This is a genomic window from Flavobacterium sp., assembly GCF_043722275.1.
Lineage (GTDB): Bacteria > Bacteroidota > Bacteroidia > Flavobacteriales > Flavobacteriaceae > Flavobacterium.
Genome location: NZ_JAYSPC010000065.1, coordinates 1 through 55,609, shown reverse-complemented (window position 1 = coordinate 55,609; position 55,609 = coordinate 1). Strand labels below are relative to the sequence as shown.

At 33.9% G+C, this 55,609-nt stretch carries 41 protein-coding genes and 1 pseudogene; 26 read left to right on the top strand and 16 right to left on the bottom strand.

Annotated elements, in window-relative coordinates; all coding sequences use genetic code 11:
• The 5 genes and pseudogenes from ACHZDT_RS09435 to ACHZDT_RS09415 form a co-directional block, all read right to left on the bottom strand.
• Positions 1-321 (bottom strand): annotated as a pseudogene (locus ACHZDT_RS09435) (hypothetical protein); the annotation flags it as partial.
• Positions 322-433: 112 nt separating this feature from the next.
• Complete coding sequence (locus ACHZDT_RS09430; RefSeq protein ID WP_309759033.1) at positions 434-604, bottom strand: hypothetical protein; 171 nt, start codon at positions 602-604, stop codon at positions 434-436.
• Between the two features lie 644 nt (positions 605-1,248).
• Positions 1,249-2,895, bottom strand: coding sequence for a S41 family peptidase (locus ACHZDT_RS09425; protein WP_394774374.1), 1,647 nt, complete (start codon positions 2,893-2,895; stop codon positions 1,249-1,251).
• A gap of 302 nt (positions 2,896-3,197) precedes the next feature.
• Positions 3,198-3,926, bottom strand: a complete 729-nt coding sequence (locus ACHZDT_RS09420; RefSeq protein WP_394774373.1) for a tol-pal system YbgF family protein — start codon at positions 3,924-3,926, stop codon at positions 3,198-3,200.
• 2 nt (positions 3,927-3,928) lie between these two features.
• Positions 3,929-4,513 carry an RNA polymerase sigma factor gene (locus ACHZDT_RS09415; RefSeq protein ID WP_394774372.1) on the bottom strand — a complete coding sequence of 195 codons (585 nt, stop codon included), beginning with the start codon at positions 4,511-4,513 and terminating at the stop codon, positions 3,929-3,931.
• Between the two features lie 262 nt (positions 4,514-4,775).
• Here ACHZDT_RS09415 and ACHZDT_RS09410 point away from each other — a divergent pair, with 262 nt between their 5' ends.
• The 6 genes from ACHZDT_RS09410 to ACHZDT_RS09385 all read left to right on the top strand — a co-directional run bounded on the left by ACHZDT_RS09410 (position 4,776) and on the right by ACHZDT_RS09385 (position 16,661).
• Positions 4,776-5,075: a hypothetical protein gene (locus tag ACHZDT_RS09410; protein WP_394774371.1), complete on the top strand. Its 300-nt coding sequence runs from the start codon at positions 4,776-4,778 to the stop codon at positions 5,073-5,075.
• Between the two features lie 189 nt (positions 5,076-5,264).
• Positions 5,265-6,251: a hypothetical protein gene (locus ACHZDT_RS09405; protein WP_394774370.1), complete on the top strand. Its 987-nt coding sequence runs from the start codon at positions 5,265-5,267 to the stop codon at positions 6,249-6,251.
• A gap of 181 nt (positions 6,252-6,432) precedes the next feature.
• Positions 6,433-8,385, top strand: coding sequence for a PKD domain-containing protein (locus ACHZDT_RS09400; RefSeq protein WP_394774369.1), 1,953 nt, complete (start codon positions 6,433-6,435; stop codon positions 8,383-8,385).
• Positions 8,386-8,593: 208 nt separating this feature from the next.
• Entirely contained in the window at positions 8,594-11,257 is a 2,664-nt protein-coding gene (locus ACHZDT_RS09395) for a CHAT domain-containing protein (RefSeq protein ID WP_394774368.1), read from the top strand.
• Positions 11,209-11,646: a retropepsin-like aspartic protease gene (locus ACHZDT_RS09390; protein ID WP_394774367.1), complete on the top strand. Its 438-nt coding sequence runs from the start codon at positions 11,209-11,211 to the stop codon at positions 11,644-11,646. The genes ACHZDT_RS09395 and ACHZDT_RS09390 overlap by 49 nt, the downstream gene beginning before the upstream one ends.
• A gap of 50 nt (positions 11,647-11,696) precedes the next feature.
• Positions 11,697-16,661 carry a T9SS type A sorting domain-containing protein gene (locus ACHZDT_RS09385; RefSeq protein WP_394774366.1) on the top strand — a complete coding sequence of 1,655 codons (4,965 nt, stop codon included), beginning with the start codon at positions 11,697-11,699 and terminating at the stop codon, positions 16,659-16,661.
• Positions 16,662-17,002: 341 nt separating this feature from the next.
• Here ACHZDT_RS09385 and ACHZDT_RS09380 read toward each other — a convergent pair whose 3' ends face one another.
• The 5 genes from ACHZDT_RS09380 to ACHZDT_RS09360 form a co-directional block, all read right to left on the bottom strand.
• Positions 17,003-20,179: an efflux RND transporter permease subunit gene (locus tag ACHZDT_RS09380; protein WP_394774364.1), complete on the bottom strand. Its 3,177-nt coding sequence runs from the start codon at positions 20,177-20,179 to the stop codon at positions 17,003-17,005.
• Between the two features lie 71 nt (positions 20,180-20,250).
• The gene (locus tag ACHZDT_RS09375; RefSeq protein WP_394774363.1) at positions 20,251-21,318 is read right to left on the bottom strand and encodes an efflux RND transporter periplasmic adaptor subunit; all 1,068 of its coding nucleotides are present in this window, start codon (positions 21,316-21,318) and stop codon (positions 20,251-20,253) included.
• Between the two features lie 9 nt (positions 21,319-21,327).
• Positions 21,328-22,662 (bottom strand): TolC family protein, encoded by a 1,335-nt coding sequence (locus tag ACHZDT_RS09370; RefSeq protein WP_394774362.1) that lies wholly within the window; start codon positions 22,660-22,662, stop codon positions 21,328-21,330.
• A gap of 10 nt (positions 22,663-22,672) precedes the next feature.
• Positions 22,673-23,272 (bottom strand): TetR/AcrR family transcriptional regulator, encoded by a 600-nt coding sequence (locus tag ACHZDT_RS09365; protein WP_394774361.1) that lies wholly within the window; start codon positions 23,270-23,272, stop codon positions 22,673-22,675.
• Positions 23,273-23,379: 107 nt separating this feature from the next.
• The gene (locus ACHZDT_RS09360; RefSeq protein WP_394774359.1) at positions 23,380-23,901 is read right to left on the bottom strand and encodes a YceI family protein; all 522 of its coding nucleotides are present in this window, start codon (positions 23,899-23,901) and stop codon (positions 23,380-23,382) included.
• Between the two features lie 267 nt (positions 23,902-24,168).
• Between ACHZDT_RS09360 and ACHZDT_RS09355 the strand changes: the two genes are divergently transcribed.
• Positions 24,169-25,143, top strand: a complete 975-nt coding sequence (locus tag ACHZDT_RS09355; protein WP_394774358.1) for a polyprenyl synthetase family protein — start codon at positions 24,169-24,171, stop codon at positions 25,141-25,143.
• A 264-nt stretch (positions 25,144-25,407) separates the two neighbouring features.
• Here the strand turns inward: ACHZDT_RS09355 and ACHZDT_RS09350 are convergent, their stop codons facing one another.
• The 3 genes from ACHZDT_RS09350 to ACHZDT_RS09340 form a co-directional block, all read right to left on the bottom strand.
• Positions 25,408-27,273: a trehalase family glycosidase gene (locus ACHZDT_RS09350; protein ID WP_394774357.1), complete on the bottom strand. Its 1,866-nt coding sequence runs from the start codon at positions 27,271-27,273 to the stop codon at positions 25,408-25,410.
• Entirely contained in the window at positions 27,263-28,483 is a 1,221-nt protein-coding gene (locus ACHZDT_RS09345) for an MFS transporter (RefSeq protein ID WP_394774356.1), read from the bottom strand. The genes ACHZDT_RS09350 and ACHZDT_RS09345 overlap by 11 nt, the downstream gene beginning before the upstream one ends.
• A gap of 121 nt (positions 28,484-28,604) precedes the next feature.
• Positions 28,605-31,244 (bottom strand): TonB-dependent receptor, encoded by a 2,640-nt coding sequence (locus ACHZDT_RS09340; RefSeq protein WP_394774355.1) that lies wholly within the window; start codon positions 31,242-31,244, stop codon positions 28,605-28,607.
• Positions 31,245-31,407: 163 nt separating this feature from the next.
• On the opposite strand from ACHZDT_RS09340, the gene ACHZDT_RS09335 reads away from it, so the two are divergent.
• Together ACHZDT_RS09335 and ACHZDT_RS09330 are read left to right on the top strand one after the other, a co-directional pair.
• Positions 31,408-32,433: a LacI family DNA-binding transcriptional regulator gene (locus ACHZDT_RS09335; protein ID WP_394774354.1), complete on the top strand. Its 1,026-nt coding sequence runs from the start codon at positions 31,408-31,410 to the stop codon at positions 32,431-32,433.
• Positions 32,434-32,473: 40 nt separating this feature from the next.
• Entirely contained in the window at positions 32,474-32,830 is a 357-nt protein-coding gene (locus ACHZDT_RS09330; protein ID WP_394774353.1) for a hypothetical protein, read from the top strand.
• A 495-nt stretch (positions 32,831-33,325) separates the two neighbouring features.
• Here the strand turns inward: ACHZDT_RS09330 and ACHZDT_RS09325 are convergent, their stop codons facing one another.
• Complete coding sequence (locus ACHZDT_RS09325; protein WP_394774352.1) at positions 33,326-33,877, bottom strand: hypothetical protein; 552 nt, start codon at positions 33,875-33,877, stop codon at positions 33,326-33,328.
• Between the two features lie 116 nt (positions 33,878-33,993).
• Between ACHZDT_RS09325 and ACHZDT_RS09320 the strand changes: the two genes are divergently transcribed.
• The 7 genes from ACHZDT_RS09320 (at position 33,994) to ACHZDT_RS09290 (ending at position 44,237) form a co-directional block, all read left to right on the top strand.
• On the top strand, positions 33,994-36,771 hold the full coding sequence (locus ACHZDT_RS09320; RefSeq protein ID WP_394774351.1) for a 2-oxoglutarate dehydrogenase E1 component: 2,778 nt from the start codon (positions 33,994-33,996) through the stop codon (positions 36,769-36,771).
• 77 nt (positions 36,772-36,848) lie between these two features.
• Positions 36,849-38,093: a 2-oxoglutarate dehydrogenase complex dihydrolipoyllysine-residue succinyltransferase gene (gene odhB, locus ACHZDT_RS09315; protein ID WP_394774350.1), complete on the top strand. Its 1,245-nt coding sequence runs from the start codon at positions 36,849-36,851 to the stop codon at positions 38,091-38,093.
• A 215-nt stretch (positions 38,094-38,308) separates the two neighbouring features.
• Positions 38,309-40,789: a TonB-dependent siderophore receptor gene (locus ACHZDT_RS09310; protein WP_394774349.1), complete on the top strand. Its 2,481-nt coding sequence runs from the start codon at positions 38,309-38,311 to the stop codon at positions 40,787-40,789.
• Between the two features lie 61 nt (positions 40,790-40,850).
• On the top strand, positions 40,851-41,183 hold the full coding sequence (locus ACHZDT_RS09305) for a hypothetical protein (protein ID WP_394774348.1): 333 nt from the start codon (positions 40,851-40,853) through the stop codon (positions 41,181-41,183).
• Positions 41,184-41,201: 18 nt separating this feature from the next.
• A complete protein-coding gene (locus ACHZDT_RS09300; protein ID WP_394774347.1) occupies positions 41,202-41,504 on the top strand; it encodes a hypothetical protein in 303 nt (100 codons plus the stop codon).
• A gap of 3 nt (positions 41,505-41,507) precedes the next feature.
• The gene (locus ACHZDT_RS09295; RefSeq protein ID WP_394774346.1) at positions 41,508-43,058 is read left to right on the top strand and encodes a PepSY-associated TM helix domain-containing protein; all 1,551 of its coding nucleotides are present in this window, start codon (positions 41,508-41,510) and stop codon (positions 43,056-43,058) included.
• Positions 43,059-43,121: 63 nt separating this feature from the next.
• On the top strand, positions 43,122-44,237 hold the full coding sequence (locus tag ACHZDT_RS09290; protein ID WP_394774345.1) for a PepSY-associated TM helix domain-containing protein: 1,116 nt from the start codon (positions 43,122-43,124) through the stop codon (positions 44,235-44,237).
• A gap of 182 nt (positions 44,238-44,419) precedes the next feature.
• Here the strand turns inward: ACHZDT_RS09290 and ACHZDT_RS09285 are convergent, their stop codons facing one another.
• Both ACHZDT_RS09285 and ACHZDT_RS09280 read right to left on the bottom strand, forming a co-directional pair.
• On the bottom strand, positions 44,420-44,767 hold the full coding sequence (locus tag ACHZDT_RS09285; RefSeq protein ID WP_213295807.1) for a toxin-antitoxin system YwqK family antitoxin: 348 nt from the start codon (positions 44,765-44,767) through the stop codon (positions 44,420-44,422).
• Between the two features lie 209 nt (positions 44,768-44,976).
• Positions 44,977-45,972: a TlpA family protein disulfide reductase gene (locus ACHZDT_RS09280; protein WP_394774344.1), complete on the bottom strand. Its 996-nt coding sequence runs from the start codon at positions 45,970-45,972 to the stop codon at positions 44,977-44,979.
• 158 nt (positions 45,973-46,130) lie between these two features.
• Between ACHZDT_RS09280 and aspS the strand changes: the two genes are divergently transcribed.
• The 10 genes from aspS to nuoH form a co-directional block, all read left to right on the top strand.
• A complete protein-coding gene (aspS, locus tag ACHZDT_RS09275; RefSeq protein WP_394774343.1) occupies positions 46,131-47,882 on the top strand; it encodes an aspartate--tRNA ligase in 1,752 nt (583 codons plus the stop codon).
• Between the two features lie 380 nt (positions 47,883-48,262).
• Positions 48,263-48,457, top strand: a complete 195-nt coding sequence (locus tag ACHZDT_RS09270) for a cold-shock protein (RefSeq protein ID WP_007137066.1) — start codon at positions 48,263-48,265, stop codon at positions 48,455-48,457.
• Positions 48,458-48,701: 244 nt separating this feature from the next.
• The gene (locus ACHZDT_RS09265) at positions 48,702-49,067 is read left to right on the top strand and encodes an NADH-quinone oxidoreductase subunit A (RefSeq protein WP_055097501.1); all 366 of its coding nucleotides are present in this window, start codon (positions 48,702-48,704) and stop codon (positions 49,065-49,067) included.
• A gap of 143 nt (positions 49,068-49,210) precedes the next feature.
• Entirely contained in the window at positions 49,211-49,759 is a 549-nt protein-coding gene (locus ACHZDT_RS09260; protein ID WP_127338250.1) for an NADH-quinone oxidoreductase subunit B, read from the top strand.
• 1 nt (position 49,760) lies between these two features.
• Positions 49,761-50,282 (top strand): NADH-quinone oxidoreductase subunit C, encoded by a 522-nt coding sequence (locus tag ACHZDT_RS09255; RefSeq protein ID WP_394774342.1) that lies wholly within the window; start codon positions 49,761-49,763, stop codon positions 50,280-50,282.
• 24 nt (positions 50,283-50,306) lie between these two features.
• Complete coding sequence (locus ACHZDT_RS09250; protein ID WP_394774341.1) at positions 50,307-51,545, top strand: NADH-quinone oxidoreductase subunit D; 1,239 nt, start codon at positions 50,307-50,309, stop codon at positions 51,543-51,545.
• A gap of 76 nt (positions 51,546-51,621) precedes the next feature.
• Entirely contained in the window at positions 51,622-52,152 is a 531-nt protein-coding gene (locus ACHZDT_RS09245) for an NAD(P)H-dependent oxidoreductase subunit E (RefSeq protein WP_074662557.1), read from the top strand.
• A 1-nt stretch (position 52,153) separates the two neighbouring features.
• The gene (gene nuoF / locus ACHZDT_RS09240) at positions 52,154-53,524 is read left to right on the top strand and encodes an NADH-quinone oxidoreductase subunit NuoF (protein WP_394774340.1); all 1,371 of its coding nucleotides are present in this window, start codon (positions 52,154-52,156) and stop codon (positions 53,522-53,524) included.
• A gap of 91 nt (positions 53,525-53,615) precedes the next feature.
• Positions 53,616-54,647 (top strand): 2Fe-2S iron-sulfur cluster-binding protein, encoded by a 1,032-nt coding sequence (locus ACHZDT_RS09235; protein WP_394774339.1) that lies wholly within the window; start codon positions 53,616-53,618, stop codon positions 54,645-54,647.
• Positions 54,647-55,609 (top strand): NADH-quinone oxidoreductase subunit NuoH (gene nuoH, locus ACHZDT_RS09230; RefSeq protein WP_394774338.1); only part of this gene is annotated, 963 nt, incomplete at its 3' end. The genes ACHZDT_RS09235 and nuoH, both read left to right, overlap by 1 nt.

Genomic DNA, 55,609 nt, shown 5'->3' with positions numbered 1-55,609 from the left:
CATTAAACTTACTTTTTTAGATTGTTGTTGAAACAAATCCACATGCTTTTCAGCACCAATCAAAGTCAAACCTTCTTCTATCAACTCGTTTAATTCTTTATTCCAACCCGAATTGTAGACAAATTGCGCAAAATTGCCTTCAGTGTATTGGGAAGTGTAATAATCTAAATAATAACTCATCAGCGCGTCTTCATGAATTAGATTATCATCTATTTTTTCCTCGCGCATCAGGTTAATTACTGAAATATTAGAGTGGATGACATCTTGCGGGTTTTCGCTGTTTGAGGCGGTTTCTGAGATAATTATTCTACCGAATTCCATAGATTTTGTGTTAGAATGTTTGGTACAAATTTCGGGTAAAATACTGAGGAATCGAAATGTTTTTTTTAGCCACAGATTACAATGATTAGCAGAGATTTAAATACGCTACCGATTAAATCTCATCAGATTTGTCACTACTCTTTTTCTGATTCATTTTTGTAACCAATGCCTTCAAGCGTAATGCTTTTGCTGCTTTTCCTTCTTGAAGTTTAGTCTTTTTCCGATTAAGCAATTTGGCGTGTAACGCCTTGTTTTTGGTGTTTTTTTCGGGTCCTTTTGCCATGATTTCCGTTCTTTACTTTGTTTTGCAAATTTCGGGGAAATAATAATATAAATGAGAATAATTTTTTTGGGCGTTATCCGCCGCGGCGGACCGGGCTATTGGCTCCAAGTCCTCGCACTTCCTTCGTCAGGCTGTGGGCTATCAGCTACTATGCCAATGTCATTAAGTTAAGCTTTTAAAAAATAAAATCCGTTTTTATCCGCGTTTTTACGAAGTAAATCTGTTTTATCCGCGTCAAAATTAGACGCTGATTTTACTGATTCGCTAAAGCGAAAACGCTGATAAAAACAGATTTTTCTAGTTGCTTTCTTGATTAAACTGTCAAGTAATTTTATAGATTTCCCCTTAACATAATGACATTGTCCTTAGGCGACGGAGGAAGGATCTTCGCAAGAAACTAACACAAAGTATTTCATAAATGGCGAGCTGCTTGCGGAGATCCCTCGTTCCTCGGGATGACAAAACTATACGAAAATAGTGTTATGAAAATGATTGTCCTAGCCCCGATAGAAGTGGGAATCCTTTTGTGTCCGCCGCGGCGGACACAAAAGATTGAAACGGATAGCGGGATTAACTCCTGAAAAAAAGATTTGGTTTTATCATAGAAATCGGGATGACAAAAATGCGCATAATAAAAAAGTAAGCTAAATCCTAGTTTCAATAAACACTAAAGCACGATCTAAAACCTCATCTTTTCCTTCCTGAATTCCTTTTATGGTTGGTTTTACTTCGATATCCGGAACGATTCCTATTCGTTGTGTTTCGCGTTTATCAGGATAATAAACTCCAATTCCTGAATATCTGGTGTGAAATAATTTGAAATCAAGCTCGGTTACATTTCCATCTGCTCCGGCAGTTTGGCTTCCTATAATTGTGGTGTTACCGGCAGTTTGAAAACACATCGCAGTCCATTCTGACTGACTTATAGATTCTTCATTCAATAACACAATAACTTTTCCTTTATAATTATCCTTGTTTTCAGAACCGCAGTTTGTTCCTTCTGTCCAATAAAATTTTCCAGGATAATTAAAATCAGGATAGGTATAAATTACAAATTTTTCTTCGTGAGCATTTAAAAATTTGGCGATATCATCATAAGTTCCTTGTGGATAATTCCTCATATCAAAAACAATAGCTTTGGTAGATTTTAATGCTTCGATCATATCTGGAACATTTGCACTTTTAAGAATCCCCATATCTACGTATCCAATATTATTATCAAGAACCTTAAATTTTTCTTTCTTTTTCCTGGCACCTTTTTTAAATTCATTTCTATGCGAATCATGATAATTAAACCATGTCATTGCTTTTGTTTCGTAGTGACCGTCTTTTAAAAACTCTACATTAACATTGTCTTCATTGCCTGTTAAAATCTTTCTAACCACTTTACCTAAAAGTGCAGGTTCATTTGAAGCTGCGTATAAATCTCTATATTCTGAAATAAATTCTGGAATTGTTTTGTCATCAATTTTTGTAATTACATCTCCTACTTTTAAATTATAAGCCTGAGCAAGACTGTCTGCAAGAATTTCAGTAACAACCATTTTGTTATCTATTATTTTACAGTTGGCAGGAAAATATCTTCTGCTTGCTTCAAATTTATTGTTTTTATATACAGCAAGTTCAACATGACTATCATCCAGCTTCGCCGATATTTTTCTCGTTGCTTTATAAAAATCATCATCGTTTTTAGCATCAAGAATTAATGGAAGTGCTTTTTCTAAAGTAATATCCCATTTTTGATCCATTATATATTTATACGGGAAAAAATATTCTACTAAATTCCAGTACGCAAACAACCATAGTATTTTTGAATTTTTATTATCGTATTTCAGATCAAAATAATTTCCGTTTTTGAAAGGATTATATCCTGGTCCTATTTCTTCATTAGTTTGGAATCTGTTTTTTTCTATAAATTTTAATTTTTTAGAAAGCTTTTTAGAGAACAATTTATTGCTGTTAATCCATGATAAATCGAAGTTTTTATCAAAATATTCAACATCTTTTGAAGGTATTATTGGAGCAATTTCCTTTATCGCTCCTAAATCATCAATCCAGTTTTCAAGAACTAATGAAAATTCTGCTTTAGTTTGGGCTTTTTCTATTTTAGGCAGATTTTCTAAAAGCTGATTGTCCCAATTAAAATCGCCATTGGCAACCTTTGGATGGTAATATTTTAAGAATCCCCAAACTTTGCAGGTCGCAATAAGTTTTTCGTTCTCTGTTATTTTGGCTTGACCGAAGCTAATTTGTGAAAAGATAAGTAGAAAAAAGAGGGTAATTTTTTTCATGTAATAATAAATGGTTTTGGTTAGTTTGTTTATAAAAAGAAAAATCGAATTTAGAATTAAAAATCTAAATCCGATTGAGGTTTTACGTAAAAGGGTTATTTTTTGTAAACTAAAAATCATTGTCAAAATTTAAAACTTTGACAATGATTTAAACTTATTATTAGAAACACAATCTTGTCATCCCTGAGGAACGAGGGATCTCCGTAAGACACAAACATAAAGTATTTCCTAATTGTCGAGCTACTTGCGAAGATTCCTCGTTCCTCGGAATGACAAATCAGGAGATAAATAATTAAATATTCCTAATTCAATTCATCCAGAAGCTTCTCAACATCATCATAATTTTCATAATCCTGCGAAATCGTCTGCAGGATTTCCTCGCATTCTTTGTATTTCTTTTGTTTTAGTTTTGATAAGGCAAGATTCCATTTTGCTTTTTCTTTATATACAGATGTTCCTGATTTCAATTCGTTAAAAATAGCTTCGGCTTTATTGTATTTACTTTCTTCTAATAACGAAACTCCGTAGAAATATTTAATTTCTGGTATATTGTTTTCTTTTAGAATTTCCTCAAAAAGCGGAATCGCAACTGCATATTTCCCATCGTTAAATGCTGTTTGCGCTTTGTTTAAGGTTGTATTTAAATCTCCTCTTTCTACAAAAGTTGCTGGTTCCGGATTATCATAATCGGCAAAAGTTGGATTATTATAATCAAAAAAGAACAACCCGAATAAAACAATAATCGATGCGGCGGCGGCATAATACCAAGGTCGCATTAGCACGACTTTTGGTTTATTGATATGAGTATTAAAATGTTTCTCTGAAATTGTGGTTAAATTTGCTGCAAACGCTTCTCTTTCTTCTTCAAATTCAAATTTGGTTGTAAGGCGTAATTGTACTTCCTTGAAAGTTTCAAACTCCGAAGACAATTCATGATTTTCAGACAATTGTTTTTCAAAATTATCTTTTTCCTCCACAGTCATTTCTCCCTGAAGATATTGATCGAATAATATATAGCGTTCTTCGTTCATGACTAATTATTTTTTAGCGATTTAAAATTTTTGGCTTCCTGAATCCACTGTGTTAATTGCCCCACGCATAACGATTTCTTTTTGCGGACATAACCGTAAGTAACGTTAAGTTTCTCAGCTACTTCTTCCATCGTTTTTGTGGTGAAACTCAGCTTTAACAACTCCTGGCATTTGTCTCCTAATTTTAGAAACATGGTATCAAAAAGCTGTTGTTTTTCATCAAATTCCTCTGTGTGAGTAATTAATTCCAGTGCAGATTCATTCATAGATACTGCATCTTCATTAATTGTTACCCCTTTATTTGATGTTTTTTTGAGTTCGTTGAGCCATTTTCTTTTACACAATAAAAAAAAGTAAGCATCAAACGGGCAAGTCAATTGTAGTGCATTGGCTTTAGCCTGATTAAAAAGTAAAATCATTATTTCCTGAACGATATCCTGCGCATGCTCTTTATCTCCTGAATTGTTCATAACGAACAGCACGACTTTTGGGACGCAATTTTTGTAAATGGTCTGAATAATTGCCGAATCATTTGCAGCAAGTCCTTCAATATACATTTGATCAGCATGAATCTTCGTTTTGCCCATAAAAAACTTTTTGAAGCTAATTTAGAAAACAATTATAAATAAATTTCACATTATAGGGTAACAATTAACAATTTAAGTTGATATAACGTAACAGGAAAGCTTTTTGGTCAATAAACCTCAATTTAGAATATTTAGAAAAGTAAGCCCACAGATTAAACGGATGAAACAGATTATCACGGGTTTTTTTAATTCCTGAATTCGTGCTTATTCGTGGGATTCTGGCAAAAAAGCTTCTGGAAAAACAATCAAAAAACTAAGCAAAATGGAAACTTATCAATTTATAGAAGACAAAAATCTGGATCGATTTCATAAAATGCTTTCTGCCAAAACACGAAATGGTTTTGTGATTATAGAGCATAACACAAAATTACCTTATGCTGTTTTATCTAAAGCTAAAAAAGAAATCAATCATCCTTTACATCTATTTATTACCTGTATCACATTTGGGCTTTGGTCAATTGTCTGGATTTATTTAGGGATTTCGCTTTCGCGGAAAAAAGACATTCTGGTCGCATTAGACGAAGATGGAAATTTATTCGAAGACAAATGCCTTTCAAAATAAATCAAAAACAAGGGTAACAATTTATAAAGCAACTTGATATAATAGTAAAAGAAGTTGAAAAAATAAATTTTGAAAATAAGGGTAACAATATCAAACCCAAATTGATATAAGAATATAAAATTAAAATTAACAACCAGAATCTGAAAACCACTTGAAACAATCAAGGCAGATTTATAAAAACTAGAAATCATGAACACAAATTTTAAAAAAATCGGACTTTTATTTTTATTAGTTATCAATTTTGTAAGCTGCGACAATAGCGACGGCGAAGACAATAATCTTGTTTTGCCTCCATCAGCAACAGCTTTTAAAGGAATTACCGAAAAAGGAATCAAGAAAAACACACAAAACTTTACCATAACTGCCGGAACCGGTGTAATAACTTTAACATCTGCCAAAGGAGTAAAATTAAACATCAACGGAGATTGTCTGACTAAAAACGGAGTTGCCGTAACCGGAGTTGTTGATATTGAATACATCGAACTTTTTGATAAAGGAAACATGTTGATTACCAACAAACCAACAATGGGTGTTATGGCTGACGGAAAGAAAAACTTGCTAATTTCAGGCGGAGAATTCTTTATCAAAGCCACGCAAGGCGGAGTTGAGCTTAAAACTTCCTGCTATATGAATTTAATTATTCCGGCTGCTTTAACAGATGGTGTCGACAATACAATGACCTTATGGAATGGTGCAATCGATGATAAAGGCGAATTAGCCTGGGAACAACCTAAACCAAATGCTGACGGAACTGGCGGTAAAGGCGGTGTTCAGGGTGAAGGAACTAATTATTATGTGACTTTTGGCAACTTTGGCTGGACAAACGTAGACCGTTTTTACAGTGATCCAAGACCTAAAACAACGCTTCTTGCTGATGCGCCAGATGGTTACGACAACAATAATAGCGCGATTTATTTGTCATATGATGGCGAAGGAACAAACGCACTTGCAAAACTAGATACGTATACAGCCGCAGGATTATTCAGCGAACATTACGGTCAAATCCCGATAGGTTTACAATGTCATGTGATTTTTGTGACTGAAGATAATGGTCAATGGCGTTATGCGATCAAAGCCGTAACCGTTGCTGCAAACGATGTTTACACCTTTACTTTAGCCGAAACAACCATTGGTACCGAAGCACAACTTGTAGCGGCAATCAATGCTATTCAGTAACTTACAAAATACTTTTAAGAAAAAGTGATGATTTGCTCATCACTTTTTTTTACATTTAATCCAGTTTTCAAAAACAATTCTGATGATTTTCAGAAGCTAATCCTGCTATCGTTGCAATCTTTTATGCCGAACACCGGCACAAAAGGATTTCCACTACTATCAGGGCTAAAAACCACTAGTTATGAAACCACTATCGTCTATTCTCTTTATTCTTTTTTCTTTATTTTCTTTCTCACAAACCAAAGTAAAAGATACCATAACCCGAAGAGCCAATATTGTTTTTATCCAGAACGGAAACGCTGTCACTTATAAACCGGAAACTCCGCCATTAATACCAATTGCCGGCGCACCAAAACCTAGTTATTCCTATTTATGGGAACTCGGTGACGGAAATTACAGTAAAGAAGCTGAACCTAAACACGTATATAAAAACAAAGGAACATACACCACAAGACTTGCCGTAACCAACAATTATGACAACGGAAAACCTCCGGCAACACGCCCGAAAAAAGTCGCCGTAAACGACATTACCGATCCTAATTATAAAGACATTGCTTCAATAGCAGATCAAAACGGATTTGCCATTATAAAAAATTGCGATCCAATCCCGGATCAGGAAATGGTAGTCGTTGTAGGTTATCAAAATCTGGAGAATTATGTATCAAGCGGAAAGTTATATTTGTTCTATAATGAGAAACAATTTAAAAGCAATAATTTCGAATTAGTCGATTTTAGAACCTACGCAAACGAGCGTGAAGTAAAAGAAAAAACCATTGCATCAATTAATGACCTCGATGATTCGAATACTTATCTGGCTTCGGCCGAAAACAATTTCAAAACCAAAAAATACAAAAACACAACTACCGAAGAAGATCTTGATGCATCATTATTAGATGCGAATAAAACCTATAATAATGTTTCTATTTTAGAATTTGATGACGTAAACCCAAGCGAAACCCACAATGTTTTTTATACGTTTAAAACAACTCCGGAAATGATCAAAGATACGAGCGCAACGGTTACCATGCGTGGTATTTTTGTCCCAAACAGAAGTTATAAAAACCACAAAATAAAAAATCTCGAAATGGAAATCGTGACTTCTCACGATCCTAACAAAATGGGATCTAACGGAAGTTTTATGAATTACAGATTGGTGCGTTTTAAACGCGTAAATTTCAAAACCCGTTTCCAGAACAATGGCGAAGGTCCGGCAAGAATGATCAGGTTAGAAACGGATATTCCGGATATGTTCGACAAGAAAACATTTCAGGTTGAGGATATGTATCCTAAATGCCCCATTTGTCCAAAAGGCGAAGTTCCAACCACAAGTTGTCTTGATACGATAATCAAAAAGAATCAAATCTATTTCACATTCAAAAACATTTATTTACCCGGAAGCGAACAAAAAAATGTACACGAAAAAGACAGTACAAAAGGTTTTGTAAAATACTCGATGAAGTTTGCCGAGGATTTTCATAAAGTAAAAACCAAAAGCAGAACGGCAATTATCTTTGACAAAAACGAACCTATTATTACCAATTACGCCACTACCAGATTTTTGCCCGGAATTTCGATTGGCGCAAAAGCGGGTTATAATGTATATCCTGATCTTGAAAAATCGACAAGTTATTTTGTGGGCGCGACAATTTCGCCTTTTAAATCGTATCGTTTTTATTGGCAGGCCGAATGGTTGAACGCGATTAATAAATACGAAAGTGGCGCAACCATAATTGAAGAAACTGTTGTAGGCGCAAATGGCACAAAACAATTTCAGCGCACGACAACAACAACCGAAAACAAAAATGTAAATTGGGAAATTCCTGTTTTAATCCGGTATAACATTAATAATTATATTGGCGTTGGCGCAGGAATTCAGGCGAATTTTGATGTTTCATCTGAACAAAATAAAATTAGTAAAATCGAAGCTTTTGAAGGTGGAACTGATCAGTTTTTAATAGATACGAGAATAGAATCAAGTTCAGTTTCAAATTCATTTGCCAATTTAAAAACAGGCGTTTTATTTGATTTGACTTTAGGTTTTGCCAGGATTGGTCCGAGTTTGGGGGCGCGTTATGTTATGAACTTCGAACAAAATTTTAACTATTTTCAGTTTTATGGAATCTGGAAATTTTAATTTTTTTTTCACCATATAAGCGATGTAAGTTCATATTATTAAAGCCGTTTCTGAAAACGAATGTCACCCTGAGCGAAGTCGAAGGCTCCACAACACAAAAGGTCCTCGACTTTGCTCAGACTGACAATGTTGACACAATATACTTTAACATGAACTTATATCACTTATATGGTTTAAATTTATCCGCTATACAAACGCAAACGTTAATATGAACTTATATCGCTTATATGTTTTAATCCTTCTTTTTGTAAATCTGAATGTTTTCGGACAGCATCAGGAAGATAAAATATATAATGCAGTTGATGCTTTTGTTGCGAATCCTTCGGCAAAAGCGTTGCAGAATCTTAGGAATACGGAAGCTGCTTTTTGGAGAAATCCAGAACCTAAAACTAAAGATGAACTATTGGCAATTGTAGTTTTAAATTGCAATAAAGCTTATTATGAAAACCAATTCGGGCAAACCGAAAAAGCTATTTCAAGTTACGAAAAAGCCTGGCAATTGTATCAGAAAAACAAACTCAGCAATTATGATATTATTGAGTTTTGCTTGAAACCTTTAGGAAATTTATATACGGTTTTGGGCGATTATGACAGTGCCGAAAACACGATTAAACAGTACTTTTTTATCGTCAATACTTCTAAAAATTATCCTGATGCTCAAAAGCAAAAGTTTGCTGCGATTCTTAATTTATCAAACGTTTATCAGAGTTCCGGTAAAATTAATTTGGCGATAGAATTATTAGAAAATACGCTGAAAACAGAAAAACTATCAAATGCTCAAAAAGGTGTTTTATACAATAATTTGGGAAATAGTTATTTGCTGAGTACAAATGGTTTTATTGTTAAAATGAATTCCTATTCTAATACTGAAAAATCATTTGAATTGGCAGTAAACTATCTGAAAACTGAAAAAGATCAATCTGAAACTTTATCAAATTCATATAGAAATTTAGCTTCATTAAACAGACAATGGCAACATTATGACATTGCGAATTCTTATCTTGAAAAAGGAGAAAAATTGTTTTTTGAAACCCCAAATCCACAACCTCAAAAAATTGCAAAACTTTATTATGAAAAAGCTTTGTTACTTTTTGATCAACGAAAATTTACTGAAAGTTCAGAAGAAATAAAAGCGATTTTCAAAATTTTGATTCCGAATTATAATTCGAAAAATATTCTTCCGAAACAGAACCAATTATATGCTGAAACGGTTTTAATTGATGTTCTGGATTTACAAGCAGAAATTTTCCTGAGACAAAACCAACTTAAAAAAGCGCTAGAATCTTATCAGCTTTCTCTTCATATTGAAGATTTGTTGATGAATGTTTTGGTTTATGAAAACTCTAAAATTATATCGCAAATCAGGGCAAGAAATCGTACTGAAAAATGTCTTTCGATTTATGACCGATTGTATCATGACGAAAATAAAATTGAATATCTGGAACAGGCTTTTCAATTAGCTGAAAGAACAAAATCGTGTATTTTAAAAAGTTATCGTTCGAATATCAAAAGTGCAACTGTTGAAGAAAAATCACTTTTGCAGGAACTTCAAAACTTAAATAATTCGATAATTAAGGAACAGCAAAAAGGAAATTCGGCTAATATTTCATTCATTAATCAGAATATAAAAAAGCAAAATGAACTGATGCTTGCCCTGAAGAAAATCCAATTTGGAAACCTGGGTAATATTCCTGAAAATTGCGATTTAAAAGGGTTGTTTTCAAAACTGGAAAAAGATAAAGCTGTAATGGTTTATTATTTTATGGGCGCTGAAAACCTTTATTATTTCACTTTACAAAATCAAAAAATTACTTTAAATCACATTTACATTACCGATACTGCAATACCTTTAATTGTCGATTTTTTAAATTATTTCAATAATGCAGATAATATTACAAGTAATATATCCGGATACAAGCATGTTGGAAATGCTGTTTATAATATGTTGAAATTGCCTCACAACAAAATTTACAAAAACCTGATTATTGTTCCTGACGGTATTTTGAATTTCCTGCCATTTGAAGCTTTGATTACGCAAGAATCTCCAACAACAAATTTTGCCAAAATGCATTATTTATTAAATGATTTTAAGATTGCTTATAATACGTCGGCAAACCTATATTTAAATGCAAAGCCCGTTTCAAACTCCCAAAAAACAGTTTTAGGTATTTTTCCGGTTTTCGAAAAAACAGCTTTTGAATTGAGTTATTCTAAGAAGGAAATGGAATCTATTCGAAGTAATTTTAAAGGAAAATATTTAGAAAATTCTGAAGCTACATTTTCTAATTTCAAAAAAAATGCAAACCAATATTCGGTTTTACATTTAAGTACGCACGCTTCTTCGGGTGATATTGAAACTCCGGCGAGTATTAAATTTTATGATCAGGAAATCTTATATTCTGAATTGTATAACCTCAACATCAATCCGGATTTGGTTGTTTTAAGTGCGTGCGAAACCGGACTTGGAAAACTGTATAAAGGCGAAGGCGCGATGAGTGTGGCAAGAGGGTTTCAGTTTGCCGGAGCGCAGAATTTACTTTTTTCATTATGGAAAGTAAACGATTATACGACATCGGTTTTTATGGCTGATTTTTATAAAAACGTCAAAAAAGATATTCCGTATTTTGAAGCTAATACGAATGCTAAAATTGCTTTTCTAAACGACAAATCAATTCCAAACGCTAAAAAATCTCCTTATTATTGGAGTTCATTTGTGTATTATGGCTCGATTTCGGCCGAAGAAAAATCGCCGAATTATATCTTTTACATGATTAGTTTATTGGCGGTAATTGGTTTATTTTTGATTTTCAATCATTATCAAAAATGGAAAATCTTCACGCGGTTCTCAAAAAAGAGAAATACAAAAAAATAAAATTCAAAGTTACTAAAACGCAGCATCTTCTTATAAAAGCAAAAATCAATGGTGTTTTGGGAAATTTTATTTTAGACACGGGAGCTTCTAATTCCTGCGTAGGATTTGAAAGTATCGAACGTTTTGAATTAAACGCAAAAAAATCGAAGACCAAAGCTTCAGGAGCTGGAGGAACTGGGATGAAAACGCAAATTTCAGCAAATAATAATTTACAACTCGGCAACTGGAAAAACATAGATTTTAGTCTAGTGATTTTTGATCTTTCGCATGTAAATGAAGCCCTAAAAGCCTATAAGGCAAAGCCTGTTCATGGCATTATTGGAGCCGATGTTTTACTTGAAGGTAAGGCGATTATAGATTATTATAATCATTGTTTGTATTTGAAATAAATTGAGTTTTTTGTATATATTTGTTAAAACAAATTAACAAACCTATACGTATGAAAAAAACTTTACTTTTTTTTCTTTTACTGTTTACTTCTATTTTTCATGCTCAAGTCAGTAATATGGAACACTGCGCAGGAAATAATACATTTGATTTAACTTTACAAAAACCACTTTTAATTGGTAATTTAAATCCTGCTGAAACTACTGTTAGTTATCACATAAGTCTTGCCGATGCAAACAATAATCTAAATGCAATTGCAAATCCTGCAAATTTTGTAGATACAGGAAATGTTCCAACTATTTATGCCAGAATTGACAATAACGGAATCATTACTACAAATTATTTTAATTTGATCGTGAATCCGGTTTTAGTTGCTAATGCTTCAGTTGTTTACGTAAACTGTGTTCCCAGAATAGTGATTTCCGGAAGCGGTGGTAATTCTAATTACGAATATTCACATGCAGGAGTTACTTTTACGCAAAACAATATTGTTAATAATCCAAGTCCGGGTTCTCAAACAGTATATGTTAGGGATGGAAATGGTTGTGTGGCTTCGAAATCATTGATTGTAGATTCTTTGAGTCCACTTTCCTGGCGTGTGGGAATAAAAGGTGTAACTTGCCCGGAATCAAATGATGGTACTGTTGAAGTTACCGCGTTAGGAGGAAAAGCTCCTTATTTATTTTCTATAGGAAATGAATTTACAAGTTCAAATATTTTCAGGAATTTAAAAGCTGGAGAATATACTGCAACAATACAGGATGCAACCGGATGTACTATTTCTTTTAATTTTACCATCCGTCCTATAAATCCTGTTATAGCAATAAGTACAATTATAACAAATGATAGTAATGCTGCTAATGAAGGGAAAATAGATTTAAATGTTTCTGGTGGAGCTCCTCCTTATATGTATTCTCTTAAAGATGACAGGGGAATAATTATTCCTTCTAAAACAACTAATCCTTTTACAGGTCTGGCTGCCGGATCATACGAAGTAATTGTAACAGATACTCAGGGATGTACTTTATCACAAAAAGGACTCAATATCCTTAATGCACCTACCCCTCTCACTACTACGGCAACGGTAACTCCTATTACGTGTGTTATTACTACCGGATCTATAACTATTACTCCGCATGGTGGTGTTTTACCTTATCAGTATTCTATAGATAACGGAAATACTTATGGTAATTCTAATGTGTTCTCTGGTTTAGTTGCCGGAACTTACAGCGTAAAAGTTCTTGATGCTGAAAATTCTGTAGTTTCAGCAATTTCAATAATAGATCCAATAAAAATGCCGGAAATAACCATAACTTATAAAGCTGTTCTTTGTCATGGGGATTCAAATGGTTCAATATTAGTTGGAGCAAGTAACGGAAAATCTCCTAATCTTTTTTCAATAAATGGAGGGGAATATATTTCTTATAATCTTTTTGAAAATTTATCAGCAGGAAATTATGTTTTATCAGTAAAGGATTCTAATGGTTGTATTGTTTCCGGATCAGTAACATTAAAAGACCCTGCTCTTATAACTGCCGAAATTGTGATTTCGGATAAAACTGTAGTAGTTAATGCTAGTGGCGGTTACGGAAAATATGATTATGCCATTGATGGAGGTATTTATAAGCAGGACGCTAATATATTTTCAAATGTAAGTTATGGCAATCACATAATTTATGTAAGAGATCCAAATAACTGTATTTTGATTCAACCAATATCAGTTGTAAAACCTGTTCCTGTTTTATCATCTGTTGTAGTTGATAAAGGAACATTAACAATTACTGCAACCGGAGGAACACTGCCTTATACGTATAGTCTTCAGGATATTTCGGGTTATCCAACATATAAAACTCAAGCAAGTAACATATTTACAGATGTGGTAAATGGCACTTACAAAACCATAGTAACAGATTCTAAAGGCGTCACATACGTACAAGCTGATATAATTGTTTCTGGATCATCTGTGCTTACTGCAATAGCTACTGCAACTTCTATAACATGCCGTGATCCTAAAGGTATTATAACTGTAATTGCAACCGGAGGGAAAAGTCCATATCAATATTCATTAGATTATGGAAATACGTATACAAACTCAAATGTTTTACCTAATCTAAATGTTGGTGGTTATACGATAACTGTTAAAGATTCAAATAATTTTAAAACTACTACTTGGGTTAATATCACTCCAGCAAGATCAGCAGTAATAACATCCGAAATTGTTTCTGAAATAAGCTGTAATGGTGCCAAAGATGGTGTAATAAAAATAAATGTAGTTGAGGGTCAGTCTCCATATACATATTCTATTGATAATGGTAATTTTCAACTTACTGAGACTTTTAGAGATCTAAGTGCCGGAAATCACATGATACGTGTTTTAGATGGAAACAGTTGTGAGGTAACGATCTCAGTAAAATTATCTGAACCTGTAGCAATAGTATCCACTGTTGTCGTTAATGATAAAACAATTTCTGCTTCGTCAACAGGCGGAACTCCACCATATAGCTATATTTTACAAAATAATAATGCAATAGTTACAGGACCTCAGACATCTAATACATTTGAAAATTTGCCATCAGGAGTTTATAGTTTACAAACTATAGATAAAAAAGGATGTACAACTATACAAACTGGGTTAACTGTTAGAGATTCGACTCTTCTTTCGGCTACAATTATGATCACGCCTTTAAATTGCGATAATCCTAAAGGATCAATTACTGTGAATGCCATAGGAGGTTCAGGTTCTTACGAATATTCATTAAACAATAATCCAAATTATAGCTTTTCAAATGTATTTTCCGGTTTATCTCCGGGAACGTATACGATAAGCGTTAAGGACAGTCAAAATGCTACAATAAGTTTTATCGCTATTATAAGTGCTCTTAATTCTTTAAACGCGACGGCACTTCTTACTAAAGAGGTAGATTGTGTCAGCAATGCTACAATAAATGTTAATGCCTCAGGAGGTAAAAGACCATATCAATACTCTTTAGATAATGGAGTAAGTTATAGTTCAATCAATACTTTTACCAACATAAATGCAGGAACCTACTTTGTTCGTGTAAAAGACTCTCTTGATTGTACAGCAATTACAAATACTATAACTATAAGACAACCTGTTCCTTTAACAGCAACGGTTTCAAGTTCTAAAATTGTAGATTGTTCTATAAACTATAATTCAACGATAACTATTACAGCAACTGGAGGTCAGGCTCCATATCAATACGCCGTAAATAGTTCAACAAATTATCAAACAGACAACATGTATTTTGGTGCAGCGCCCGGAACACATATTGTAAACGTTAAAGATGCTAGTGGATGTGTTTTTACAACTACTTTGGTTATAGAATCACCTTCATTACTGACATTAACTGCAACCATTGCGGAAGCCACAATTTGTGGAGGCAAAAATTCCGTAACTATCAATACAACTGGCGGACAAGCTCCGTATACTTATTCTTTTACAGGAGGAACTAGTTATTCTCCAGTAAACATAAGTGATTTATCAGGAGGAGATTACACCTTATTCGCAAAAGACAGCTATGGTTGTATTGCAACCGTATATATTACAGTACCATATACTACGGGACCTATAAATACAATACAGGCTATAACTAACACTACGGGACCTAATAGTAATGATGGAAGTATAACTACTTTAGCAAGTGGAGGAACAGCGCCATTTACCTATTCGCTTTTGAATAGTAATAATGTTATTATAATTCCTGCTCAGTTATCAAATACTTTTAGTAATCTTACAGCCGGAACTTATGGCATAATTGTAAAAGATGCAAAAGGCTGTTCTTCAGCTATAAACCAGGCTACTATTTTATCGCTATCATCAACGCTTTCAGCAGTCGCTACTGTAAGTCAGCCAAGTTGTGACGATCCAACAGGAGTTATAACTATTGTAGCAGACGGAGGTTCCGGCATTTACCAGTATTCTATAGATAATGGCGAAACTTATATTAATTCTAATGTCTTTATTGTCATGCAACCTGGCAATTATATAATAACAGTTCGTGATTCGCAAAATGCAATATATACTCAGAATTTAATTGTAATGCCTTTGAATCCTTTGTTCCTTAATGCAACAATTGTTTCTAATGTAACTTGTTTGTCAAACGGAATAATAATAGCTACTGTTGCAGGTGGTCAGGCTCCATATTCTTATTCGCTAAATGGAGGTTCTTTTCAGAGTACTAATATGTTCGCTGAACTAAGTCCCGGCAATTATACTATTGCAGTAAAAGATGCTAATGGCTGTATCGAAATTGTAAACATAATTCTTAGTTCACCAGCTCCTATAATTGCAACTGTAACTACAGACAATCAAAACATAACAGTAAATGTTGTTGGTGGAAATGGGAGTTATCAATATTCATTAGACGGAATTATTTTTCAAGCAAATAACATTTTTACAAATGTAAACTACGGAACGTACCAATTATTTGTTAGAGACCAAAATGGATGTTTAGTTAGTATTACAACTACTGTAGATCCACCAGCTCCTTTGATAGATGGCAAAAACATTATAACAATAGAATTTAAACTGGGACAAACTTTAGGAGATTTAGTTATTAACGGTCAAAACATTAAATGGTACAGTAATCAGAATCCTTTAGGAGGAAAAACAACTAAGTCAAGTGAGGTTACTTTATCATTAACGACACTTTTGGTTGACGGAACTACTTATTACGCTTCTCAAACCATAAACGGAATTGAAAGTATAGAACGTCTTGCTGTTACAACCAAATTAAACGGATCACTTTCTGCTCCTGATTTTGCTTTGTCTAATTTTAGATTCTACCCAAATCCTGTGCAACATACATTGACAATAGATAATACTGCTACTATTGATGAAATAGAAATAATATCCGTTTCCGGAAAATCTGTTTTGGCTAAGAAAATAAACAATACGCATTCTGAAATTGATTTATCAAATGTTTCAAGCGGATTTTATTTATTAAAAGTAAAATCTGAAGGACAAATTAAAACAATCAAGATTGTGAAAAAGTAAAAAAATAAAATTCCAATATTAAAAATTCCAAATTCCAAAAATGGAAAAATAAAAAAAGGAAATTACGATCCTGAAGCCTCGGGAGAAATTCCAAAATTCCAATTCTTAACGATGAGGTAAAATCAAAAAATCCCAAATTCCTGACTGGAATTTGGGATTTTTTATTTCTAAAACTTCCTTGTCTTCATTATTAAATTCTGATTAAGCATCCGAAGATCTTTTTATAACTTCATCAAATCAGCTGATCCAGACTTTATAAATAATCCTGAATAACATTCAACCAAAAAAAAATCCCAAACTCCGTAAGGAATCTGGGATTTTTCAATCTAAAATTAAATCAATTAATGGGTATGTTTAGGATTAAAACCGTCTTCACTTAATTCGGTATGCTTATAATCAGCAACCATTTCAGCTTCGTAATCGACTTTTTCTCCTTTGCTAACTCTTGCAATTATTTTTTCCATGATACTATAAATAACAGGAACCACGATAAGGGTTAGGAATAAGGAAGAAATTAATCCTCCTATAATTACCCAAGCCAATCCGTTTTTCCATTCAGCTCCTGCTCCAGATGCTAATGCAATTGGGAACATACCAAATACCATCGCAATTGTAGTCATCAAAATCGGACGTAAACGAGCGTGATTCGCCTGAATTAACGCTGTTCTGATTGATTCTCCTGCTGCTCTTCTTTGATTGGTATAATCGACTAACATGATGGCATTCTTACACACCAGACCAATCAACATTATGACCCCAAGAATCGTAAATATATTTAAGGTATTGTTTGTTAAAGCTAAAGCTAATAATACTCCGATAAACGAAAGCGGAATTGCAAACAATACTACAAACGGGTGAACGAAACTATCATAAAGCCCAACCATTACAAGGTAAACTAAAATAATAGCGGCTAATAAAGCGATCCCTAAAGTACCAAAACCTTCACTTTGGTTTTCCTGATCTCCACCCCAAATATAACTTACACCAACCGGTTTTTTAAGTTTATCTAATTTTTCCTGCCATTGCGTTACGATTGTTCCTGAAGGAACCCCAACATTCTGACCTTGTACGGTTACAGATGCTGTTTTATCTCTACGCTCTAACTGGCTAGGTCCTGAACCTTCTTTAATTGTAGCAAATTGAGACAATTTGATTTGTTGTCCTGCTGCATTAATGAAAATTAAATTACTAACATCTGTAATGTTTTTTCTGTCAAAAGCATTGTATTTGATGTTGATATCATATTCGTATTCACCAGCTCTGTATTTTCCATCAGTATTTCCACTGTAAGCAGTTTGCATGGTTAAACCAACTGTTTGAAGTGTTAAACCTAAAGCAGCCATCTTATCTCTGTCAACCTGAACATTAATTTCAGGATTTCCGTCCTCAACTGTCAATTTAATCTCAGTTGTTCCGGGAATTTTACGCAATTCAGCTTCAGCTAATTTAGCATAAGCCATAGCGGCGTCAGTTGAAGGACCTGTTACGATTAATCCTAATGTTGCATTATCAGCAGTACCTAAGATACCTACAGGAACTGTTTTTACTTTTGCTCCAACTAATACTTTTTCAAGCTTACGCTTCATTTTTGCAGCGTAAACTGCTGCACCATCTGTACGATCTTTTTGTTCGATCATTTTTACGTCAATCTCAGCTTTGTAAGCCGTAGCCTGAGATGCTCCTAAACCTTCACTGGTTTGTCCTACAGTTGTAATTTGGCTGTAAACATATTCCTGTGTTTTCAAAAATGCTTCAGCTTTCTGCGTCATAAAGTTAGTTTGTTCTAACGAAGCATCTTTCGGCATTTCGATTTGAACTAAGAACTCACCACTATCAGAAGATGCAAAGAATTCTCCACCAATATAACCTCCGCCAAGCAATGAAAAGATAGATCCAAAAAACAATACCAGAACGATTACAATTGTTTTAACATAATGATCTAAACTCCACTCTAATAAACCGGAAACCCAGTTTGTAAAACGTGTTAAATAGCTTTCGAAACCAAGAATAATTCTTCCAAATAAATTTTTTCCTTCAATATGTTCCAATTTACCATAACGAGATGATAACCAAGGAATGATTGTAAATGAAGCTAAAAGTGACAGTAAAGTTGAAATAATTACAGTAACACAAAATTGTGTAATAATATTAGAAACTAAACCGGAACTCATTGCAATAGGCAAGAACACCACCACAATTACTAATGTAATCGAAGTTACAGTTCCACCAATTTCCGCAGTTCCGTCATACGAAGCACGAATTCGGCTTTTACCCATTTCCATGTGCCTGTAAATATTTTCGAGGACCACAATCGCATCATCGACCAGAATACCTACAACAAGAGATAATCCTAATAAACTCATTAAGTTTAATGTATATCCCATTAAATAAATACCAATAAATGTTGAAATTAACGATGCAGGAATCGAAACCATTACAATCAACGAGTTTCTAATACTGTGCAAGAAGAACAACATTACAAAAGCTACCAGAATAACCGCAATTAATAAATCGTGTACTACAGAATCTGCAGCTTCAAGAGTAAAGATTGTACTGTCTTTTGCAACTTGTAATTTTAATTGATTGGTTTTATAATCTTGTTCCAGAAGAGCAATTGTTTTTAATAATTGTTCACTTACCGCAACGGCATTTGCATCTGATTGTTTGATAATTTGCAAAACAATCGCACTTTTTTGATCTACACGTGATATTTTTTCAGCAATTTTCTGAGTATCCTGAACGTCAGCAATATCTCCTAAACGAATTTGAATTCCGTTTTGAGAAGAAACAACTAAGTTTCTTAATTCCTGAACACTTTTATATTTACCCGCTAAACGAATTAATATTTTTTGATTACGAGTTTGGATATTTCCTGTTGGGAAATCTAAGTTCGAAGTCAAAATATTTTGTTGTACCTGAGGAATAGAAAGGTTGTAAGCCTGCATTTTTACAGCATCAAGATTTACCTGAATTTCGCGCTCAGAACCACCAATAATATTTACCTGAGCAACACCCGTTACACGAGACAAAACGGGAGCAATTTTTTTATCAATTAAGTCATAAAATGCTGCTTCGTCCATTTTTCCATTGGCACCAAGCGTCATAATTGGTAAATCACTCAACGAGAACTTGGTTAACGCCGGTGTTTTTGCATCATCCGGTAAATCACTAATAATAGCGTTTATTTTTCGCTGTGCATCATTCATCGAAATATCAACTTTTGCAGTCGATGTTAATGTGATAGATACAATAGACAAACTCTCATAAGACTTAGAGTCAATTTTCTTGATATTCTCTAAGGACGCAATAGCATCTTCAATTTTCTTGGTTACTGTATTCTCTACCTCACTTGGAGAAGCTCCGGGATAAATAGTAGAAATTGTAATAACGTTTTGTTCAAATTTCGGGATCAGCTCATAGCCTAACTGGCTGTAGCTAAACAATCCACCAAGTATCAGAATCGTAAACAATACGATTACTAACGACGGACGTTTTATGGATATTTCGGCTAATTTCATATTTGTTGCTTTAGGCTGTAGGCTTTAGGCAATAAGCTTGATGCTTATGGCGTATAGCTTAATGCTTTAAATTATTTAATAATTTCTACTGTATTACCGTCTTGTAAGTTAATTTGTCCTGTAACAATTACAATTTCTCCGTCAGACAATCCATTTACAATTTCTACCTGATCTCCTAAAATTCTTCCCGCAGTTACTTTCTTTAATTTTGCAATACCATTTTCAACTACAAAAATTTCGTTACTGCTCACACTTCCTACAAATGCATTACGCGGCACAACCATTAAGTGTTGTTTTTGTTGTTTTGATGCAAAATTTGCAGTTCCGTACATACCTGCTTTAAGGTCATTGTTTGAGTTATTTGCAATTTCAATTTCAACCGGAAAACTTAAAGATTCATCTGCTTTTGCAGCAATAAAAGTAATTTTTCCTGTAAAAGTTTTATCCGGATAAACACTCGCTGTTACATTAACATTGTCTCCTTTTTTTAAACTTGCTACCTGAGTTTCATTTACTGTAACTACTAATTTTAGTTTAGAAACATTTACAATATCATACAAGGCAGTTGCAGGCATTCCTGTCAGGATAGATCCCGGCTCAATGTATTTTTTATTGATGAATCCGCTAATTGGCGCTTTTACTCTTGTGTCTCCAACATTAATATTAGCTTGTGTCAAACTAGACTGAGCATTTGTTAATGCTAATTTTGCCTGATCTACTTGTTGTTTAGTAACTCCACCTGTTTTATATGCATTTTCATATCTTGCATAATCAGATTTTGCATTTTGATAAACTGCTTGTGCTTGTTGTGCACTTACATTAATAACGTCACCTCTCATTGTTAATAAAGTCTGACCTACTTTTACGTAATCTCCTTCTTTAGCCAAAACACTAATTACTTTTCCAGATTTTTCAGCAGAGAAAGTCAATTGTTGGATAGGTTGAAAGTTTCCGTTTGTAACGAAATCTAATGAAACTTCTTCTGTTTTAACGGGAGCTACTTTTACTGAAATTGCAGCATTTTTCTCGGCTACGATATCAGTTTTAGCTTTATTCTCTTTCTTATTATTATTTAAGACATATCCAATCACACCAAGGGCTGCAATTATGATTACGATTGTTATAATAGTTTTCTTCATTTTGTTTAGTTATTTAATAAGAGTTTTAAGTTCGCCTTTTGATTTGATTAGTGCTACTTCGGCAATTTTGTAATTCAATATTGCTCTTGTGTAGTTATTTTGAGCTTCAAGTTGTGCATTTTCAGAATCTAATAAATCTGTTAATGAAGCCAATCCCTGAAGATAATTGTTTTTTGTATCGCTTAGGATTTCAGTCGCTAAACGCATATTTTCTTTTTGATTCTCGATCGTGATAAGGTTATTTTCCATATCAGCAACTGCATTTCTGTAATCTAAATCAAGTGAAAGTTTCGTGTCCTTAATATCTTCCTGAAGCGATCTGATTTGTACATCGGCTTGTCTTACTTTAGCACGAGTTCCAAATCCTGTAAAAATTGGTACGTGTAAGTTTAATCCAATTGCAGAATAATCTGACCAGTAAACGCCATCTTTAGGTTTTGCAAACCAAGGCATTTCCGGACCCTGACCAATATAATTGTAACCGGCAGTTAACGAAAGCGTAGGATAATATCCAGCTTCAACAGCTTTTTTATTGAATACTAAAAGCTCTTCTTGTTTTTTCAAAAGCAAATATTCTGTTCTAGTTTCTGTATTAGGCGTTTCTGTTAATGCAGCAGGAATCACTTCAAATTCTTCTTTTGGAATATCAATTACAGTTTCTATAGGCATTCCCATATAAAACTTCAAAGCGTTTTCCTGTAATGTAATTTGATTTTTAATTTGTTGACGTTCTGTATCAATGTTTGACATTTTAACTACGATACGATCTAAGTCAATTTTTTTAGCAAGACCGTTATCAAATTGTCCTTTTACAATATCACGAACTTTGCTTGTATTAACATAATTACTGTCTAATAAAACTAATCTTTCGCGTTGTACATAAACAGAATAATAGTTATTAGCAACTCTTTCAATTACTTGTTCTTCTGTTAATTGATTGTTTATTTGATAGAATTCGCGTGTAGATCTTGCGGCTCTTAATCCTGTAAAAACAGATTGATCAAATATTGTCTGAGTTAATGCAAGTCCTGCGCCCGAAGTCCATTTTTGACCAAATGCCGCCTGAATTGTAGTTCCCGGAGCACCAAAACCAGCTCCGTCAATAACTGTAGTTTGTATTACCGGATTGTAAGTTAAACTTCCGTTTGCAGAAATTTGAGGTAACGCTCTTGAACGTACTTCCTGAATTTTATACTCACTATTTTCAACCTCCAGTTTTGCTTTTTTTGCATCTGCTTTATTTTCAAGCGCATATAAAATAGCATCTTTCAGGGTTAGTGTTTTGACTTGTGCGCTGGCAGACAAGCCAATTGAACACAAAAATATAAGAATTATTCGTTTCATAGATTGATGATTAAATGATAATTTTTTTAAGTTGTTTTTCTAATTCCAGTATTCCTTTTTCGGTTGCCATAGCTCTTGTATGGTATTCCAAAGCTTCTAATTCTACTTTTTGTGCTTCTCTTTCAGAAACCGTAGTTGCATTAATGTGAAAAATAAGTGTGTAATAAAATTTTACATATAAATCTATATTCAAATCCGGTCTGTATAAACCTTCGCGGATTCCTTTTAAGATATTATCTCTAAAATAATGATTACACTGATCTATTTCATTCGTCATTATATTTTGATAAATTTCCGGATAATGCTTTTTTAACTGATATAAAGGCGAAGTATCCGTTGCATTTTTAAACATATCACGAAACATTTCTCTTATTTCAAAATTCTCATGTATCGCATTAAAATTTTTCGCTACAATAGTTTCAATAACCTCATTTACTTGTTGATGAACTGTCGATGTGCTCTCTTCGATCAAAACTTCCTTATTACAGAAATATTTATAAATCGTTTTTTTAGAAATACACATTTCTCCGGCAATATCGTCCATCGTAACACTTTTAAAACCAAGCTTTAAAAACAACTCGCTTGCTTTTGCTATAATTTTCTCTTTCATCTTAATTTTCAAATTGTATTACAAATATACTCAGGAAACTAAAATTAGAAAAATAGTTTCCGTAATTTTTGTAATAATTTTACATTAATTTATTCATTGTGTAAGATTTAAATACTAAACTCTAAGTTTGCGATAAGCTTAATATCTTTCCCTAAAGCTAAACCGCCATTATGATTGAACGAATTATAATCTAATCCAAAGTCCTGACGCTTAATATCTCCCTTAATTTCAAAAGCTACTTTTTTCTCGCCATTGTAATTATTAATACCAATAAACTCAGCATCAAGTTCTACCACTCTGGTTACGTCTTTTATAGTCAAATCTCCTTTAAAGAAATTGATATTATTGTTTACTTTTTGAAAAGAAGTCGATTTAAAACTGATAATAGGATGCTCATTTACATCAAAAAAATCCTGAAGTTGTAAATACGTGTCTATTTGTTGAAAACTATCTTTTTTGTTATTAATGTCTAGTGAAAACTCAACCGAAGCATCTTCAATTTCATTGTCTTCAATATTCACATAACCATCAAATTTATTTGTAGTTCCTCCCATATAGGCAATTATCGAATGTCTCATTTTAATTAAAACATCTGATTGGCTAGAATCTAAGGTCCATGTTGTTTTCATAAATTACTGGTTTAATGAGGTTATAAATTACTCAAAACTCTTAAGGAAACTTTTTTAGTGTTCAGAGTTTCCAATTAAAAGTGCAAATATAAACAGGAAACTCGAAACACCAAGAAAGTTTCCGAGTTTTTTTTAAAATAAATTTAACATGTTATAAATTAACATATTAACCACAAAATTCAAACGGAAACTATGATTTAAAATTATAAGAAAGAAATAATTCATAATGAATTGTATCTTTGAGGCTCGCAATTCAGATTATATTTTATGCACGATATTAGCCAATACCAGGATTTTTTTATCAATTATTTAGAAAACCAAAGCATCAGCAAAGAGCCTAAAAACCTTTATGAACCCATTGAATATATTTTAGGTCTGGGCGGAAAACGTATGCGTCCCGTACTAACTTTAATGGCTTCAGAAGTTTTTGATACTGATTATAAAGTGGCACTTCCGGCAGCAATGGCGGTTGAGGTTTTTCATAACTTTTCACTGGTTCACGATGATATTATGGATGATGCGCCTTTGCGAAGAGGACAGGAAACCGTACATGAAAAATGGGATTTGAATACCGGAATTCTTTCCGGCGATGCGATGCTTATTCTTGCGTATCAATATTTTGAACAATACGAACCAATCGTTTTTAGGGATTTAGCAAAATTATTCAGCAAAACTGCTCTTGAAGTTTGCGAAGGACAACAATGGGATGTTGATTTTGAAAAAAGAAACGATGTTACAATTCCGGAATATCTAAAAATGATCGAATATAAAACAGCCGTATTAGTTGCAGCAGCCATGAAAATGGGCGCGATTGTAGCTAAAACTACTGAAAAAGAAGCTGATTTAATTTATGATTTCGGATTAAACTTAGGATTGGCTTTCCAACTCCAAGATGATTTTTTAGATGCTTTTGGAGATCCTAAAACTTTTGGAAAACAAGTTGGAGGAGATATTATTGTCAACAAAAAAACCTATTTATACCTCAAGGCTCGTGAATTTTCATCTCCAGAAAAAGCTTCAGAATTAGAAAAATTATTCAGTTTACAATTAGAAAATAATACTGACAAAATAGCAACTGCAAAAACTATTTTTAATGAAACAGGAGCTTCAAAAGCAACGCAGGAAGCAATCGAAATGTACACTTTTAGAGCTTTTGAAACTTTAGAAGAAATGGATATTAACGCTGAAAAGAAAGATATTTTAAGAACATTTGGTGAGAACTTAATGGGAAGAAAAGTTTAGTTTTCAAAAGGGCTTCGACTCCGCTCAGCCTGACATCACGAGTGTCATCCTGAGCAGAGTCGAAGGCTCGTTTACATAATAAACCCGACAGTCCCGAAGCCTCGGGATTAAAAACCTGTCGGGTTTGTCATTTTCAAGCACTAAAAAGGGCTTCGACTCCGCTGAGCCTGATATCACGAGTGTCACCCTGAGCGGAGTCGAAGGCTCGTTACATAGTAAACCCGACAGGTTTTTAAAAACCTGTCGGGTTTGTCATTTAGGGCATTAGAAAAGTTCATCCGGATCAACTAAATCCGATAATTTTTGTTTTAGATTATTTTCTAAAATTGTCAATCCATATTGATAAGAAGCGTTCATCCAGCCAAAACCTTCTTCGGTGATATAATCAAACTCAGTTCCTACGTTTCCGTATTCTGCAAAGATCTTGTGCGAACTTATAGACAAGTCAAACTTCTCCGGTATGGTTCCATTATAATCAACCGCATTTCTGGTAATCAGCCAAAGCCAGCGATATACCATTTCCTGTGCTTCTTCGTTAAAATTATAATTCAACAAACCTTCCCACAAAAGCATTTGATGCGGTGCCCACCCAAACGGATAATCCCATTGTCTGATTGGTGCATTTTCATCAACATCAGCAATTGATTCTTTGGTACATCCGGCAATTCCTCCTTTCATTTTAAACCTTGGCAATGTCTTTTTAACCAAAATTTCGGCTTGTTCCGGCGTACTTATTTTCGCCCAAAGCGGATAAAATGTTGGTGCAGCTTCAAAAAAATGTTGCTTTTCGTTTACAAAATCATAATCGAGATAACAGCCGGATTCTTCATTCCAGCACAAATTATTAATTTTCTCTTTTCTCAAATCTGCTTTCGAAATCCAATATTCACTTGAATAAGATTTATCCTCAAAATACTGAAATTCATTTTTAAAATATTTCTTAATTAAAAAAGCAATATCTGTTTCGTATTTATAAAGCAAACTATTGATTGCAACGGTATTTAAATTGGCACAAACTCCAACTAATCTGTTCGTAGTATCATGACCACTTTCTCGCATGCTGCGATCGTGAATAAAATACTTATCAAGTTCTTCATCAACAACTTCTCTTTCGAGATATTTCTTTTCGAATTCACGCGTTGATAAATTGTATTTCGGCGCATATTGTTCCAGAATATCATCAAAATGACCTTCTTCAACCTCAAACGGAAGTCCGATTCCTTCGGCTTTATAGCGATTCAATCCGTTTGCTGTAAGTCGTTTTCCTTCTTCCATCCAAACGGTTTTGTATTCTTTTATAGCCGTTTTTAAATGTCTTTCAATCCAGAAAATATCAGGATTAGATTTCTCTAAAACATCAATAATTAACGACGTATAAAGTGGCGGTTGTGTTCTGGTTAAATAATAACTTCTGTTTGCGTTTAGAATTTTTCCGTAATGATCGATTTGGTATTTAAAATTCTCGGCAATGCCTAAAGCCAGTTCTATTTTATCATCAATCAAAAGTCCTTTGGCAATAAAATAACTGTCCCAACCGTACATTTCATTAAATCTTCCGCCGGGAACAACAAACGGAACGCCAGAAATTTCATTGTTCTTAATTTGAAGTGCCAATGCTAAAATTCCTGGTTTTTTATTCAGCGATAAAACATATTCCGGCGAAATATTTTTAGGCATTTGTACCACTTTTAACTTTGGAGTTGTGGCTTCTAATTTCTTGAAATAATCAAAAACAATTTCATCGCCAAAAGGAACATACAAATACGAAATCGCATTTTCGATCTTATTGTCTTCCAGAATTTTCTTTACGCCATTTGCATCAATTGTTCTCGTTAAACCTTTCCAATACAGGTTTTTAATTTTTCCTGAAATTCGTTTTACGGGATCTTCGGTGATTTCATTCAGATCAATTTCGGCAAATTCAGTATTGTTTTTTTTAGCCAAAGCAAGTTCCTGCAATAAGTTCGAAAGCTGATAAGTTCCCTCAATAACCGCAGAATTTCCGTTTTCACCATTCAGCAAAAACTTTTTTGGCCCGTTATCATCGATAGTTATTTTTTTATCGCCATCAGTATCTTCCTGAGCTAATAATTTTTCGATTGTTTGGGTTATATGTAATTTAAATTTCATCTTTTGCAGTTATTTTTTTAAGAATAAAAAAGGATATTAATAATAAAGACATTGGAATTAAAGTAAAATAAAATGCGTTTTCCGGTCCTTCATTTTTAAAAAGCCAACCCGTTATTCTGGAACCTAATGTTCCGCCTAGAGCAGAAAAAATCACGATTAATCCTGTCATTGAACTTTGTAAATTCTTTGGCAAAGCACTTAATACAATCGAATTTAATAAAGGATAAATAGGCGCAATAAACAATCCGATTAATGGAAATGCAAAACCAATTAACGGAATATCCGAAAGTGTATTGATATTTTTGACTTCTAATCCAACTGTTTTTGGAAGTACAAAAATCACAATCAACATGGCACAAAATATACAAAAACTCAAAACCCAGATCCAGTTTACTTTTTTAGTTACAATACCTGCAATCATTCTTCCAATGGCTAATGAAATGGCTAAAATACTCGCCATCATAATACTGATATTCTCCGGTAAATGAAGCACTTTTGTATTGAATGTTGGTAACCACGACAAAATTCCCTGTTCGATCATGACAAACAAAAAGACACTAATTACAAAAATTACAGTCAGCAATTTTGCCATTAATTTGAACATTTGCATGAAATCATCTTTAAGGTTTGCTCCTGCAGAAATTTCGGCTTCTTCGAATTTTACAAAAAGTAAAAACAGAAACGACAGAAACGATAATCCTGCCAAAAACCAATATACATTCAACCATGAATTAGGATCGTTTTCGTTATTAAAAGCCGGAAATAAAAAGTATGCCAATGCAATACCAACCATAAAAAAACCTTCAATACTGCTCATTAAAGCGTTGTGTTCTTTTTTGGTTTCGGTCACGGTTCCTATTAACGAATAAACGGAAACTTTGATCAAAGCAAATGAAACTCCAACGGTTGCAAAAAGAATTTTAGCATTGTCAAACGAATTTCCAAAATACATAGAAATACAAGCCAAAGTAACCAATCCTAAACCTATCAACATCGATTTTCTATAGCCGATTCGGGGCAAAAAGGAGGCGATAAAAAAAGATACAATTGCAATGGGCATGTCTTTAAAAGCTTCGAGAATACTTGCCTGAACTTCATCTACTCCGTAATTTTTCTGCGATTTTAAAATCACAATGCCTACGCTGTTCAATAAAATAGCGAAGACAAAATAATTGAGATAAAGTGAGATTTTGATTCCTAGGTTTTTCATTTTTTGGGATGTGATTTTCGTTGTGGTGGTTTGCTTACGGTGCGGAGACGCACTGCTGTGCGCCTCTACGATCCCGTAATTTTATATAAAACCTTTAATATTGTGTCTTTACAATATAAATTTAGAAATTAATCGCTACCGAAAATCTAAAGGCACGTCCTAAAATAGGTCTTGCCATAAACACATCGCTTGCCGCAGATGTTGTTTGTCTTGGATCTCCTTCAGTCAAACCAATTTCGTTGAATAAATTCGAAGCATCAACCGCAAAACGAAGATTATTATAGGTATAATTTAAACCTGCTCCAACTTCTTTATAAGCCGGTAAAACTTGTTTATTATCCTGATTCGTGAATTTTTTATCATAATAAGAGAACTGAACATACGCTGTCAAATCTTTTGTAATATCAACTTCCGGTCTTAAATTACAGAAGAATTTAGGGATTCTACGAGCTGTATTTCCGTTGAAATCAAAAGCAGAACCATCAGCATTTGTGCCTGTAAAATTATCATATTCCGGTTTTTGAACGGTGAATGTAAAGTTCAGTTTTACCATTTCGTATCTTGCATTGGTTTCTACTTCAAGACCAATATTGTTTACGTCAGCAAATTTATTTTCAGAACTTCCATCAGATAAAATATCGGTGAAAGCCACATTTTTTAATCCCATGTGAAATAAATTCGCGTTCACAGAGAAGAAAGAATTAGCATATTTATAACCCAATTCAATTTGATTCACTTCTGTATTTTGAAGTTTACTTAAATCTGCTGCATTATCATAAAATGATTCTTCAATTGGTGATCTAAAACCGTGGCTGTAACGAGCATAAGAAGCCATTTTATCATTGAATTTATAATTTCCTGCCGCAGTATATGACCATTCGCTCACATCATATCTCCAATATGTATACGGATTTCCTTTTACAGTTGTCACCGCATCATCGGCCGTATTATTGTCTAAAAGTCCTAAGTTTTCAGCAAAAAATCTTGCGTTGTCTCTGTAACCTGAATATTTGTCTTTGTTGTATCTTAAACCTGCATTGAAAGTAAGATTATCTGTGGCTTTAATTTCCGCGTCAGCGTAAATATCATTCAAAAGTCCTTTTGTTTGAGCGTCTCTTTCAAGCCATGTAATTCTTTCTACACCGTTCCAGGTATGATCAACTCCGGTTGTATTGTCTTTTACGTTCAACAATCTTGGATTATCCGAAACTCCAACTAAATAAGAATTCCAGTTCCAGTATTGGTTCGATTTCCAGTTAGAATAATAGTAACCAGCCGTTAATTTTACAGGATCTAAATCAAAATTAAAAGAGAAATTGTTCGCAAAATTGTTCATCTTTTTCTCAATGTGCCAAAGATCAGCTCTCATAATTAAAGCATTTGGATCCAGCGTTTGACCGTTATCCACATAAGAATACGTTAGATTACTTGCAGTTGTGTTTTGAACGCTAGTTGCATAACCATCTTGTGTCCAAGGTCCGCCATTTGGGAAAATAGCATTGTAATTTAAATCAATATTCGTTTGTTTGAAAGAGTTTTTGAAAGTCACTTTCTCCGATATTTTCTTTTTAAATTCAGCGCCAATTGAGTTAATAATTGGGTGAGAACCATCTTCTAAATCTGCGCTAAAAGTTCCGCCACCGTATTGAGGCACATTCAAACGACTGAAATTTACTGATGTTAATGTTCCGTAATTTGGATTAAATCCCGGAATTCCTTCAATTTTTCCGTTATTGCTTTTTAGCGGAATTGGTAAATAGAACGTGTTTCTGTCATCAAGATGTTTGAAATTGATTCTTAAATAATCGTCGTCATCAAATTTATAAGTGATGTTTCCTTTTATTTGTCCGCCTTTATTTGCTGTAAAACCTGTATTTCTTACTCCATTATCAGCTCTGTAAAAACCGCCGACATTAAAAAATAATTTGTCTTTAATTAAAGCTCCTGATAAGTTAAGATCAGTTCTGAACATTCCGTAATCTGAAGTTGTGAATTTTGCTCTTCCTTTAAATTCATTTTGTCCTGTTTTAGAAATAAAATTGATAATTCCTCCAGGCGCATTGTTTGCAAAAATTGATGCAGAACCTCCACGAACGGCTTCCATTTTACTTACGGTTTCGTCAAGTCTGTAAAATGTATCAGCGTTGGCAAATTGCAAAGCTCCATCTTCAAAAACCGGCAATCCGTCTTCCTGAATTTGTACATATTCATAAGCTCCCGCAGACGGAATTCCTCTTGCAAAAAGGTTGTTTCCTATTTCTCCTCCAGATGCTTCAACCACAAATCCCGGAATTGTCTGTAATAAAGCTGCCGTACTTGATGGCGCTCTGTCTTCGATTGCTTTTGCTCCCATTGTCGTAATCGCAACGCTGGATTCCAGTTTTGATCTTGGTGCCGAAGATCCCGTCACCACAACTTCGTTTAAACTTTGTGATTCTCCTTCGAGAAGTAAATTTGCCTCTAAGGATTCTCCTTCTTTTATTGCAACTTTTTTCTCGAAGGTTTTATAACCTACATTCGTTGCAACAATAGTATAAGTTCCTGCATCGATATTCGAGAATGAATATCCTCCGTTTTCATCTGTAACAGTGCTTTTACCTGTTTCCTTGATTGATACATTTGCTCCTGGAACTGTTGCTCCGCTGTCGTCGAGTACTTTTCCGGTAATAGTATTTTGATTTTGCGCAAACAAATTATTTGGTAAAGAAAATAGGCAAAACATCAAAAGTAATGTACCTAAATATTGGTGTAGCTTTTTCATTTTTTTATTCGGTTAGTTAGTAATTATGGTTATCATTGTCAAACTTAGTAACTAATTATAAGGAATATAAGAATTTAAAATCGAAAACGTTTTCGAAAACACCTAAAACGTTTTCGGAACTTAAAAATTTATCAATACAGTTTATTTTTAGTACTTTTATTTCATGAATGACACAAAATTAATAGATATAGCCTCGGCATTAGGAATTTCGGTTACCACGGTTTCAAAAGCCCTGAAAGGATATACGGATATTAGTAAAGCTACACGTGCAAGGGTGATTGAAATGGCAGAAACCATGAACTACATGCCAAATTCTGTTGCAGTAAATTTGCGCACCAATGAAACCAAAACCATTGGTGTTATTATTCCGGCTACGGTTCATCACTTTTTTTCGAGTGTTTTAAATGGAATTCTGGATGAAGCTGAGAAAAGAGGATATCTTGTCATTATATTACAATCAAATGAAAAATATGAGCTGGAAAAGAAACAGCTTGCTCTTTTGATTCAGAAACGAGTTGATGGTGTTTTAATGTCGCTTTCAAACGAAACAGATGATTTCACTCATATTAATGAAGCGATCCGCAAAAATACTCCGGTTGTTTTATTTGATAAAATTGCAAAAAGAGTAGATTGCTCGAAAGTTGTAATCAACGATGCAAAAGCTGCTTATGATGCAGTTACATATCTTATTAATAAAGGATTTAAAAAAATTGCCCATTTTAGAGGTTCCTATGTTCCGCAAAACTCGATTGATCGCTTTTTAGGTTATAAAAGAGCGCTCGAAGCACACGGAATTGAGTACGATTCGAAACTGGTTTACGTTTGTGATAATAATACCGATTTTGAAGATGGTTATGAAAATGCGCAAAAAATAATGACCGAAAATCCGGATATCGACGCCATTTTTGCGATAACTGATTTGGTAGCCATCGGGATTATTAAATATTTTAACGAAGCCGGAATAAAAACACCTGAACAAGTGGCTGTTTTTGGCTTTAGCAATTGGTTTATGAGCACGGTTATTTCTCCAAAATTAACCACGATTGATCAGCCAGGATTCGAAATGGGACATCAGGCTGTTTCGCTTTTAATCGATGAAATTGTCGACATAAAAGAACATCGCCCCGTAACGCATCAAATTATTGAACTTCCTACAAGAATCATTGAACGTGAATCGACAGTTAAATGATTTTTTAGTTTTAACTTTGCCTCAATCTTAAAAAGCATCAATGTTTCCGATTCCTGAAAATACCGATTTTTTATTGGCTGATGCCGAAAGTGAAAATTTATATATAAGTCTGATTGAGCAAATTAATAAGGACTTTAATTTGGCAAACGAAGGAATTGATTTTCCGTTAAGTATTTCTCCCGATGAACTAAAAATTCAGCTTCACGAAAAAATCTACCGAATGATTCAATACAAATTTGCTGAGTATCTCAACCTGCTTTATATTATAGATGTATCCGAAAGTGAAATAAAAAAATTGGATGGTTCTGATTTGGTGATTCTTGCCGAACAGGTTTCGTTTTTAGTTTTAAAAAGAGAATGGCAGAAGGTTTGGTTTAGGAATCATTACTCTAAATAAAGTTGCTGAGTTGGTAAGGTTCTAAGTTACTAAGGTTTTCTGTCTTGCGTTAAAATTTATAGATGCAGTTTAGTCTCAAATGGGACAAATGTTGGTGGTCTTATTAATGTTCTACCAATAGATAATCTCTCCGAGATATATTTTTGAAATTAAATATTTGGTAAAAATGTCATTGTATTATTCCGAAGACTTGGGGCTTTGTTACAAAATAGATTATTTCACAGCATTTTCTAAAAGCAGTTCCGTAGGAACAAAATATATTGTAGGGATGGATTTTAATCCATTCTTCGCAATAAACCACAATCTTGTCCTTCTGACGAGTTCGGATAAAAAAACAATCGTTGCTAAACCCAACAGGTTTTAAAAACCTGTCGGGTTTACGGTTTCGTATAATCTGTACTTTCCGAAAGAAAGACTCTCTTTAAATAATATTTTTTTTTACAAAGACTCCTTTTCAAACCTTTGAAACTTTGCCACTCTGAAACTTTGAACCTCCTAAAAATAAACTCTCACAAAAGGCATAAATCCAGATCCGTAAAGGCTTCTATTCGGATCATACAAAACATCATAACGGGCGCCAATTGTGACGCTTCCGGTTCTGTAACCCGCACCTAAATATAAGGCTGTATTCCAATAATTATCTGAATAACTGGGTCTGTATGGAGTCGAATTATAATCTGTATTTACGCGAACTTGCTCTAGTTCTGCAGATAATTGAATTTCAGGAATTGGGTTTACAAGACCAACCACGCTTCCGCCATAAACAAATGAGTTATAGTAGCTTTTTGATGATAAATAACCAAATTGCAAGCCAACACCAACCGCGACAATTTCGTTTATATTGTAGATAGCGCTTGGCATTACAGAGATATCTGTGTATCCGGAACCTATCCCTAAACCAAGTCCTCCACCAAATTGAACCTTGTCCCAAAAATGATTGCTGTTGTCAATTACATAGTTTTGTTGTGCAATTGCTGAACTGGAGAATAAGACTATCAAAATCACAAATAAATTCTTGCAATCGATTGAAAATTGAATTTTATTCATAGTTGAGTCTACTTTTAACAAATTTTTACGTAAAAGTACGTAAAAAAAAGGTTTAAATAAAGTCGATTGTTGTACTTTTGCCATTCTATTTAACAAAAAGTATATTCACTAATATTATGGATAGGTTTTCATTTTTAAATGCAGCGCATACAGAGTTTTTCGCACAATTATACGATCAGTATTTAGTAAATCCAGATAGCGTTGAGCCAAGCTGGAGAAGTTTTTTTCAAGGTTTCGACTTTGGACAAACAACTTATAATGACGAAAATCCAGTTCAACAGATTGTTGAATATGTGACTAGCCCAAACACAGATTACAGTCAGGTTTCAGAAAAACTGCAAAAAGAATTCAACGTTCTAAAATTAATTGATGGATACCGTACCCGCGGACATTTGTTTACTAAAACAAACCCGGTTCGTGATCGTAGAACTTCTTCTCCAACTTTAGATATTGAGAATTTCGGATTAACAACTGCTGATCTTTCTACAGTTTTTGATGCTGCTCAGACTATCGGAGTGGGACCATCTACATTACAAGACATTGTTACGCGTCTTCAATCTATTTACTGCCAGCATATTGGTATTGAATATATGTACATCAGAAATCCTGGTGTTGTAAAATGGATTCAGGATAAATTAGCTGTAAATGTTAATCAGCCTAACTTCAATTCTGAAGAAAAGAAAATCATTTTAGATAAATTAAACCAAGCTGTTTCTTTCGAGAACTTCTTGCATACTAAATATGTAGGTCAAAAAAGATTTTCATTAGAAGGTGGTGAAACTATCATTCCGGCTCTTGATGCTTTGATTGAGCAAGCTGCTGAAAAAGGTGTTGAACAATTCGTAATGGGAATGGCTCACCGTGGTCGTTTGAACGTTTTAGCAAACATCTTTGGCAAATCTACTCAGGATATCTTTGGTGAGTTTGACGGTAAAGATTATGATCAGGAATATTTTGATGGTGACGTAAAATACCACTTAGGTCTAACTGCTGACAAAAAAACAAGAACAGGAAAAAATATCAATATCAATTTAGCACCAAACCCATCTCACTTAGAAACGGTAGGAGCTGTAATTGAAGGAATCACAAGAGCAAAACAAGAGAAATATTTCCCTAATGATTTCTCAAAAGTATTGCCAATTGCCGTTCACGGTGATGCTGCAATCGCAGGTCAGGGTATTTTGTATGAAATCATTCAAATGGCTCAACTTGACGGTTACAAAACCGGAGGTACAATTCATATAGTAATCAACAATCAGGTTGGTTTTACAACTAATTACCTAGATGCCCGTTCATCTACTTATTGTACAGATGTTGCTAAAGTAACGCTTTCGCCAGTTTTACACGTAAATGCTGATGATGCTGAAGCTGTTGTACACGCAATATCTTTTGCATTAGATTACAGAATGCAATTTGGTCGTGACGTATTTATTGACTTGTTAGGATATAGAAAATACGGTCATAATGAAGGTGATGAACCTCGTTTTACACAACCCGTTTTATATAAAATTATCTCAAAACATAAAAATCCAAGAGATATTTATGCTGAGAAATTATTGTCAGACGGCGTAATCGATGCATCTTATGTAAATGCTTTAGAAAAAGAATACAAATCTACAATGGAGGAGAATTTAGAAGCTTCCCGTAAAAAAGATTTGACAATCATAACTCCATTCATGAAAAACGAATGGGATGGATTTGTTCAGGTAACAGATACGCAAATGCTTGAAAAAGTAGATACTTCATATTCAAGAGAAGGTCTTACTGCTGTTGCAAATGCAATTTCTAACTTACCGGAAGACAAACAATTCATCAGTAAAATTCAAAAATTAATCAACGACAGAAAAACAATGTTCTTCGAAACCAACTCATTAGATTGGGGAATGGCAGAACATTTGGCTTACGGATCATTACTTCAGGAAGGTTATGATATTCGTATTTCAGGTCAGGATGTTGAGCGTGGTACTTTCTCTCACCGTCATGCTGTTGTTAAAGTTGAAGATTCTGAAGAAGAAGTAATCCTTATTAATAACCTTGAAGGTAAAAAAGGAAATTTCAATATCTACAACTCATTATTATCAGAATACGGAGTTCTTGGTTTTGATTACGGATATGCATTAGCATCTCCAAACGCATTAACAATTTGGGAAGCACAATTTGGAGATTTCTCTAATGGAGCTCAAATTATGTTAGACCAGTATATTTCATGTGGTGAAGATAAATGGAACAACCAAAACGGTATTGTTTTATTATTACCTCACGGATACGAAGGCCAAGGAGCTGAACACTCTTCGGCAAGAATGGAGCGTTATTTACAACTTTGCGCAAGACAAAACATGTATGTTGCAGATTGTACAACTCCAGCCAACTTCTTTCACTTGTTAAGAAGACAAATGAAAACGAAATTCCGTAAACCTCTTATTGTATTTACACCAAAGAGTTTATTGCGTGATCCAAGATGTGTTTCTAATATCGAAGATTTAGAAAAAGGAAGTTTCCAGGAAACTATTGATGATAATACAGTAGATAAAAAAGCAGTAAAAACTTTAGTTTTTGTTACAGGTAAATTCTACTATGATATTGTTGCTGAAAGAGAAAACAACGGAAGAAATGACGTTGCAGTTGTTCGTATTGAGCAATTATTCCCTTTACCGGTTGAGCAATTAAAAGCAATCATTGCACAATATCCAAATGCTGACGATTATGTTTGGGCTCAGGAAGAACCTAAAAACATGGGAGCTTACAGCTTTATGTTAATGAACTTTGATCTTGTAAAATGGAGATTAGCTTCATTAAAAGCTTACGCTGCACCAGCATCAGGAAGTTATACACGTGCAAAACGTCGTCATGCAGATGCAATTAGAATGGTATTCGATAAAGATTTATTCAGATAAAAAAATGTTTCAAGTTTAAATTTTCAGGTTTAATTACATGAAACTTTAAACAATTAAAACTTTAAACAAAAACAAAGATGATTTTAGAAATGAAAGTCCCATCACCAGGGGAATCAATAAAAGAAGTTGAAATTGCAACTTGGTTAGTAAAAGACGGAGATTATGTAGAAAAAGATCAAGCTATTGCTGAAGTAGATTCAGACAAAGCAACTCTTGAATTACCGGCTGAAATGAGCGGAATTATTACGCTTAAAGCAGAAGAAGGTGATGCAGTTGCTGTAGGAGCTGTGGTTTGTTTAATTGATACTGATGGTGTAAAACCAGCAGGTGATGCTCCGGCAGCTAGTCCCGAAGCTTCGGGACCAAAAGCTGAAGCACCTAAAGCAGAAGTAAAAGCTGAGGCGCCAAAAGCTCCAACTCAAGCTCCGGCAGCTACAAATTATGCATCTGGAACTCCATCTCCGGCAGCAAGAAAAATATTAGACGAAAAAAATATAGCACCGGCAACTGTTTCAGGAACTGGTAAAGGCGGAAGAATCACTAAAGATGATGCTGTAAATGCAGTGCCTTCTATGGGAACTCCAACTGGAGGAAACCGTGGATCTGAGCGTACAAAATTATCAATGTTGCGTCGTAAAGTTGCTGAGAGATTAGTAGCTGCTAAAAACGAAACGGCAATGTTAACGACTTTCAACGAAGTTAACATGACGCCAATCAACTTGATTCGTAACGAATACAAAGATGCTTTCAAGGCAAAACATGGTGGTCTTGGTTTAGGTTACATGTCTTTCTTTACAAAAGCAGTTACAAGAGCATTAGAATTATATCCTGATGTAAACTCAATGATGGACGGTGATTATAAAATCGCTTATGATTTTGCTGATATCTCTATCGCAGTTTCAGGACCTAAAGGTTTAATGGTTCCTGTAGTTCGTAATGCCGAAAACTTAACTTTCCGTGGAATTGAAGCTGAAATCAAAAGATTAGCTTTAAGAGCTCGTGATGGTCAAATTACAGTTGACGATATGACTGGCGGAACTTTCACAATTACAAATGGTGGTGTTTTTGGAAGTATGTTAAGTACTCCAATTATCAATCCTCCACAATCAGGAATTTTAGGAATGCACAATATTATTGAGCGTCCAATTGCTGTAAATGGTAAAGTGGAGATTCACCCAATGATGTACGTTGCCCTTTCTTATGACCACAGAATTATCGACGGACGTGAGTCTGTTGGTTTCTTAGTTGCTGTTAAAGAAGCTTTAGAAAATCCAGTTGAATTATTGATGAATGGCGACGCTAAACGTGCTTTAGAATTGTAATTGTACTAATTTTCGACAACAATATAAAACCTGTTCATTCACTTGAACAGGTTTTTTTTCTTAATATTGGCTTAAATCTTGCTTAAGATGTTAATTTTTTAAACAAACGTAAATTTTACCCTTTAAAAAATATTTTATTTAGAATAAATAAAAATAGCTTGTTTGATTGATATTCTACGATTAAATTTGCACTATTAAATCAATTCTAAATAAAAATGAAATATAAATTTACAATTTCTTTTTTGAGCTTTTGTTTTTTTCTATTAGCTGCTACAAATATTACAGCTCAGGAAAAAGCCAGTGTCAAAGGTCAAATTAGCTTAACCAACAATCAGGCTGCAGACAATGTTTCAGTAATTCTAAAAGGAACAAAAATTGGAACTAATACTGACAGTAATGGTTTTTATGAAATTAAAAATCTTAAACCGGGAAACTACGTAATTAGAGTTTCTGCTGTTGGACATTCATCTAAAGAAAAAAGCATTTCTCTTAATAATGGAGATGACGTAATTGAAGATTTTACTATTAGTTCAAACTCAGAACAATTAGACGAAATTGTAGTAAATGGAAATAAAAAAAATCCATTAGCTCGCAAAGAGAATCAGCAAGTTTCAAGATTACCGCTTAAAAATCTTGAAAACCCACAAGTTTACACTACTATTACAAGTGAACTTTTAAAAGAACAAGTAGTCACAAATATCGACGACGCACTTAAAAATGCACCAGGATTAACACCACTTTGGGCTTCTACAGGACGTGGTGGAGATGGAGCAGGATATTTCTCTTTAAGAGGATTTGCTGTTCAGCCAACTATGATCAACGGATTACCGGGATTAACAAACGGAAGTTTAGACCCTGCTAATATTGATAAAATTGAGGTGATCAAAGGACCATCTGGAACTTTATTTGGAAGTAGCCTAATCTCTTACGGTGGTTTAATTAACATCACTACAAAAAGACCATATGACCATTTTGGTGGTGAGGTAAACTATATTGCAGGAAGTAATGGTTTAAACAGAGTTACTGTAGATGTAAATACTCCATTAGACGAAGAACATAAAATCAATTTCCGTGTAAATAGTGCTTACCACACAGAAAACAGTTTTCAGGATGCCGGATTTAAAAAATCATTCTTTTTTGCACCATCATTATCTTACCAGGTTAGTGATAAACTTTCGTTTTTCATTAATACAGAATTCATGAGCAACAAACAGACGAATGCAACAATGTTGTTTTTGGACAGAGGTACTGCTCTAAGAGTTCACAACATGGATGAGTTAGGTTATGATAATAAACGTTCTTATACAAGTAATCAACTTGTTATGGAAACTCCATCTTACAGTCTTCAAGGGCAAATGAATTACAAATTTAATGACCAATGGACTTCTCAAACTGTGGTTTCCAGAGGTTCTTCTTCATCACAAGGATATTATTCTTATTTATATGAAGGAACACGATTTGCACCAACTGAGATAAGCGAAGGAATTGTTTTAGGACGTTCTATGAATTACCAAAACTCTACAACGCTTACAACTGATATCCAACAAAATTTCATTGGAGATTTTAAAATAGGGAACATGAGAAACAGAATCGTGGTTGGTTTAGATTACTTCAATAGAGGAGCAATTGACAATGGTTCTAATTATGTGTCAAATGGGAATGTTTATATTGGTAATCTGGATCTGGCAACTGTGAATCAATATCTTTATAAAATTACTGATCCTAATGATTATATCACTAACGGTGATAATGGAAATTTAACTAAAGCTGGAACTGATGCTCTTATCGCTAATGCAGGACTAAGCACTAATAAAACAAAACAAGAAGTTTATAGTGTTTATGCATCTGACGTAATTAACTTCACTCCTGCTTTATCTGCAATGGCTAGTTTACGTGTTGACCGTTTTATTACAGCGGGTGATTTAAGCACAAACGCAGATGATTTCAATCAAACTGCTTTCTCACCAAAATTCGGATTAGTTTATCAGCCAATTATTGATAAAGTATCTCTTTTTGCTAATTACATGGATGGTTTTGCAAATTCTGCTCCTGTAACAGAAATTTTATCTGACGGAAGTACACGACCAAGAACTTTTAAACCAGAGCATGCTAATCAATTTGAAATTGGAACAAAATTGAACATCTTCAGAGATAAATTATATGCAACATTTAGCTATTATAATATTGAAGTAAAAGATCAGGTTTATGTTGTTTATGGCGCTACAACGCAAACAGCTTTTCAAGATGGAGCACAAAAAAACAAAGGTTTTGAAGCTGAAATTGTTGCTAATCCAATTCCAGGATTAAATATTGTTGCCGGATATAGCTATAATGATGCTGTTTTACTTGCTGGTGATCCAGACTTCGTAGGTCACAGACCAGAAAGTGGAGGACCTCAAAACTTAGCCAATCTTTGGGCAAGTTATAAATTTCCAGAAGGAGATTTACAAGGTTTTGGTTTAGGTTTTGGAGGAAATTATGCCAGCAAAAACAAAATCATGAACCGCACAATTGCCGGAACATTTACTCTTCCTGAGTATACTGTTTTAAATTCTTCTATTTTCTACGGAACAGAAAAATATACATTGACATTAAAACTTGACAATATTGCTAATGTTGACACTTACGATGGCTGGTCTACAATTCATCCAAGAAATATGAGAACTGTTTCTGCTAGTTTTTCATACAAATTCTAATAAAAATAAAACAAACACCTTTCTCGTTAAACAGAAAGGTGTTTTTTAAATTCATAAAATCATGATAACAATAGCAAGTCTTATCGTTTTTTTAGCTTTTTATACTCTTTATTACACATCCAAAAGAGCTACTTTATCTTATGATTTAGGTTTTGAAAAATGGATGAAGAGCAACCCAAAACCAACTAAAATTGTGGGCTTAAGTCTTCTTCTTCTTGCCTATTCATTATGGTTAATTACACAATCTTTGTGTTGCGGAACCTTGATGTTTTTTATCCAATTAATGACTATTGGAAGTTTAATCATCATTTTAACTCCATTAAAAAAAATTAACCGATTCGCTATTATTGCCCTTTTTGTAATTGTTGCTTTACTAGAATTTTATTACCACTAACTTATTTCTAACCAAAATATGCGAGCAAATCCTAAATATCTAACCCAATCTCCCTGGCAACGATTTGCCAAAATTACAGCGGCTATAATAGGCGGCTATTTGGTTTCGGTCACTTTTCATTTGGCTTTAGCATCCTGGTTCAATCGTGCTAATATTTTAATGACAATGGCTTTTACCGGATTTATACTTTGGGTAGCACTAATGGTAATTGCTTTTTTAGCAAAAAGCGCATGGAAAATCTGGGGTATTTATATCCTGCTAACTTTAGTTTTTTCTCTTTTTATTTATTTGGGTCAAACCTATAATCCGATAGCAAAGTAACTTATGAATAACCGTAATTATAATATCTATTTTCATACACATACCGTTAGCGGAATCGTTATTAGCGTAGTTCTTTTCGTGATTTTTTTCGCAGGATCTTTTTCTTTCTTCAGAGATGAAATCATCAATTGGGAAAGAAATGAATCATCGGCAATTACCAAAGAAATACAATTAGACTATAATACAACTGTAAATAAACTTGATAAAGAATACGTTTTACACGGAAGAAACATCACGATTTCTAAACCAAGTAATGAAAGAAGAGTTGCCGTTTATCTTGAAGGAACCAAAGACACTTTGGCTCCAGCCAAACAAAAAGAAGGAACGTTTTTTTATCTTGACACAAAAACATTCAAAACTTATACCTATGAACAATCTTATTCGTTAGGGGAATTTTTATACCGTTTACACTTTCTGGCTCAGATTCCTTACCCAGTTGGTTATTATCTTTCAGGTTTTGTTGCGTTATTTTTTTTGTTTGCAATTGTGACCGGAGTTTTATTACATTGGAAAAAAATCGTTTCCAACTTCTATATTTTCCGTCCAAAGGAAAAATTAAAAACGCTGTGGACAGATGCACATACGGCTTTAGGAATGATTGGTTTACCTTTTCAATTTGTTTATGCTGTAACCGGAGCTTTCTTTATGATCAAGCTTTTGATTGTCGCGCCTGCTGTAATGGCTTTGTACAAAGGCGATCAGGATAAACTATACAAAGAATTAGAATATAACGATCCCGTTTATAAATTTGATAATAAAAAATTAGCAACACCATTTAATATTGATCAGTTAGTTGCAAAAGCAAAAAGCAACTGGAAAAATTTCGAAATTACACGCGTTTTAATTCAGAATTATGGCGATGCAAATATGTATGTTGTTGTTGAAGGTGAAATGTTAAGTCATAAAAAATTCACAGGAATTGGAAAAGTAGTTTACCGAATTGCTGATGGAAAAGAGATTGCAAAGAAAAATCCTGTCACACAAAATAATTATCTCGACGTCGTAAAAAATGTTTTGTACAGAATACATTTTGGAGATTATGGTGGATATGCTTTAAAAATTGTGAGTTTTGTTTTAGGAATTATTACATGTTTTGTAATTATTTCGGGCGTGATGATTTGGTTAGTTGCCAGACAAAAAAATAATCTGCCTGAAAAGAAAAGACGTTTCAACGCAACTGTTGTTCGTATCTATTTGGCAATTTGTTTGAGCATGTATCCAATAACGGCGCTTGCATTTATTGCTGCTAAAATATTTTATCCGTTAACTCAGGATAATCTTTTCCTGGTTTATTTTGGTGTATGGTTAATCCTTACAATCTTTTTTATAATTAAGAAAAATGATGCTTTCACGAATAAATTCTGCTTAATTTCAGGAAGTATTTTAGGATTTCTGATCCCAATAACAAACGGAATTGTATCCGGAAATTGGTTTTGGAATTCATTTATGCAAAACCATATTCAGGTTTTCTTTATAGATGTATTCTGGATGGTTTTGGCATCAATTACACTTTATGTCGCTTATCATTTAAAGCCGAAAAAAGCAGTTTCTTAAAAATTGGCATAAATAATTTGTCCCCACGAGATTTAGCGTATACTTTTACGCTTTTATTCAGAAATGGGATTCAAACGAAAAATACGTTTTCTACATAAATGGCTCGGATTAATTTCCGGGCTTATTGTTTTTATAATCAGCATTACAGGCTGTATATTTTGTTTTCATGATGAAATAAAAGACATAACCCGTAAAGAATGGCGATTGGTTGAACCTCAAAATAAACCTTTTATCCTTCCTTCAGTTTTACAGGAAAAGGCAAAAGAAATTCTGCCAAATTATAAACAATCTATGGTTTCCTTTTACGGAAAAAACAGATCTGCAATTGTTTATACTTATTCTGATACAGAAAATCGATATCTCTACTTTAATCCATACACAGGAAAATATTTAAAAACTGAAAATCCTGAAACTGACTTTTTTATTATTGTAGAGTATATTCATTTGTATTTATTATTACCGGATTATATTGGCAAACATATTATTGGCGGAGCAACAATCATTTTTATTTTACTAATGATTTCGGGAATTATTCAATGGTGGCCAAAACGCAAAAGTGATATTAAAAGAAGTTTTTCTGTAAAGTGGTCCGCAAAATGGCGTCGTGTAAACTATGACTGGCACAATACATCGGGATTTTATATTGCTGTTATTGCTATTATTATGGCCATTACAGGTTTGACTTTTACTTATGAATGGGTTGGAGACGGCATTTACAAAAGTTTCAATTTTGGCGGAAGTAAAACCTTAGAAACAAAACCTCCCGTAATTGATATAACTAAATTTACTTCTAATAAAATTATCGCCGTTGATCGTGCTTTTGTTGAAACTATAAAATTACAGCCAAAAGCCGAAATGATTTTTGTAACCTATCCACAGCAAAAAGGCGATCTGATAAATTCCGGGGCTTATCCGCATACATTAAGATACGATCATCAAAGCAATTATTATTTCCATCCAAGCGATGGAAAATTAATTAAAAGTCAAAATTTTGAAAAAAAGAGTTTAGGTTTACAAGTTGTTGAAATGAATTACAGCATTCACACGGGACAAATTTTAAATCTGCCCGGAAAAATAATTGCCTTTATAATTAGTTTGATCGCAGCAGCTTTGCCCGTAACGGGTTTTGTAATTTGGTACGGAAGAAGAAATAAATCCTGTAAAAAAATAAAATCATAAAAATTTTAACCGCAAAGAACAAAAGTTTTTATCTTATTTTATGATATAAACTTTGCGGACTCTACGGTAAATTCGCAATGCAGATTCACAATATTGTATGTTTCTCCACAAACACAATATGTTTTAATCCAAAAAAAAAACCGCTCATAAAAGCGGTTCTCAAATATTATTTTGAAATTGTATTAATTTCTATTTGCCAAAGCATTTTTCTGTAAGTTTTTAACTGAGCTAATTTTGCTGTTTTCATAAGCAACTTCGCAAAGGTTTTTTTCATTGAAGAAAACCCATTTTCCAGTTTTTAATCCGTTTGTGTATTCTCCTACGGCAACTTTATTGCCTTTTTCATCATATGAAACCCAAACGCCATCTAATTTACCATCTTTAAAAAAGCCTTCTTGTTGTACATTACCATTTTCATAATAATAAGTAGCTTTTACTTTGTTTCCAACAGCTTCTAATTCTGGTTTTACCTCTTGTGCAACTAAAATTCCAGAGAACAATATTGCAACTAAAATTACACACTTTTTCATATCTTGTAGGTATTAATGTTATCAAATCTTTATCAAATATAATTAATTGTTTACATTAAAAAAACTTTTAGTTAACAATTTGGTAACATTGAGTAAAAACTTAACATTGGGAATTTATGAAAAATAAAAAAACCAATGCTCAAGCATTGGTTTTACTGGGATTTACTAAAAAAGTAAATCTTCTATATCGTTGTAATTTTTATAATAAATTACTTTAATAATGTATCTAATTGCTTCTCAAGGTCTGGAGACGATGGTCGATCTGCATCAGCGCTTAAAACATTTCCTTTTGGATCAACAATAATAAATCTCGGAATTCCCGTTACACCATAACTTGTAATAAACTCAGATTCCCAATCTTTATCAGCAAATAATTGTATTCCGCCCAGATTTTTATCTGCTACAAATTTTTTCCATTTTTCGTTATCTTTCAGTTTATCAATTGAAATACTAACAAACTCAATGTTTTTTCCGTGATATTTCTCTTCAATTTTTTGCAAATAAGGAATCTCAGCTCTGCAAGGTCCACACCATGTTGCCCAAAGATCTATGTAAACATATTTCCCTTTTAGATCAGAAAGTTTTGTTTTTCCTCCTTTATAATTAACGTAATCAAAATCAGGCGAAGGTTTTCCGTTTAGTTTATTTGCTTTTGATACCCTGTCGTATTCCTGGGACGCATATTGATTGAAACTTTCAAAACTATTTTTTAATGCTGTTTTAAATTCCGGGTCAAAATTCCCTTTTTCGACATTTTCAATATCTGTCTTTTTCTTTGCTGCTAATAAAGTGGCAAACTCTGCCGGTTCTTTGGCGAAAGCCTCTTTTTGAAATTGCTCATCTTTTAAAGCTTGTTGTGCCATAAAATTACTTTCATCAACACCTTTACCTTTATATAGTATAGTCTCGTCAAATTCTTTTGCGTTCATCGTTAAATTGATATCAGAATCCGGCTTTAAATATAAATTCGAAGATTCTGTTCCGTCAGAAAACATATAAAATCCTTTTGGAGCTTCAAAATTAGCAGCAAAAACTTCTTTTTTATTAATTGGAATAACTTGTTTAAAATTATCCTTTCCTTTAATAACTAAAGTATCGCTATTTCTGTTGGTGATTTTAGCCGTAAATTTTATTTGATTTTTGGCTTGACCAATAACATTCAAAGCACTAAAAATCAATAGACTAGTTATAAAAAGTTTTTTCATATTAATTATAGTTTGTTTTAAGTAATTCAAATCTAAAGAAATTACTGCGCTAAAATTTAAGAATTAACAAAATATTTCAAATTTCCATCTATCAACTTTATCACTTTACTATATTATCTTGAATTTTGTGTTTACTTTTGCAGTCTAAAATTTTGATCATGTATAGAAGTCATAATTGTGGCGAATTGAACGCCTCAAATATTAATACGGAAGTTACACTAGCGGGTTGGGTCCAGAAATCACGCGATAAAGGATTTATGAATTGGGTCGATTTACGTGACCGTTATGGAATTACACAACTTATTTTCGACGAAAGTCGTACTGATAAAACGGTTTTTGAACTGGCAAAAACTCTTGGTAGAGAATTTGTAATTCAGGTAAAAGGAACTGTAATTGAACGTGAAGCCAAAAACAAAAATATTCCGACTGGTGAAATCGAAATTTTAGTTACAGAAATGACTGTTTTGAATGCAGCATTAACGCCTCCGTTTACAATTGAAGATGAAACTGATGGTGGAGAAGATATCCGAATGAAATATCGTTATTTAGATATTAGAAGAAATCCTGTAAAGAATAGTTTATTGTTCCGTCATAAAGTAGCGATGGAAGTTCGTAAATATTTATCGGATTTAGATTTTTGCGAAGTTGAAACTCCTTACTTAATCAAATCGACTCCGGAAGGCGCAAGAGATTTCGTTGTACCAAGCCGTATGAACGAAGGACAATTTTATGCATTGCCGCAATCTCCACAAACTTTCAAACAATTATTGATGGTGGGTGGAATGGATAAATATTTCCAAATCGTGAAATGTTTCCGTGACGAGGATTTACGTGCGGACCGTCAGCCTGAGTTTACACAAATCGACTGCGAAATGGCATTTGTAGAACAAGAAGACATTTTGAATGTTTTTGAAGGTTTGACAAGACACTTACTTAAAGAAATTAAAGGTATTGATGTAGATAAATTCCCTAGAATTACCTACGACTATGCTATGAAAACATACGGAAATGACAAACCGGACATTCGTTTTGGGATGGAATTTGGTGAGTTAAACGAATTTGCACAACATAAAGATTTTTCGGTATTTAATGCTGCGGAATTAGTTGTGGGAATTGCTGTTCCAGGAGCAGGAAATTATACCCGTAAAGAAATTGACGGATTAATTGACTGGGTAAAACGTCCGCAAGTTGGAGCATCAGGAATGGTGTATGCAAAATGTAATGACGACGGAACTTTTAAATCATCTGTAGATAAATTCTATGATCAGGATGATTTAACACAATGGGCAAAAATTACAGGAGCAAAACCTGGCGATATGATTTTTGTACTTTCTGGTCCGGCTGATAAAACACGTGGTCAGCTTTCTGCACTTCGTATGGAATTAGCAACTCGTTTAGGATTGCGTAAACCGGAAGAGTTTGCTCCTTTATGGGTTATCGATTTTCCATTATTAGAACTTGATGAAGAAAGTGGCCGTTATCATGCAATGCACCATCCGTTTACATCTCCAAAACCGGAAGACATGCATTTATTAGCAACTGAACCGGGAAAAGTTCGTGCAAATGCTTATGATATGGTTTTGAATGGAAATGAAATTGGCGGAGGTTCAATTCGTATTCACGATAAAGCGACTCAACAGTTAATGTTTAAATATTTAGGCTTTACTGAAGAGGAAGCAAAAGCGCAATTTGGCTTTTTAATGGATGCTTTTCAGTTTGGAGCACCACCACACGGAGGTTTAGCATTTGGTCTTGATAGATTAGTTGCTATTTTAGGAGGTCAGGAAACTATTAGAGATTTCATTGCATTCCCAAAAAACAATTCAGGACGTGATGTAATGATCGATGCACCGGCTAAAATTGATGATGCGCAATTAAAAGAATTACACATTAAAATTGACTCAATATAAATTTCTGAGAATTTGAAAAATGAGACGGCAGCTAAACTTTTTAGCTGCCGTTTTTCTTTTTATGCCTTTTTTTAGTTTAGAAATATATTCGATTAAACGAACAATCTCAGTAAATACAAGTATTCTCTCACATAATCCTAAAATAGCAAATTAACTTGTGCAAAAGTTAAGAAAAATTTGTAAACTATAAGCTACTTTTTTAACTTTTTTTCTTACAATTGATGATTCCTAAATAAAGGAGTTCCATATCAAAATTGATGCAATATAAATAGCGAAAACACTGTGAATCAATAATTTTTACAAAAAATTAACACCTTATTGTCTTTTGTATGAATTTATATATTACATTTGCTTCATTATAAATTATTATTACAATTACAATGCGTACAGGTACAGTAAAATTTTTCAATGAATCTAAAGGTTATGGATTCATTACAGACGAAGAAACAGGAAAAGATATCTTCGTTCACGCTTCAGGAATTAACGCGGAAGAATTACGCGAAGGTGACCGTGTAAGCTACGAAGAAGAAGAAGGAAGAAAAGGGAAAGTTGCTGCTAAAGTAGCAGTAATCTAAGAAAAATATAGCAATTTATTTTTTTTGCCTCTGAATGGTTTAAAAAACGTTTCGATTAATTTCGAGACGTTTTTTTTTGCTCAAATCTTAAAAAAAACTTAAAATTGGATGTTATTATTTATAATCAATAAAAATTACAAATAATGACCCTTTAGTGATAAACTTAAATCCTTTTTTAGCTTGTGATTTACAGAGTTGAAAGTTATCTTTGTGGCTTATTCTTTAAGTAAAAAACCCTAAGTTTATGCAATCTGATCAATATAGTTATCTTCCTATTTTAATGCAGTTTATTCTGGCTGTTGGTTTTGTAGTAGGAACAATCATTATTTCTGGAAAATTAGGCCCAAAAAGAACCTCAGAAGTTAAAGATAAAAACTTTGAGTGCGGTATCGAATCTGTTGGTAATGCCCGTATTCCTTTTTCAGTAAAATATTTCCTGGTTGCCATTTTATTTGTATTGTTTGACGTAGAGGTAATTTTCCTTTATCCTTGGGCAGTAAACTTTAAGGAACTTGGAATTGAAGGAATGTTAAAGATGATCGTATTCATGTCACTCCTTTTAGTAGGCTTCTTTTACATCATCAAGAAAAAAGCATTAGACTGGGAATAAAACGATTTTAGATTTTAAATTGGTGATTTTAGAATTACAATTTAAGATTTGATTTCCTCGAATTAATATACTGATTTAAAAATTGATTTTAACTTTTACGATTTCCCCAAATCTAAAATCTAAAGTCAGAAATCTAAAATAAAATGAGCGATTCAAAAGTAAATATGGTAGCCCCTCCTGAAGGTGTTGTTGGTGAAGGTTTTTTTGCCACAAAACTAAATGATGTTGTAGGTATGGCACGTGCGAATTCTCTTTGGCCTTTACCGTTTGCAACTTCTTGTTGCGGAATCGAGTTTATGGCTACAATGGCTTCACATTATGATTTAGCACGATTTGGTTCTGAGCGTGTGAGTTTTTCTCCTCGTCAGGCAGATATGTTAATGGTAATGGGAACTATTTCTAAAAAAATGGCTCCTATTTTAAGACAAGTCTACGAACAAATGGCTGAACCTCGCTGGGTTATTGCAGTTGGAGCTTGTGCTTCATCAGGCGGAATCTTCGATACTTATTCAGTTTTACAAGGAATTGACAAAGTAATTCCAGTCGACGTTTATGTCCCGGGATGTCCACCAAGACCAGAACAAATAGTAGATGGAGTAATGAAACTTCAAGAATTGGTAAGATCTGAATCTGTGAGACGCAGAAGTTCACCAGAGTACCAAGAATTACTAGCTTCATATAACATTTCATAAGATGGCTTTAGAAAATACCCTGATTCAGGATAAACTTACAGAAACATTTGATGCAAGTGTTTTTAACTTTCAACAAGAAAGAGATATTTTTTCACTGGAAACTACCGCTGATAAAATTACAGCCTTAATTCTTTTTTTGAAAAACGATTCTGACTTACGTTTTCACTTCTTAACCGATTTATGCGGTATTCATTATCCGGACAACGAAACAGATCGTCAGTTTGCAATAGTGTATCACCTGCATAACTGGTACGAAAACAAACGTATTAGAATCAAAGTATATATTAACGGTGAAAAACCGGAGATAAAAACCATTTCAAACATTTTCTTAAGTTCAAACTGGATGGAAAGAGAAACATACGATTTCTTCGGGATTAACTTTATTGGGCATCCACAATTGAAACGTATTTTGAATATGGATGAAATGATATCATTCCCGATGCGAAAAGAATTCCCAATGGAAGATAGCGGAAGAACGGATAAAGATGACAGATTCTTTGGAAGAACAACAACAAATTGCTAAAAAATAAATAATTCAACATTATAAATGTCAGAACTATTATTACCACCAGAGCATCGTTATGCTAAAATAGTAAAGGAAAAACTAAACGAAGACGGAAGCGAGCTTTCAGTATTGAATTTAGGTCCAACACACCCTGCCACTCACGGTATTTTTCAAAATATCCTGTTGATGGACGGAGAAAGAATTCTTGAAGCTGAACCAACCATTGGTTACATTCACAGAGCTTTCGAAAAAATTGCCGAAAATCGTCCTTTTTACCAGATTACTCCTCTTACAGACCGTATGAACTATTGCTCCTCTCCTATTAATAATATGGGATGGTGGATGACTTTAGAGAAATTACTAAATATCGAAGTACCTAAACGTGCTCAATATTTAAGAGTTATTGTAATGGAATTGGCACGTATTACAGATCACTTAATTTGTAATTCGATTCTAGGTGTTGATACTGGTGCTTATACCGGTTTCTTATACGTTTTTCAATTTAGAGAAAAAGTTTACGAGATCTACGAAGAAATTTGTGGTGCTCGTTTAACAACAAATATGGGAAGAATTGGTGGTTTCGAAAGAGATTGGTCACCAGAAGCTTTCCGCAAACTAGATGTGTTTTTAAAAGATTTTCCTATCGCTTGGCAAGAATTTGAAAACTTATTCGAAAGAAACAGAATTTTCCTTGACAGAACTGTAGACGTAGGTGCAATCTCAGCTGAACAAGCAATGGCTTACGGATTTACAGGTCCAAATTTACGTGCTGCGGGAGTTGATTATGACGTTCGTGTTGCACATCCTTACTCTTCTTATCAAGATTTTGACTTTATTGTTCCTGTTGGAAAATCAGGTGATACTTACGATCGTTTTTGTGTTCGTAATGCAGAAGTTCGCGAAAGTTTGAGTATCATACGTCAGGCTTTAGATAAAATGCCAGCCGGAAATGAATATCACGCAGAAGTTCCTGATTATTACCTTCCTCCAAAAGAAGATGTTTACACTTCAATGGAATCTTTAATTTATCATTTTAAAATTGTAATGGGAGAAGTTCCAGTACCAGTTGCAGAAATCTACCATCCTGTTGAAGGTGGAAATGGAGAACTAGGATTTTATTTAGTTACAGACGGAAGCAGAACTCCATACAGATTACATTTTAGAAGACCTTGTTTTATTTATTACCAAGCATATCCTGAAATGATCAAAGGCGCTTTACTATCAGATGCAATTGTTATTCTATCAAGTTTAAATGTTATTGCAGGAGAATTAGACGCATAAAAATTGTAGCGTTTAGATTTTAGAATTCAGATTAAAAATTTGTGACTTTGCGCCTTAGCGGCAAAAAAAGAATAAAATGGAAAGAAAACATTACAAACAAGAAATAAACATGACTGAAGCATTGATGACCCGCATCAATGAATTAATTAGTCATTATCCTGAAGACAAAAGAAAATCGGCTTTGTTGCCTGTTTTGCATGAAGTGCAGGATGCGCATGATAACTGGTTAAGTACAGAGTTGCAGGATAAAGTTGCTGAAATTTTGCATATAAAACCAATTGAGGTTTATGAAGTGGTTACTTTTTATACCATGTACAACCAAAAACCAATTGGAAAATACATGTTCGAATTCTGCCAGACTTCTTGTTGTTGTTTAAATGGTGCCGAAAATTTAATGGATTATACTTCTGAAAAATTAGGCATTAAAATGGGCGAAACAACTCCAGACGGAATGTTTACCATTGCCGGTGTAGAATGTTTAGGCGCTTGCGGATACGCTCCGATGTTGCAATTAGGCGATTTCTACAAAGAAAAATTGACAGAGGAAAAAATCGATCAGTTAATCGCTGATTGCAGAGATGATAAAATAATATTACACGATAAATAAGATGTCACAAAAAATATTATTAGATAAAATCAATATTCCGGGTATTAAAACTTATGAAGTATATCGCCAAAATGGTGGTTATGCTTCTGTAGAAAAAGCTTTAAAAACACTTACGCCAGACGAAGTTGTTGAAGAAGTAAAAAAATCAGGTCTTCGTGGTCGTGGTGGTGCTGGTTTCCCTGCTGGAATGAAATGGAGTTTTATTGACAAAAAATCAGGAAAACCGAGACATTTAGTTTGCAACGCCGATGAGTCTGAACCGGGAACTTTCAAAGATCGTTATTTGATGGAATTCCTTCCTCACTTATTGATTGAAGGAATGATTACTTCAAGTTTTGCTTTAGGCGCTAACTTATCTTATATCTACATTCGTGGAGAATATATGTGGGTTTTCAAAATACTAGAAAGAGCAATCGCCGAAGCTAAAGCAGCCGGTTGGTTAGGAAAAAACATATTAGGAACAGGTTACGATTTAGAACTATACGTTCACTGTGGAGCTGGTGCTTATATTTGCGGAGAAGAAACTGCACTTATTGAGTCATTAGAAGGTAAAAGAGGAAATCCTCGTATCAAACCACCATTTCCTGCGGTTTCAGGATTATGGGCAAACCCTACAGTAGTAAATAATGTTGAAACTATTGCAACTGTGCCTTGGATTATCAACAATTCTGGTGATGATTATGCTAAAATCGGAATCGGTCGTTCAACAGGAACTAAATTGATCTCAGCTTCGGGACACATCAAAAATCCGGGAGTTTACGAAATTGAATTAGGTTTAAGTGTTGATGAATTCATGAATTCTGATGAATACTTAGGCGGAATGTCTTCGAGCAGACCTTTGAAAGCATTTGTCCCCGGAGGATCGTCAGTGCCAATTTTGCCAGCTGAATTAATTTTTAAAACTGCAAATGGTGAAGACAGATTAATGTCTTACGAATCTCTAAGTGATGGTGGTTTTGCTACCGGATCGATGTTAGGTTCCGGAGGATTTATCGTTTACAATGATACTGCTTGTGTAGTAAGAAACACTTGGAATTTTTCTCGTTTCTATCACCATGAATCTTGCGGACAATGTACACCTTGTCGTGAAGGAACCGGATGGTTGGAAAAAATATTGTGGAGAATCGAAAACGGTCAAGGCCGTGAAGAAGATATCGAATTATTGTGGAGCATTCAAAGTAAAATCGAGGGTAATACGATTTGCCCGCTTGGAGATGCAGCAGCATGGCCAGTAGCAGCAGCAATTCGTCACTTTAGAGATGAGTTTGAATATCACGTTCGTTTCCCTGAAAAAATAAAAAATAGAGATCACTTTGTTACTGAACCTTTCTCGCAAGTGAAACATTTAGTAGGCGGTAAAGTAATCGTATAAAGTTAAAAATAGTTTCAAGTTTCAATTTTTTTTAGTTTCAAGTCCAACACCTGAAACTTTAAACGTGAAACTAAAAAAACAAGACAAAGAAATGAAAGTAACCATAGACGGTCAAAGTATAGACGTAGAGCCAGGAACAACTATCCTGCAAGCTGCACGTATGATTGGTGGAGATTTAGTTCCGCCAGCCATGTGCTATTACTCAAAATTAAAAGGCAGCGGCGGTAAATGTCGTTGTTGTTTAGTTGAAGTTGCAAAGGGAAGTGAAGCTGACCCAAGACCAATGCCAAAATTAATGGCATCTTGTGTAACAGGTTGTATGGACGGAATGGAAGTGAACAGTAAATCATCGGATCGTGTAACCGAAGCCCGTAAATCTGTTACTGAATTTTTATTGATCAATCACCCATTAGACTGTCCGGTTTGTGATCAGGCTGGTGAATGTGATCTTCAAAACTTGAGTTTTGAGCACGGAAATCCGAAATCACGTTTTATTGAAGAAAAAAGAACATTTGAACCAGAAGATATTGGTCCACATATTCAACTACATATGAACCGTTGTATTTTATGCCAAAGATGTGTGCAAGTTGCAGATCAATTGACAGACAACAGGGTTCACGGAGTATTAGATCGTGGCGATCACGCTAATATTTCAACCGGTATCTCAAAAGCTATCGACAATGAGTTCTCAGGAAATATGATCGACGTTTGTCCTGTTGGGGCATTGACTGATAAAACTTTCCGTTTTAAATCAAGAGTTTGGTTCAACAAACCTTACAATGCGCACAGAGAATGTACAACTCCTGGATGTTGTGGTAAAACAACAGTTTGGATGTTTGGAGGAGAAATCCAACGTGTAACTGGCCGCAAAGATGAATATCATGAAGTGGAAGAATTCATTTGTAACAGTTGTCGTTTTGATCATAAAAATGTGAATGACTGGGTTATTGAAGGGCCAAGAGAATTTGAAAAAGATTCTGTTATCAATCAAAACAATTACACTCAAAAATTAGAGAAAGTAATAATTGATACAGAAAAAACAATACTACAAGGTAGAGATATCGACCGTAAAAAAATTAGTATGGCTGAGATTCCATTAAACACTAACAACAAAAATTCTTAATGATGGTAGATGGTGCGTTTATTATAGAAAAGAGTGTTGTAATTGTTGTGGTTTTTGCCGTAACAATGATTATGGCAATGTATTCTACCTGGGCTGAACGTAAAGTTGCGGCTTTTCTTCAGGATCGTGTAGGACCTAACCGTGCAGGATGGGGAGGTTTATTGCAACCTCTTGCTGATGGTATGAAATTATTTTCTAAAGAAGAATTTTTTCCAAATACTCCTAACAAATTTTTATTTGTTGTAGGACCGGCAATTGCCATGAGTACTGCTTTAATGACTAGTGCAGTTATTCCGTGGGGAGATAAGCTTCATGTTTTTGGCAGAGATGTAATACTTCAGGCAACTGATATTAATATTGCTTTACTGTACATTTTTGGAGTTCTTTCAGTTGGAGTTTATGGTATCATGATTGGTGGATGGGCTTCTAACAATAAATTCTCATTGATGGGAGCTGTTCGTGCAGCTTCGCAAATGGTTTCTTATGAAGTTGCAATGGGATTATCAATGATTGCATTATTGATGATGACCGGAACAATGAGTTTAAAAGAAATTTCATTACAGCAACAAGGAATGAACTGGAATGTATTTTATCAGCCCTTATCATTCTTAATTTTCCTGATTTGTTCATTTGCGGAAACAAACAGAACTCCTTTTGATTTGGCCGAATGTGAATCTGAGTTAATTGGAGGTTATCATACTGAATATTCATCCATGAAAATGGGATTTTATTTATTTGCTGAATATGCGAATATGTTCATTTCATCAACAATTTTAGCAGTTCTATTCTTTGGCGGATATAATTATCCTGGAATGAGTTGGGCAGTTGAAAACTGGGGTGTTAATATTGCAAATGTTATAGGAATAGCCGTTTTATTTGTAAAAATTTGTGGATTTATATTTTTCTACATGTGGGTGCGTTGGACGATTCCAAGATTTAGATACGACCAATTGATGCATTTG

Excerpts from the sequence above, each read along its gene's own strand:
- ACHZDT_RS09370 (WP_394774362.1), bottom strand. The coding sequence starts at position 22,662 with ATGAAACGAATAATTCTTATATTTTTGTGTTCAATTGGCTTGTCTGCC.
- ACHZDT_RS09365 (WP_394774361.1), bottom strand. The coding sequence starts at position 23,272 with ATGAAAGAGAAAATTATAGCAAAAGCAAGCGAGTTGTTTTTAAAGCTT.
- ACHZDT_RS09405 (WP_394774370.1), top strand. The coding sequence starts at position 5,265 with ATGAACACAAATTTTAAAAAAATCGGACTTTTATTTTTATTAGTTATC.
- ACHZDT_RS09280 (WP_394774344.1), bottom strand. The coding sequence starts at position 45,972 with ATGAAAAAACTTTTTATAACTAGTCTATTGATTTTTAGTGCTTTGAAT.
- ACHZDT_RS09295 (WP_394774346.1), top strand. The coding sequence starts at position 41,508 with ATGAATAACCGTAATTATAATATCTATTTTCATACACATACCGTTAGC.
- ACHZDT_RS09375 (WP_394774363.1), bottom strand. The coding sequence starts at position 21,318 with ATGAAGAAAACTATTATAACAATCGTAATCATAATTGCAGCCCTTGGT.
- ACHZDT_RS09390 (WP_394774367.1), top strand. The coding sequence starts at position 11,209 with ATGGAAAATCTTCACGCGGTTCTCAAAAAAGAGAAATACAAAAAAATA.
- ACHZDT_RS09350 (WP_394774357.1), bottom strand. The coding sequence starts at position 27,273 with ATGAAATTTAAATTACATATAACCCAAACAATCGAAAAATTATTAGCT.
- ACHZDT_RS09300 (WP_394774347.1), top strand. The coding sequence starts at position 41,202 with ATGCGAGCAAATCCTAAATATCTAACCCAATCTCCCTGGCAACGATTT.
- ACHZDT_RS09260 (WP_127338250.1), top strand. The coding sequence starts at position 49,211 with ATGAGCGATTCAAAAGTAAATATGGTAGCCCCTCCTGAAGGTGTTGTT.
- ACHZDT_RS09395 (WP_394774368.1), top strand. The coding sequence starts at position 8,594 with ATGAACTTATATCGCTTATATGTTTTAATCCTTCTTTTTGTAAATCTG.
- ACHZDT_RS09235 (WP_394774339.1), top strand. The coding sequence starts at position 53,616 with ATGAAAGTAACCATAGACGGTCAAAGTATAGACGTAGAGCCAGGAACA.
- ACHZDT_RS09355 (WP_394774358.1), top strand. The coding sequence starts at position 24,169 with ATGCACGATATTAGCCAATACCAGGATTTTTTTATCAATTATTTAGAA.
- aspS (WP_394774343.1), top strand. The coding sequence starts at position 46,131 with ATGTATAGAAGTCATAATTGTGGCGAATTGAACGCCTCAAATATTAAT.
- ACHZDT_RS09360 (WP_394774359.1), bottom strand. The coding sequence starts at position 23,901 with ATGAAAACAACATGGACCTTAGATTCTAGCCAATCAGATGTTTTAATT.
- ACHZDT_RS09320 (WP_394774351.1), top strand. The coding sequence starts at position 33,994 with ATGGATAGGTTTTCATTTTTAAATGCAGCGCATACAGAGTTTTTCGCA.
- ACHZDT_RS09430 (WP_309759033.1), bottom strand. The coding sequence starts at position 604 with ATGGCAAAAGGACCCGAAAAAAACACCAAAAACAAGGCGTTACACGCC.
- ACHZDT_RS09305 (WP_394774348.1), top strand. The coding sequence starts at position 40,851 with ATGATAACAATAGCAAGTCTTATCGTTTTTTTAGCTTTTTATACTCTT.
- ACHZDT_RS09415 (WP_394774372.1), bottom strand. The coding sequence starts at position 4,513 with ATGGGCAAAACGAAGATTCATGCTGATCAAATGTATATTGAAGGACTT.
- ACHZDT_RS09310 (WP_394774349.1), top strand. The coding sequence starts at position 38,309 with ATGAAATATAAATTTACAATTTCTTTTTTGAGCTTTTGTTTTTTTCTA.
- ACHZDT_RS09380 (WP_394774364.1), bottom strand. The coding sequence starts at position 20,179 with ATGAAATTAGCCGAAATATCCATAAAACGTCCGTCGTTAGTAATCGTA.
- ACHZDT_RS09420 (WP_394774373.1), bottom strand. The coding sequence starts at position 3,926 with ATGAACGAAGAACGCTATATATTATTCGATCAATATCTTCAGGGAGAA.
- ACHZDT_RS09335 (WP_394774354.1), top strand. The coding sequence starts at position 31,408 with ATGAATGACACAAAATTAATAGATATAGCCTCGGCATTAGGAATTTCG.
- ACHZDT_RS09340 (WP_394774355.1), bottom strand. The coding sequence starts at position 31,244 with ATGAAAAAGCTACACCAATATTTAGGTACATTACTTTTGATGTTTTGC.
- nuoF (WP_394774340.1), top strand. The coding sequence starts at position 52,154 with ATGTCACAAAAAATATTATTAGATAAAATCAATATTCCGGGTATTAAA.
- ACHZDT_RS09270 (WP_007137066.1), top strand. The coding sequence starts at position 48,263 with ATGCGTACAGGTACAGTAAAATTTTTCAATGAATCTAAAGGTTATGGA.
- ACHZDT_RS09345 (WP_394774356.1), bottom strand. The coding sequence starts at position 28,483 with ATGAAAAACCTAGGAATCAAAATCTCACTTTATCTCAATTATTTTGTC.
- ACHZDT_RS09285 (WP_213295807.1), bottom strand. The coding sequence starts at position 44,767 with ATGAAAAAGTGTGTAATTTTAGTTGCAATATTGTTCTCTGGAATTTTA.
- ACHZDT_RS09325 (WP_394774352.1), bottom strand. The coding sequence starts at position 33,877 with ATGAATAAAATTCAATTTTCAATCGATTGCAAGAATTTATTTGTGATT.
- ACHZDT_RS09250 (WP_394774341.1), top strand. The coding sequence starts at position 50,307 with ATGTCAGAACTATTATTACCACCAGAGCATCGTTATGCTAAAATAGTA.
- ACHZDT_RS09265 (WP_055097501.1), top strand. The coding sequence starts at position 48,702 with ATGCAATCTGATCAATATAGTTATCTTCCTATTTTAATGCAGTTTATT.
- ACHZDT_RS09425 (WP_394774374.1), bottom strand. The coding sequence starts at position 2,895 with ATGAAAAAAATTACCCTCTTTTTTCTACTTATCTTTTCACAAATTAGC.
- ACHZDT_RS09410 (WP_394774371.1), top strand. The coding sequence starts at position 4,776 with ATGGAAACTTATCAATTTATAGAAGACAAAAATCTGGATCGATTTCAT.
- ACHZDT_RS09385 (WP_394774366.1), top strand. The coding sequence starts at position 11,697 with ATGAAAAAAACTTTACTTTTTTTTCTTTTACTGTTTACTTCTATTTTT.
- ACHZDT_RS09330 (WP_394774353.1), top strand. The coding sequence starts at position 32,474 with ATGTTTCCGATTCCTGAAAATACCGATTTTTTATTGGCTGATGCCGAA.
- ACHZDT_RS09255 (WP_394774342.1), top strand. The coding sequence starts at position 49,761 with ATGGCTTTAGAAAATACCCTGATTCAGGATAAACTTACAGAAACATTT.
- ACHZDT_RS09245 (WP_074662557.1), top strand. The coding sequence starts at position 51,622 with ATGGAAAGAAAACATTACAAACAAGAAATAAACATGACTGAAGCATTG.
- ACHZDT_RS09290 (WP_394774345.1), top strand. The coding sequence starts at position 43,122 with ATGGGATTCAAACGAAAAATACGTTTTCTACATAAATGGCTCGGATTA.
- ACHZDT_RS09400 (WP_394774369.1), top strand. The coding sequence starts at position 6,433 with ATGAAACCACTATCGTCTATTCTCTTTATTCTTTTTTCTTTATTTTCT.
- odhB (WP_394774350.1), top strand. The coding sequence starts at position 36,849 with ATGATTTTAGAAATGAAAGTCCCATCACCAGGGGAATCAATAAAAGAA.